Source organism: Intrasporangium sp., assembly GCF_039812505.1.
Classification (GTDB): Bacteria; Actinomycetota; Actinomycetes; order Actinomycetales; family Dermatophilaceae; genus Intrasporangium_A.
Window position 1 is genome coordinate 1 of the sequence record NZ_JBDIAQ010000015.1, and the last position, 44,121, is coordinate 44,121.

Sequence of the window (44,121 nt, forward strand, 5' to 3'; positions counted from 1 at the left end):
CCGCCCGGCCACCCACTGTCCCGCCACGGCCCGACTGCCCGAGGTACCGGGGGCGGACGGCCACCGGCTTCCCCGCCGCCCGGCCCGCGCGGGTGGCCGGTCCCGAGCCGGCCGGCCGCAATGGTGGCCGGTCGGGGCGGCGACCCGGCCACGACATGAGTGCCGGTTCCCCGGGGCCGGGGTGGGCGGCATACCCTCTAGGCGTGTCGACCACCGCCCGAATGAGCCTTCGTCTGCCCGCCGTCCGTGCCTCTTGGGTGCGCCCGATCCTGCTGGCCAACCTCGTCGGCGAGGTCCTCATCGTGATCACCGGCGGGATCGTGCGCCTGACGGGCTCCGGGCTCGGCTGCCCGACCTGGCCCGAGTGCGTGCCGGGCTCGTTCGTGCCGGTCCCGCACCAGGAGCAGGGGCTGCACAAGTTCATCGAGTTCGGCAACCGGACGCTTACCGGCATGGTCGGCATCCTGGCGATCCTCGCGATCTGGGTGGTGGTCACGCACTGGCCGAAGCGGCGCCGGATGCACCTCGTGGCGTATGGCGTCCTCGGCGGCGTCGCCGCGCAGGCCCTCGTCGGCGGGGTGACGGTGCGCACCGGCCTGAACCCCTTCACGGTGGCGTTCCACTTCCTGATGTCAATGCTGCTCGTCGCGCTCTCGACCGCCCTGGTGCGCGGTGCGCAGGACGAGGAGTCGGGGCCGGGCGCGCTGCTCGTCCACCCGCTGGCCCGCACGTTGGCGTGGGGCACCGCGACCCTCGGTGGGGTGGTTCTCGTGCTCGGCACGATCGTCACCGGCTCGGGGCCGCATTCAGGCGACGCGGTGACCCCGGCACGCACCGGCTTCGACCCGCGGATGGTGGCCTGGCTGCACGCCGACACGGTGATGCTCTTCTGCGGCCTGGTCGTCGCCTCTCTGGTCGCGGTGCGGCTCACCACCAAGGACTGGCGCGCCCGGCGAGCCTGGAACGTCGTGCTGCTGGTCACGGTCCTGCAGGGCGCGATCGGCTACGTCCAGTACTTCACCGCCCTGCCCGAGCTGCTCGTGCTGGCCCACATGGTCGGTGCGACCGCGCTCGTGATCGCCCTGACGTACGGGGTCCTGAACCTGCGACGCAACCCGGTCTGAGCCGCGCAACGATCTGGACCGCGGGACGTCCCGAGCCGCGCGACCCCCGCCGTTGCGCCGGGTCGGTGCCGGCCACGGTCAGTGCAGGCCGGGCAGGGCCAGGTACCAGATCGGGTCGAGCGCGACCCCGACGAACAGCACGGTCAGGTACGTGATCGAGTAGTGGAACAGGCGCATCGGGCGGAGCACCTTCTGGGGGGCACCGGCCCGGGCCCTGGCCCACAGGCGATGGGCCTCGACGAGGAACAGCGCCCCGGACCCCAGGGCCGCGACCGCGTAGATCCAGCCCATCGGCTGGACCACGACGAGCGCCAGCGAGGTGAGCACCATCGCCCAGGAGTAGAGCACGATCTGGCGCGCGACGACGACGAACCGCTCGACCACCGGCAGCATCGGCACGTGGACCGAGGCGTAGTCGCGCCGGAAGCGCATGGACAGCGGCCAGTAGTGCGGCGGCGTCCAGAAGAACACGACCATGAACAGGATGAACGCCGACCAGCTGACGGTGTCGGTGACGGCCGACCACCCGATCAGGACTGGCATGCACCCGGCGGCGCCGCCCCACACGATGTTCTGCTTCGTGCGTCGCTTGAGCAGCAGGGTGTAGCCGACGACGTAGCCGAGGATGGCCAGCACCGAGAGCGCCGCACTCAGCCAGTTGACGAAGAAGCCGAGCCAGAGCGTCGACACGACACCGAGGACGGCCCCGAAGGTCAGGGCCCCGGCCGGGCTGATGGTGCCGGTGACCAGTGGTCGCCTGCTCGTACGATGCATGACCGCATCGATGTCGCGGTCGATGTAGCAGTTGAGGGTGTTGGCCGAGCCGGCCGAGAGGGAGCCGCCGACCAGCGTCGCGAGGACCAGCCACAGGTCCGGGACCCCGCCGTCGGCCAGAAACATGACCGGGATCGTCGTGATGAGCAGCAGCTCGATGATGCGCGGCTTGGTCAGGGCGAGGTACTGCCCCGCCATGAAGCGCAGGCCGGTGCCGCCCGGGCCTCGCAGTACCGAGAGGTCCTCACGGGGGTCCACGGTTGTCACTGCAAGGTCCTCGATTGCTGCTCGACTGGTTGCTGCTCGGCTGGTGCTGCCCGACGCGGCCTGCGACTGGACTGGCTTGCCCCAACTACGCGGGTGCCGGGTCCGGGGCGCTCCGACGGCAGTCTAGCCCGTGGGCCGGACGAAGAAGGATTGGCCGGAGCGGCCCGGGGCGGGACCCCTGTCGCGGGCCGCCCGGACCGGTGCCGCATGTGTCGTGCGACACACCGAGGGTAGTCTCGGAGCCAGTACGCACCGCAAGACGCAGTACGCACCACAGCAACTCTTCCCGAAGGAGAACCGCCCCGTGACCAGTAGCGCGACGAACGCAAGTACCCAGCCCCCGCGGGAGCCGACGTCCGACACGACTGGCCTGCTGGCCCAGCGGGACCCGTCGCTGGCGCTCCCCGTGTGCGGCAAGGCCGGCTGGAACGAGCTCGACATCCGGGCCGTCGACACGGCACGCGTGCTCGCCGCCGACGCCGTGCAGCGGGTCGGCAACGGGCACCCGGGGACGGCGATGTCCCTGGCTCCGGTCGCGTACCTGCTCTACCAGAACGTCCTGCGCCACGACCCGGCGGACCCGGCGTGGCTGGGCCGCGACCGCTTCGTGCTGTCCTGCGGGCACTCCAGCCTGACCCAGTACATCCAGCTCTACCTGTCCGGCTACGGCCTGACGATCGAGGACCTGGAGGCGCTGCGCACCTGGGGCTCGCTGACCCCGGGGCACCCCGAGGTGCACCACACCCCCGGGGTGGAGATCACCACCGGGCCGCTCGGCTCGGGCCTGGCCTCCGCGGTCGGCATGGCGATGGCCCAGCGGCGGCAGCGCGGCATGTTCGACCCGGACGCGGAGCCCGGGAAGAGCCCGTTCGACCACCACGTCTACGTGATCGCCTCCGACGGCGACATGCAGGAGGGCGTCACCCACGAGGCGTGCTCGCTGGCCGGCCACCAGCAGCTCGGCAACCTCACGGTCGTCTACGACGCGAACCAGATCTCGATCGAGGACGACACGGACGTCGCCTTCTCCGAGGACGTCGGGGCCCGGTTCGCGGCCTACGGCTGGCACGTCGAGACCGTCGACTGGCGCGGCACCGGCGACGGCGCGGCCTACGTCGAGGACGTCGACGCCCTGCTGGGCGCGATCCACTCGGGCCGGGAGCACCCCGACCAGCCCACCCTCGTGGTGCTGCGCACGATCATCGCGTGGCCGGCTCCGACCAAGCAGGACACCGGCAAGTCGCACGGCTCGGCCCTCGGCGTCGACGAGGTCGCCGGGACCAAGACCGCCCTCGGCTTCGACCCCGCCCGGTCCTTCGCCGTGGAGCCGGCCGTCCTCGAGCGGGCCCGCGAGGTCGGGCAGCGCGGCAAGGAGCTGCACGACGAGTGGACCCAGGGCTACCGCGCCTGGCGCGAGGCCCACCCCGAGCGGGCCGAGCTGCTCGACCGCGTCCTGACCGGAGAGCCGCCGGCCGGGCTGGCGCAGGCACTGCCGGAGTTCCCCGCCGACGCGAAGGGGATGGCCACGCGGGCCGCCTCGGGCAAGGTGCTCACCGCCCTGGCCGACGTCATGCCCGAGCTCTGGGGCGGCTCGGCCGACTTGGCCGGGTCCACCAACACCACGATGACCGGCCAGCCCTCGTTCCTCCCGACCAACCGGCAGACCCGCGAGTGGAAGGGCGGCCCCTACGGGCGCACCCTGCACTTCGGTATCCGCGAGAACGGGATGGGGATGATCCTGAACGGGATGGCGCTCGAGGGGCTGAACCGGCCCTACGGCGGCACCTTCCTGATCTTCTCCGACTACATGCGCCCGGCGGTGCGGCTCGCCGCGCTGCAGGCCGTGCCGGTCGTGTTCGTGTGGACCCACGACTCCGTCGGTCTCGGCGAGGACGGCCCGACCCACCAGCCGATCGAGCAGCTGGCCGCGCTGCGCGCCATCCCCGGCCTCGACATCGTCCGACCGGCCGACGCGAACGAGACGGCCGTCGCCTGGGAGACCATCCTGCGCAACCCGACCCGGCCGGCCGGTCTGGCCCTGAGCCGACAGGCCGTGCCGACCTTCGACCGGTCGCGGATGGGCAAGGCGTCCGGGGTCGCCAAGGGCGCCTACGTGCTGGTCGAGGAGTCCCGGACCGGCAGTCCCGACGTCATCCTCGTGGCGACCGGCTCCGAGGTGCAGCTCGCCGTCGAGGCGGCCGAGCGCCTGGAGCAGGACGGCACGGCCACCCGGGTCGTCTCGATGCCGTGCCGGGAGTGGTTCGAGCAGCAGCCGAGCTCCTACCAGGAGGAGGTCCTGCCGTCCCAGGTGCGGGCCAGGGTGTCCGTGGAGGCGGGAGTCTCCTTCGGCTGGCACGACATCGTGGGAGACGCCGGGCGCACCATCAGCATCGAGCACTTCGGGGCCTCGGCGGACTACAAGACGATCTTCCGCGAGTTCGGCCTCACCGCCGATGCCGTGGTCGAGGCGGCGCGCGACTCGGTCGAGGCGGCGACCGCGCCGGTGCACGCACCGGGCATCACCGAGACCAACCCCGACCGCCGCACCGCGCACGGCGGCACCGATCCGGCCACCAGCGCGCACCAGCGACCCGCAGACAAGAGAAAGTGACGAGCATGAGCAACCCCAACCTGCAGGCCCTCACCGACGCCGGAGTCTCGATCTGGCTCGACGACCTCTCGCGCGACCGCCTTCAGACCGGCAACCTCAAGCAGCTCATCGAGGAGAGCCACGTCGTCGGCGTGACCAGCAACCCCTCGATCTTCCAGGCCGCCCTGTCGAAGGGCGACCGCTACCGCGAGGACCTCACCGCCCTGACCCGCGCGGGCAAGTCGGTGGAGGAGATCGTCTTCGACCTGACGACCTCTGACGTGCGCGATGCGTGTGACCTGTTCCTGCCGATCTTCGAGTCGACCGACGGCATCGACGGGCGGGTGTCGATCGAGGTCGACCCGCGGATCGCCCACGAGACCGAGCCGACGGTACAGGAGGCCAGGCACCTGCACGCCGCCGTGGACCGGCCCAACGTCTACATCAAGATCCCGGCCACCAAGGCCGGCCTGCCGGCGATCGCCGCGACGCTGGCCGAGGGGATCAGCGTGAACGTCACGCTGATCTTCTCGCTCGAGCGCTACCGCGGCGTGATGAACGCCTTCCTCGAGGGGCTCGAGCGGGCCCACCGCGCCGGCAAGGACCTGCACAGCATCACCTCCGTCGCCTCGTTCTTCGTCTCGCGGGTCGACACCGAGGTCGACAAGCGCCTCGACGCGATCGGCACCGACGAGGCCGCGGCGCTGCGCGGCAAGGCCGGCCTGGCCAACGCGCGCCTGGCCTACGAGGCCTTCGAGGAGGTCTTCGCCACGCCGCGGTGGAAGTCGCTCGAGGCGGAGGGCGCCCGGGTCCAGCGGCCGCTGTGGGCCTCCACCGGTGTCAAGGACCCCGCCTTCCCCGACACGCTGTACGTCACCGAGCTCGTGGCACCGAACGTCGTCAACACGATGCCGCAGAAGACGCTCGAGGCCACCGCCGACCACGGCGAGATCCACGGTGACACCGTGACCGGCACCTACGACGAGTCCCGGGCGACGCTCGACGCGCTCGAGCACCTCGGCATCTCGTACACCTCCGTCGTCGACCTGCTCGAGGACGAGGGTGTCGCGAAGTTCGAGAAGGCCTGGGACGAGCTGGGCGAGGGCGTCAAGGCCGAGATGGCCAAGGCGGGCGCATGAGCAGCAGCCTGTCCGTCACCGCCTCCGGGGCGGCCGCCGACGCGGTCTCGAAGCACGTGCCCACGCTGGTGCGCGACCACGTCGCGAGCAAGCTCTTCGGACAGGACCCGACCCTCTGGGGTGCGGACGCCGAGTCCGAGGCCCGAAAGCGGCTGTCCTGGGTCGGCCTGCCCCGGTCCTCACGTCCCCTGGTGGGCGAGATCGCCGCCCTGCGGGACACCCTGACCGGACGGGGTCTCGACCACGTGGTCCTCTGCGGGATGGGCGGCTCGTCGCTCGCGCCGGAGGTCATCTGTGCCACGGCCGGGCGCGACCTGGTCGTGCTCGACTCGTCCCATCCCGACTACGTGCGCTCCGCGCTCGCTGACCGGCTCGAGCGCACCATCGTGGTGGTCTCGTCCAAGTCCGGCTCCACCGTCGAGACAGACTCGCAGCGCCGGGCCTACGAGCAGGCCTTCCAGGACGCCGGGATCGACCCGGCCGAGCGCATCGTCGTGGTGACCGACCCCGGCAGCCCCCTCGACCGCGAGGCGCGCGAGCGCGGCTACGCCGTGGTCAACGCCGATCCCGACGTGGGCGGGCGCTACTCCGCGCTCACCGCGTTCGGCCTGGTCCCGAGCGGGCTCGCCGGGGTGGACGTCGAGGCGCTCCTCGACGACGCCGAGTCCGTGGCCGACCTGCTCGCCGCCGACGACGAGGCCAACCCGGGCCTGCGGCTCGGTGCGGCGCTGGGGGGCACGCAGCCGCTGCGCGACAAGGTGGTCCTGCTCGACCAGGGCTCCGGGATCGTCGGGTTCCCGGACTGGGCCGAGCAGCTCATCGCCGAGTCGACCGGCAAGCTGGGGACCGGCCTGCTGCCGGTGGTCGTCGCAGGCGGCGACGACCGCGAGGTCGGCGACCCACCGGCCGACGTGACGATCGCCCGGCTCGTCGGCCCGGACGACGACACCCGCTCCCCGGGGCAGGCCGGGTCCGAGGTCCGGGTGGCCGGCACGCTCGGTGCTCAGATGCTGCTCTGGGAGGTCGCGACCGCGGTCGCCGGGCGGCTGCTGGGCATCAACCCGTTCGACCAGCCCGACGTCGAGAGCGCCAAGCAGGCGGCTCGCGACCTGCTCGACCAGGGAGCCGGGTCCGGCTCGGCGCCCGACGCGACCGACGGCGCCGTGGAGATCCGGGCGCTCGGCGGCGACTGGCTCGGCACCGCCGCCACCGTCGACGACGCCGTCTCGGCGCTGCTCGGCCGGCTCGACGCGGGCAGCGGGTACGTCGCGGTCATGGCCTACCTCGACCGTCTCGACGACGCCGCCCTGGCGCAGTGCCGGCAGTGGGTCGCCCAGCGGACCGGCCGCCCGACGACCTTCGGCTGGGGGCCCCGGTTCCTGCACTCGACCGGGCAGTTCCACAAGGGCGGCCCCGCGGTCGGCGTCTACCTGCAGATCACCGCCGACCCACGCGACGACCTTGCCGTGCCGGGCCGCAGCTTCACGTTCGGCCAGTTCATCGCGGCGCAGGCGGCCGGCGACGCGAACGTCCTGGCGGCGCACGGCCGACCGGTGCTGCGCCTGCACCTCACCGAGCACGACCGCGGACTCGCCCAGGTGCGCTCCGCGCTCGGCGGTGGGAGCGCATGAGCCCAGTCAACATAGCCCCGGGCGCCAACCCTCTCCGGGATGCCGAGGACAAGCGGCTCCCCCGCATCGCGGGACCCTGCGGGCTGGTCCTGTTCGGGGTGACCGGCGACTTGGCCCGCAAGAAGCTCATGCCGGCCGTCTACGACCTGGCCAACCGCGGTCTGCTCCCGCCGGGGTTCTCGCTCGTCGGCTTCGCCCGCCGGGACTGGGCGACCGAGCAGTTCGGCCAGGTCGTGCACGACGCGGTCCGCCAGTCGTCCCGCACACCGTTCTCGGAGGACGTGTGGCACAACCTGTCCGAGGGCTTCCGGTTCGTCCCGGGCACCTTCGACGACCCGGCCGCCTTCGACCTGCTCGCCGACACCATCGCCGGGCTCGACCGCGAGCGCGGCACGGGCGGCAACCACGCCTTCTACCTGTCCATCCCGCCGGGCTTCTTCGCCCAGGTCTGCGAGCAGCTCGAGCGGTGCGGGCTGACGAAGGCCGAGGGCCACAGCTGGCGACGCGTCATCATCGAGAAGCCGTTCGGGCACGACCTGAGGAGCGCGCAGGAGCTCAACGCGGTCGTCGAGGGGGTGTTCCCGCCGGACTCGGTCTTCCGGATCGACCACTACCTGGGCAAGGAGACCGTGCAGAACCTGCTGGCCGTCCGGTTCGCCAACCAGCTCTTCGAGCCGGTGTGGAACGCCAACTACGTCGACCACGTGCAGATCACCATGGCCGAGGACATCGGGATCGGTGGCCGGGCGGGGTACTACGACGGCATCGGGGCGGCCCGCGACGTCCTGCAGAACCACCTGTTCCAGCTCCTCGCGCTGACCGCGATGGAGGAGCCGGTCTCGTTCGAGGCCCGTGACCTGCGCGCCGAGAAGGAGAAGGTCCTCTCCGCGGTCCGGATCGCCGGCGAGCTGGACAAGGTGGCCGCCCGCGGGCAGTACACCGGAGGCTGGCAGGGTGCCGACGAGGTCGTCGCCTACCTGGCCGAGACCGGTGTCCCGGACGGCTCCCGCACGGAGACGTTCGCCGCGGTCAAGCTCGAGGTCGACACCCGCCGGTGGGCCGGGGTCCCGTTCTACCTGCGCACCGGCAAGCGGCTCGGCAAACGGGTCACCGAGATCGCGGTGGTCTTCAAGCGCGCGCCGCACCTGCCCTTCGAGCACACCGCCACGGAGGAACTGGGCCAGAACGCGATCGTGATCCGGATCCAGCCCGACGAGGGCATCACGCTGCGGTTCGGCTCGAAGGTCCCCGGCGGCCAGATGGACATCCGCGACGTGACGATGGACTTCGGCTACGGCCGGTCCTTCACCGAGGCCTCCCCCGAGGCCTACGAACGGCTCATCCTCGACGTCCTGCTCGGCGACCCACCGCTGTTCCCCCGCCACGAGGAGGTCGAGCTGTCCTGGAAGATCATCGACCCCCTCCTGCGGCACTGGGAGAAGTCCGGGGCACCCGAGCAGTACCAGCCGGGCCACTGGGGTCCGGAGTCGGCCCACGCCATCCTCGAGCACGATGGGCGCAGCTGGAGGCTGCCATGATCCGGGACCTGAGCGACACGACCACCACCGAGGTCAGCAAGACCCTGATCAGCCTGCGCAACAACGTCGGCGCGATGGCCCTCGGACGGGTCCTCACGCTCATCATCGTCATCGACGACACTGACGCGAGCGAGGCGATCGAGACGGCCAACCACGCCAGCCGCCAGCACCCGTGCCGGATCATCGTCGTCATCGCCGGCGACCGCCGCGGGCGCAAGCGGCTCGACGCGCAGATCCGGCTCGGCGGTGACGCCGGGGCGAGCGAGGTCGTCGTGATGCGGCTCTACGGCCCGCTGGCCAACCACGGCCCGAGCGTCGTCGTGCCGCTCCTGCTGCCCGACTCGCCCATCGTCGCGTGGTGGCCCGGCGAAGGACCCACGGACGTGGCCAAGGACCCGATCGGCCAGATGGCCAAGAGACGGATCACCGATGCCGCACAGCACCGCAACCCGCGCAACGTGCTTCGCAAACGGGCCCAGACCTACACCCCCGGCGACACCGACGTCTCGTGGACCCGGCTGACCCGGTGGCGCGGCCTGCTTGCGGCCACCCTCGACCAGCCGCCGTTCGAGCCGGTCACCGGCGGGGTCGTTGCCGGCGCCCCCGACTCGCCGTCGACCGACCTGCTCGCCGCCTGGCTGACCATCCGGCTGCGCGTGCCGATCCGCCGGGTCTCGACCGCTCGCGGCTCGGGCATCAGCGCGGTCCGGCTCGAGCGCAGCAGCGGCCCGATCGACCTCGTCCGCCCCGGGGACAAGGTGGCCACCCTCTCCCAGCCGGGTCAGCCGGACCGCCGCATCGCCCTCCCGCGCCGGGGCGAGGCCGAGTGCCTGGCCGACGAGCTGCGCCGGCTCGACCAGGACGACACCTACGCCGAGGCGCTGCTCGACGGGCTGGGTCAGCTCACCCCGGTGCGGATGACCGCGGACGAGGCCGCCCGGGCCGGTACCGGCCCGGACATCGCCGCGGCCAGGCGTCTGGCTGCGCGGCTGCTGCGCGCCGACGAGGCCGAGGGCGGGTCCGAGATGGTCACCGCACCGCCGACCCCGGACGCGTTCGACGGCTGAGCCGGGGCCGACCCGGCGGCATGGCTGACGCTCGGCGCCCGGGCCCCGGCCCCCGGGTCACTGGATGAGGCCTCGGTCGCGCAGCGCGGTCAGGGCCTCGCGCAGGATGGCGGCGCCGTCGGCGTCGCTGCGGCGCTCCTTCACGTAGGCCAGGTGCGTCTTGTACGGCTCGACCCGCGGCGGGGCCGGCGGGTTCTCGCGGTCCTGTCCGGCGGGGAAGCCGCAGCGCGGGCAGTCCCACTGCTCCGGCAGCACCATCCCGGGCTCCTGCGCGAAGCTGGGCCGGGTCTCGTGCCCGTTGGAGCACCAGTAGGAGATGTGGACCCGTGGCGCGGACTCGCCGCGCTCGGCCTCGCCCATCGGCCCGGCCCCCACGCGGCTGCCCCGGATCGCGTTGCCACTCGCCATGCTCCTCGCCCTCTCTCAGGTCGCGAACCGGGTCAGCAGGCCCAGCCCGATGATCGCCGCGGCCCAGACGACCGCGATGGCGATCGTGAACCGGTCGAGGTTGCGCTCCGCGACCGACGACCCGCCCAGGGACGTCGACATGCCGCCGCCGAACATGTCGGACAGGCCGCCACCCTTGCCCTTGTGCAGCAGGATGAACAGCGTCAGGACCGCGCTGGAGACCACCAGCAGGACCTGGAGCACGATGCGCACCGCATCCACCAGTGTCACTCCATCTCGATCGATCACCGGCTCGGGTAACCGAGCACCCAGACAGGATACCTGCCCGCAGGTCAGGCCGCGGTCACGTGGTCGCGGTAGCGGCAGATCGACGCGAACTCGACCGGGTCGAGGGAGGCGCCACCGACCAGAGCGCCGTCGACGTCGTCCTGCGCCATGATCGCGGCGATGTTGGCGGCCTTGACGCTGCCGCCGTAGAGGATCCGCACCCCGTCGGCGAGCTCGGACCCGTAGAGCTGTGCGAGCAGCTGTCGGATGGCGCCACACACCTCCTGCGCGTGCTCGGGCGTGGCGACGTGGCCGGTGCCGATCGCCCAGATCGGCTCGTAGGCGATGACGATCGAGGCGGCCTGCTCGGCCGGGAGCCCCTCGAGCGCGGCCCGCAGCTGTCCGGTGACGTGGGCGACCTGGCCGTCTGCCTGGCGAACGGTCAGGTCCTCGCCGCAGCACAGGATCGGGACGAGCCCGTGGGCGTATGCCGCTCGCACCTTGGCCGCGACGACCTCGTCGCTCTCGTGGTGGCCCTCGCGCCGCTCACTGTGCCCGACGACCACGTAGGTGCAGCCGAGCTTGCTCAGGAAGGCGCCCGAGACGTCGCCGGTGTAGGCGCCGGACGCGTGCGGCGACAGGTCCTGACCGCCGTAGCGCACCTCGAGCCGGTCGCCCTCGACGAGCGTCTGGACCGAGCGCAGATCGGTGAAGGGCGGCAGCACGACGACCTCGACGGCGGCATGGTCGTGTCGCGCGTCGCGCAGGGTCCAGTCGAGCTTCTGCACCAGGTGGGTGGCCTGGAGGTGGTCGAGGTTCATCTTCCAGTTGCCCGCCATCAGCGGGATGCGCCCGGTGGGCTGCGGGTCTGCCATCATGCGTCACCTTCCTCGAGGACGTGCAGGCCGGGCAGGTCCTTGCCTTCGAGGTACTCGAGGCTGGCTCCGCCACCGGTGGAGATGTGCCCGAAGTCGGCATCGGCGAAGCCGAGCCGGCGCACCGCTGCGGCGCTGTCGCCACCGCCGACGACGGTGAGGGCGCCGGTGGCCGTGATCTCGACGAGCGACTGCGCGATCGCCTTCGTGCCGGCCGCGAAGGGGGCCATCTCGAAGGCGCCCATCGGGCCGTTCCAGAAGACGGTGCGGCAGTCGGCCAGCCGCTCCGCGAAGAGCCGGGCCGACTCGGGCCCGATGTCCAGACCCATCTCGTCGGGCGGGATCCGGTCGGCCGGCACGACCCGGTGCGGGGCCGCGGCGCTGAAGGCGCCGGCGACGACGATGTCGACCGGCAGCACGATCTCGACGCCCTTGGCCCGCGCCTCGTCGAGGTAGCCGCGCACGGTCTCGACCTGGTCGGCCTCGAGCAGGCTGGTGCCGACCTCCAGACCCTGCGCCTTCAGGAAGGTGAAGACCATGCCGCCCCCGACCAGGAGGCGGTCGGCGGTGCCGAGCAGGCTGCCGATGACGCCGAGCTTGTCCGAGACCTTGGCCCCACCGAGCACGACGGCATACGGCCGGTCCGGGTCGCGCGTCAGGCGGCGCAGCACGTCTACCTCGGCGGCGACGAGGCCGCCCGTCGCGTGGGGCAACAGCTTCGCGACGTCGTAGACGGACGCCTGGGCGCGGTGCACCACGCCGAAGCCGTCGGAGACGAACGCGTCGGCTAGAGCGGCGAGCTGCGCGGCGAACTCGGCGCGCTCGCCCTCCCCCTTGGCCGTCTCGCCGGGGTTGAACCTGAGGTTCTCGAGAAGTACGACCCCGCCGTCCGGCACGGCCTCGACGGCGGCGCGGGCGCTCGGCCCGACCGTGTCGGCGGCGAAGGCCACGGGCCGGCCCAGGACGTCACCGAGCCGCTCGGCCACAGGGGCGAGCGAGTAGGCGGGGTCGGGCGCTCCCTTGGGCCGGCCGAGGTGGGCGCACACGATGACGCGGGCGCCCTGCTCGGCCAGCCGGAGGATCGTCGGCGCCGAGGCGCGGATCCGGCCGTCGTCGGTGATCGTGCTGCCGTCCAGGGGGACGTTGAGGTCGGAGCGGACGAGGACCCGCTTGCCGCGCAGGTCCCCGAGGTCGGCGATCGTCTTCACGTCGTTCCTCCGGTCGTCGGTGGGGTCGGCGCCAGCCGGGTCAGAGGCCCTGGCCGACCAGCCGGATGAGGTCGACGAGCCGGTTGGAGTAGCCCCACTCGTTGTCGTACCAGCCGACGACCTTGACCTGGTTGCCGCTGACCTTCGTCAGGCCCGAGTCGAAGATGCACGAGGCGGCGTCGGTGACGATGTCGCTCGAGACGATCGGGTCCTCGGTGTAGACGAGGTAGCCCTTCAGGGGTCCCTCGGCGGCGGCGCGCACGATCTGGTTGACCTCCTCGACCGAGGTCTCGCGTGGTGCCTCGAAGGTCAGGTCGGTCGCCGAGCCGGTCGGGACCGGCACCCGCAGCGCGTAGCCGTCGAGCCGGCCCTTGAGCTCCGGGAGCACGAGCGCGACGGCCCTGGCCGCGCCGGTCGTGGTCGGCACGATGTTGATCGCGGCGGCCCGGGCGCGGCGCAGGTCGCGGTGCGGCCCGTCCTGCAGGTTCTGGTCCTGGGTGTACGCGTGGATCGTCGTCATCAGGCCCTTGACGATGCCCAGGCCGTCGTTCAGCGCCTTGGCCATCGGGGCCAGGCAGTTCGTCGTGCAGGACGCGTTGCTGATGATCGTGTGCCTGGCGCTGTCGTACTGGTCGTCGTTGACGCCCATGACGATGGTGATGTCCTCGTTCTTCGCCGGGGCGGAGATGACGACCTTGCGGGCGCCGGCGTCCAGGTGCGCCCTCGCCTTCGTGGCGTCGGTGAACAGCCCGGTCGACTCGAGGACGACGTCGGCGCCGAGCTCACCCCAGGGCAGCTTGGCCGGGTCGCGCTCGGCGAAGGAGCGGATGACCTTGCCGTCCACCTCGATGCCGCCCTCGACCACCCTGACCTCGCCCGGGAAGCGGCCGAGGATGGAGTCGTACTTGAGCAGGTGGGCCTGGGTGCCGTCGTCGCCGAGGTCGTTGAACGCGACGACCTCGATGTCGGCGCCGGCAGCCTTCAGGGCCCGGTAGAAGTTGCGACCGATGCGGCCGAAGCCGTTTATGCCAACGCGAACTGTCACTGCTGTCAACCTCCGAGACGGACTGTGCGGTTGTGTCGAGGGGATGTCTGTCCTCCTCCCTGCACCCTAGTGCCTGCCGGCAGGATGGCCCGCCTGTCGACCGAGCACCGGGACCGCCCGTCGGACTGGTCAGAGGTCGAGCAGGTCGGGGCCGAGGCCGGCCTCGGTGCCGGGCACCCCGAGCTCCTCGGCCCGCCGGTCCCCCATGGCCAGCAGCCGCCGGATCCGGCCGGCCACGGCGTCCTTGGTCATCGGCGGGTCGGCCAGCTGGCCCAGCTCCTCCAGGCTGGCCTGCTTGTGCTCGATCCGCAGCAGGCCGGCCTCCCTGAGGTGGTCCGGGACGTCGTCGCCGAGGATCTCCATGGCCCGCTCGACCCGGGCACCCGCGGCGACCGCGGCCCGCGCCGAGCGACGCAGGTTCGCGTCGTCGAAGTTGGCCAGCCGGTTGGCCGTGGCCCGCACCTCCCGGCGGATCCGACGCTCCTCCCACGCGAGCACCGCGTCGTGCGCGCCGAGCCGGGTCAGCATGGCGCCGATGGCGTCACCGTCACGGATGACCACCCGGTCGACGCCACGCACCTCGCGGGCCTTGGCGGGCACGCCCAGCCGGCGCCCCGCCCCGACCAGCGCCAGGGCGGCCTCGGGCCCGGGGCAGGTCACCTCCAGCGCGGCGGAGCGCCCCGGCTCGGTGAGCGAGCCGTGCGCGAGGAAGGCACCTCGCCATGCGGCCTCGGAGTCGCAGGCGGCCGCGCTGACGACCTTGGGCGGCAGCCCGCGCACCGGGTGCCCGCGCGGGTCGACCAGGCCGGCCTGGCGAGCGAGCGCGCCACCGTCCTCGACCACCCGCACCACGTAGCGGGAGCCGCGCCGCAGCCCGCCGGCGGCCAGGACCAGCACGTCGCTGTGGTGTCCGTAGACCTCCGAGATGCTCCGACGCAGGCGCCGGGCGGCGTTCGCGGTGTCCAGCTCGGCCTCGATGACGATCTGCCCCCCGACCAGGTGCAGGCCGCCGGCGAACCGGAGCATCGCGGACACCTCGGCCTTGCGACAGCAGGTCTTGGTCACGTCCAACCGCGAGAGCTCGTCCTTCACCTTCGCTGTCATGGCCATGCGGGTCATCCTGCCACTCGGCCCCGTCCTCGGCTCGTCCAAGACCCACGTCCGCGGCCCGAGGGCCGGTCGAGCCGAATCGGTTGCGGTGTCGGAGTGTTCGGCGGGTCCGGGCGATCGGCGGCGGTGGCCGGGCGGGGGTCAGCAGATGACGTCACGCAGGGCGGCGGCCAGGCGCAGCGGGTCGTGGACGGTCGGGTTGCCCCGTGCCGCGACCGGTGTCACGACCAGCTCGGCGCCCAGGTCCTCGGCGGCCGACCGTAGCGACGAGGCGTCCCCGACCACGGACGGGTCGGCGAGCACGACGTCCAGGCGCAGCTCCGGCGCGTTGGCCGCCAGCGAGGCCAGGTGGTCCTCGGCCAGGAAGTCCGGTGTCTCGTCGCTGCCGACCTCGAGGTTGAGGGTCAGCACCTTGTGGGCGTGGGTCTCGTTGAGCGCATCGGCGAGGTCCGGCACCAGCAGGTGCGGCATGACCGAGGTGAACCACGACCCGGGACCGAGCACGACCCAGTCGGCCCGGGCCACCGCGTCGAGCGCCTGCGGACACGGTCTGGGGCAGGTCGGGACGATCCCGATGGACAGCACCCGGCCCGGTGACGACGCGACCCGGTGCTGGCCCCGGATCTCGACGACCCGGTCCGGGTGGGCCGGGTCGTGGCCGACGATCTCGGCGATGATCTCGAGCGGCTCGGCCGCCATCGGCAGCACCCGACCCCGCGCCCCGAGCAGCCGGCCCACCAGGTCGAGCCCGTCGACGGTGTCGCCGAGCAGCTCCCACAGGGAGACGATCATCAGGTTGCCGAGCGCATGCCCCCGCAGGTCGCCGTCGCCGGCGAACCGGTGCTGCAGGACGTCACGCCAGGTGTGCCCCCACTCCGAGTCGTCGCACAGCGCCGCCAGCGCCATCCTCAGGTCACCCGGCGGCAGGACGTGGAAGTCGCGGCGCAGCCGACCGCTCGAACCGCCGTCGTCGGCGACCGTGACGATGGCGGTGATGTGGTCGGTGAGCAGGCGCAGGGCCGAGAGGGTGGCCGAGAGGCCGTGCCCCCCGCCGAGCGCGGCGACGCGCGGCTGGACCGGTGCCGGCGCGCGGACCCGTCCGGCCGGACCGACGGGGGCCCCGCCGGGCCGGGCCGGTCGCGGCCGCCCGGGGCCCGGTTGCTGGGTCATTCCCGGCCCAGGTCCCGGTGCACCACGAAGGTGTCGACGAGGGCGCGGTCGAGCCGGTCTGCGAGCGCCTCGGCCATCGCGACCGAGCGGTGCTTGCCGCCGGTGCACCCCACGGCCACGGTGACGTAGCGGCGACCTTCCCGGACGTAGCCGGCCACCATGGTCCCGAGCAGGGCGTCGGCCCGGTCGAGGAACTCGGGCGCGCCCTGCTGGGCCATGACGTAGCCCGAGACCCGCTCGTCCCGGCCGGTGAGGGGTCGCAGCTCCGGGATCCAGTGCGGGTTGGGCAGGAACCGCATGTCCAGGACGATGTCGGCGTCGAGGGGCAGGCCGTACTTGAAGCCGAACGACATCACGGCGATGCGCAGCTGGGCGGTGCGGTCCCCGGAGAAGAGCGAGTTGACCTTCGCGGAGAGCTGGTGCACGTTGAGGCCGGAGCTGTCGATGACCACGTCCGCGCCCGAGCGAAGGTCGACGAGCATCGTGCGCTCCTGCTGGATGCCGTCGAGCAGCCGGCCGTCGCCCTGCAGCGGGTGGGGCCGCCGGACGCTCTCGAACCGGCGCACCAGCGTCTCGTCGGTGGCGTCGAGGAACACGACGCTCGGGTGCTCGCCGTGCGCCTTCATCCCGTCGATCGCGGCGGCCAGGTGGGTGAACCAGAGGCGGGAGCGCACGTCGACGACGACGGCGACCCGGCGCAGCGCAGCCTCCGGGTTGCGGGCGATCGCCTGGTCCCGGAGGGCCGCCAGACCGGAGAGCATCTGGGGCGGCAGGTTGTCCACGACGATCCAGCCGAGGTCCTCGAGGACGTTGGCCGTGGTCGTGCGCCCGGCGCCGCTCATCCCCGTCACGATGACGATTGGCGAGTCGGGCAGGGAGACCGGCGTCGGACTGCTCGGTGCGGTCATTCGAGAACTTCTCCCGTCGTGAGGTTGACTGCGGGCTGCGGGCCGGTTCCGGCCAGGTGGGCGGCAACGGCCTGGGCCAGCGCCGGGCCGATACCGGGCACGGTCGCCAGCTCGGCCGGGCTCGCCGCGCGAAGGTGCCTGACCGAACCGAAGTGGCGCAGCAGCGCCCTCTGCCGGGCAGGCCCCAGACCCGGGATGCCGTCGAGCGCCGAGCTGGTCATCGCCTTCGAGCGGCGCTGCCGGTGGAAGGTGATCGCGAAGCGGTGGGCCTCGTCGCGCAGCCGCTGGAGCAGGTAGAGGCCTTCGCTCGTGCGCGGCAGGACGACCGGGTAGTCGTGCCGCGGTAGCCAGACCTCCTCGAGGCGCTTGGCCAGCCCGGCGAGGGCCACCTCCTCGATCCCGAGCTCGTCGAGCACGGCCTGCGCCGCGCCCACCTGGGGCCGGCCGCCGTCGACGACGACGAGGCTCGGCGGGTAGGCGAACCGCCGCGGCCGGCCGGTCTCGGGGTCGATCGGGCCGCTTCGCCGCCGCTCGCCGTCGTGCTGCTCGCCGTAGCCCCGTTCGCCGTCGCCCATCGCGGCGGCCTGCAGGTCGAGGTCGCCGGACCCCTCGGCCTCCTCGAGGTAGCGGCGAAAGCGTCGCCCGAGCACCTCCCGCATCGCGGCGGTGTCGTCGATGACGCCGGCATCCGCACCCGCCTCACCGACGGCGCCGCGGACGATGAAGCGGCGGTACTCGCTCTTGCGGGGCAGCCCGTCCTCGAAGACCACCATGCTGGCCACGACGTTGGTCCCCTGGACGTGGCTGACGTCGTAGCACTCGATCCGCAGCGGCGACTCGTCGAGGGCGAGGGCCTCCTGCAGGTCCTGCAGGGCCTGGCTGCGCAGCGTCAGGTCGCCTGCCCGGGCGACCTTGTGCCGCGCGAGCGACTGCTGGGCGTTGCGGGTGACCGTCTGCATCAGGGTCTTCTTGTCGCCGCGCTGGGGCACCCGCAGGTCGACCCGCGCGCCACGCAGCCCGGCCAGCCACTCCCGGCTCGCCTCCACGTCGACCGGCAGGACGGGCAGCAGCACCTCCTTGGGGACGGCGTCGGCCTCGCCGTACACCTGCTGGAGCAGGTGGCCCACCAGCGTGGGCAGGTCCTCGCTCTCCTTCTCGACCACCCAGCCGCGCTGGCCGCGGATGCGCCCGCCGCGGACGTGGAAGACCTGCACGGCCGCCTCGAGGGGGTCGTCGGCCAGGCCGAAGACGTCCGCGTCGGTCGCGTCGCCGAGCACGACGGTCTGCTTCTCGAGGGCCTTGGTCAGGGCCGCGACGTCGTCGCGCAGCCGGGCCGCCTGTTCGAAGTCGAGCTGCTCGGCCGCCTCGCGCATCCGGGACTCGAGCCGCCGCACGAAGCGGCTGGTGTTGCCGGCCATGAACTCGCAGAAGTCCTCGGCGATGGCCCGGTGCTCCTCCGGGGTGACCCGCCCGACGCAGGGTGCCGAGCACTTGTCGATGTAGCCGAGCAGGCACGGGCGCCCGCTGGTGTGGGCCCGGCGGAAGACGCCGCTCGAACAGGTGCGAACCGGGAAGACCCGCAGCAGCAGGTCCAGCGTCTCGCGGATCGCCCACGCGTGGCCGTAGGGCCCGAAGTACCGGGTCCCCTTGCGCTTGGCCCCACGCATCACCTGGGCCCTGGGGAACTCCTCCCCCATCGTGACCGCGAGGTACGGGTAGGACTTGTCGTCCCGGTACTTGACGTTGAACCGCGGGTCGAACTCCTTGATCCAGGAGTACTCGAGGGCCAGCGCCTCGACCTCGGTGCGCACGACCGTCCACTCGACCGAGGCGGCCGTCGTGACCATGGTCGCGGTGCGCGGATGGAGCGCCGCGATGTCCTGGAAGTACGAGGAGAGCCGCGGCCGCAGCGACTTGGCCTTGCCGACGTAGATGACCCGGCCGTGCTGGTCCCGGAAGCGGTAGACGCCCGGCTCGAGCGGGATCTCGCCCGGTCTGGGACGGTAGGTCGACGGGTCCGGCACACCCCTACTCTAGGTTCTGGACCGCGGCGAGCGCCCGGGCGCGTCACGGTACGGAGATGCTCGACCCGGTGACGGTCACGGACAGGGTGGTCAGCCCGCGCGGGGCGGGGCCGGCGATCCGCGCCCCGGTGGTCGCGTCGAACGTGCTGCCGTGGCAGGGGCAGCGGATGACGTTGTCTGCGATCTCGTTGACCTCGCACCCCTGGTGCGGGCAGACCGCGTCGAACGCCTTGAACGTCCCCCGAGCGGGCTGCGTGATCACCACCCCCGTCCCGGCGATGACCTTCCCGCCGTCGACCGGGATGTCGGCGGTCGGTATGCCGCTCACCGGGCTCGGCGTCGCACCCTCGCCAGGGCCGCCCGAGCCGGAGCAGGCCGCCAGCGCGGTGGCGGCCGCCACCGCCCCCGCCCCCAGGACCACCCGCCGGGTCGTCCCCGTCGCGGCCTCGCCGTCCCGGCCGTCGCCGGCCCAGCCGCCGTCGTCCCGGCCGTCGCCGGGCCGGCCGCCGTCGTCCAGCCTGTCGCGGCTCACGCGCTCGCCTTCCGCTTGGTGGTCCGGGCCAGGGCCCGGGCCGCCGCCGACGGGCGCGAGCCCGACCGGGTCGCCCGCTCGGGGGCCCGGGCGGTGCGGGCCAGGACGGGGGCGAGGAAGCGGCCGGTGTGGCTGGCGGCCACCTCGGCCACGGCCTCGGGCGTGCCGGTCGCCACGACCGTGCCGCCTCGTGAGCCGCCCTCGGGCCCGAGGTCGATGATCCAGTCGGCGTTCTTGATGACGTCCAGGTTGTGCTCGATGACGATGACGGTGTTGCCCTTGTCGACCAGGCCCTGCAGCACGGCTAGGAGCCTGCGGATGTCCTCGAAGTGCAGGCCGGTCGTCGGCTCGTCGAGCACGTAGACGGTCCGGCCGGAGGAGCGCTTCTGCAGCTCGCTGGCGAGCTTGACGCGCTGTGCCTCCCCGCCGGAGAGCGTGGGCGCCGGCTGGCCCAGCCGGACGTAGCCGAGGCCCACGTCGTTGAGCGTCGTCAGGTGGCGCGCGATGGCCGGCACCGCCCCGAAGAACTCGGCGGCCTGCTCGATCGGCATGTCGAGGACGTCGGCGATGGTCCGGCCCTTGAAGTGGACCTCGAGCGTCTCGCGGTTGTAGCGGGCGCCGTGGCACTCCTCGCACGGCACGTAGACGTCGGGCAGGAAGTTCATCTCGATCTTGATGGTGCCGTCGCCCGAGCAGGCCTCGCAGCGGCCGCCCTTGACGTTGAAGGAGAACCGGCCCGGCTGGTAGCCGCGGATCTTGGCCTCGGTGGTCTCGGCGAACAGGCGCCGGATGTGGTCGAAGACGCCGGTGTAGGTGGCCGGGTTGGACCGGGGGGTGCGTCCGATCGGGCTCTGGTCGACGTGCACGACCTTGTCGAGCTGCTCGAGGCCGGTCACCGCCCGGTGCCGGCCGGGGACGTGCCGCGCGCCGTTCAGCCGGTTGGCCAGCACGTTGTAGAGGATGTCGTTGACCAGCGTCGACTTGCCCGAGCCGGACACGCCGGTCACCGCGACGAGGTTGCCCAGCGGGAAGCTCACGTCGATGTCCTGCAGGTTGTTCTCGCGGGCTCCGCGCACCTTCAGCTCGCGCCCGTCGTGCCCCCGCCGGACCTGCGGCGTGGGGATCTCGCGTCGCCCGGAGAGGTACTGCCCGGTCAGCGAGTCGGGGTGCGCGATCAGGCCGGCGACGGCACCGCTGTACACGACCTGGCCGCCGTGCTCGCCGGCGCCCGGGCCGATGTCGACCACCCAGTCGGCGGCCTCGATGGTGTCCTCGTCGTGCTCGACGACGATCAGGGTGTTGCCCAGGTCGCGCAGCCGGGTCAGCGTCTCGATCAGCCGGTGGTTGTCGCGCTGGTGCAACCCGATGGACGGCTCGTCGAGCACATAGAGGACCCCGACGAGCCCGGAGCCGATCTGGGTGGCGAGCCGGATCCGTTGGGCCTCGCCGCCGGACAGCGTGCCGGCCGGCCGGCTGAGCGAGAGGTAGTCGAGCCCGACGTCGAGCAGGAACCCGAGGCGAGCCTGGATCTCCTTTATGACGCGCTCGGCGATCTGCCGCTCGCGCGGGCTGAGCTCGACGTGGTCGAGGAAGCGCTTGGTCTCGTCGATCGAGAGGGCGCACACCTCGGCGATGTTGCGCCCGCCGACGAGGACGGCCAGCGACTCCGGCCGGAGCCGGGCGCCCCGGCACGCGGGGCACGGCACCTCGCGCATGTACCCCTCGTAGCGGTCCCGGCTCCAGTCCGACTCGGTCTCGCCGTGACGCCGCTTGATGAACGGGACGACGCCCTCGAAGCCGGTCGTGTAGGACCGCTCCCGACCGTAGCGGTTGCGGTAGCGGACGTGCACCTTGTAGTTCTGCCCGTTCAGCAGGGCCTCCCTGGCCCGGGTCGGCAGCGAGCGCCACGGGGTGTCCATGGAGAACTTCAGGTCGTCGGCCAGGGCGGCCATGACGCGCTGGAAGTACTCGGCGGAGCCCGAGCCCTGGCCCCACGGGGCGATCGCGCCGGCCGCGAGGGAGAGGTCCGGGTCGGGGACCACGAGCTCGGGGTCGACCTCCAGCTCGGTCCCGATGCCCGTGCACGTCGGGCAGGCGCCGAACGGGGAGTTGAACGAGAAGGACCGGGGCTGCACCTCGTCCACGGCCAGCGGGTGGTTGTTGGGGCAGGCCATCCGCTCCGAGAAGCGCCGCTCCCGCGGTGCGTCCGGCTGCTCGTCGGCGCGGTCGACGAAGTCGATGAGCACGACGCCGCCCGACAGCCCGAGGGCCGTCTCGACCGAGTCGGTGAGCCGCCGCTTGGCACCGGCGTCGTCGCCCTTGGCCACGAGGCGGTCGACCACCACCTCGATGGTGTGCTTGCGCTGCTTCTCCAGACGCGGTGGCTCGGTCAGGGTGACGACCTCGCCGTCGACCCGGGCGCGGGCGTAGCCCTTGGTCTGCAGCTCGGCGAACAGGTCGACGAACTCGCCCTTGCGGCCCTGCACCACGGGGGCCAGGACCTGGAACCTGGTGCGCTGCGGCAGGGCGAGCAGCTGGTCGACGATCTGCTGCGGCGACTGCTTGGTGACCCGCTCGCCGCACACCGGGCAGTGCGGCCGGCCCGCCCGGGCGAACAGCAGCCGGAGGTAGTCGTAGACCTCGGTGATGGTGCCGACCGTCGAGCGCGGGTTGCGGTTGGTCGACTTCTGGTCGATCGACACCGCGGGCGAGAGCCCCTCGATGAAGTCGACGTCGGGCTTGTCCATCTGGCCGAGGAACTGGCGCGCATAGGCCGAGAGGGACTCGACGTAGCGTCGCTGGCCCTCGGCGAAGATCGTGTCGAAGGCGAGGGAGGACTTGCCGGAGCCGGACAGGCCGGTGAAGACGATGAGGCTGTCGCGCGGCAGGTCGACGGAGATGTCCTTCAGGTTGTGCTCCCGGGCACCCCTGACGACGAGGGCATGCGGGTTGGCGGATGCCTTGACGGTCACGCGCTCCATGGTAGGTGCCCCTGCGGACACTCCCTCCCCGGACGTTCCCGTACGAGACGGTCCGGGCGCGGGAGCACGCCTTCGCGGCCACAGGCGTGCGCGGCATACTCCACGTCATGGCCGTGACGAACGCAACCCCGATCGCGGACTACGCCGTGCTGGGCGACCGGCACACCGTCGCGCTGGTCAGCCGGGGCGGCTCGGTCGACTGGCTCTGCCTGCCGCACTTCGACTCGCACGCCTGCTTCGCGGCGCTGCTCGGCACGCCCGACAACGGCCGCTGGCTGCTCGGGCCGGCCGACGCGCACGCCCGCAGCACCCGGCGCTACCTGGCCGACAGCTTCGTGCTCGAGACGGTGCACGAGACCGGTTCGGGCCGGGTCCGGGTCACCGACCTGATGCCGCTGGCCGACGGACGCGCGGACCTGCTCCGGGTCGTCGAGGGGCTCGAGGGAAGCGTCCGGATGCGGCACGAGTGGGTGGTCCGGTTCGGCTACGGCGCCACCCGCCCGTGGATCAGCCGGCACGTCGAGGACCTGGAGGGCGGCGAGAGCCGGCTCGTCACGGCGGTCGCGGGGCCGGACATGCTGGTGCTGCGCGGCACCCGGCTGCCGACCGCCTCGGGCGGACGGCACGTCGACGAGTTCGACGTGGCGGCGGGTGACCGGCTGACCTTCTCGACCACGTGGGTCCGCAGCCACGAGAAGGTTCCCCCGCCCGAGCCGGTGCGGCCCCGGCTGGTGGCCACCCTCGCGGAGAGTCGCCGGTGGGCCGCCCGCAGCAGGTACGACGGGCCCTACCCCGAGGCTGTCGCGCGGTCGCTGCTCGTGCTGCGCCTGCTCACCGACGGCGTGACCGGAGGCATCGTCGCCGCGCCCACGACGTCGCTGCCCGAGGACTTCGGCGGCGCCCGCAACTGGGACTACCGCTTCTGCTGGCTGCGCGACGCCGCGCTGACGCTGGAGGCGCTCGTCGGCTGCGGCTACCTGCACGAGGCCGAGCACTGGCGCAGGTGGCTGCTGCGCGCCATCGCCGGCGACCCGCAGGACATGCAGATCATGTACCGGGTCGACGGCGGCCGCGAGCTGCTCGAGCGCGAGCTGCCCCACCTGCCCGGCTACGCCGGCTCCCGTCCGGTCCGCACCGGCAACGGCGCGGCGGGACAGCGCCAGACGGACGTCCTCGGCGAGGTGATGATCGCCGTCCAGGACGCCCGCCGCCGGGGCATGCCGGAGGACGAGCAGGCCTGGGCACTGCAGCGGGCCCTCGTGGACAACCTCGCCGAGCACTGGGACGAGCCGGACAACGGCCTCTGGGAGATCCGGGGGCCGCTGCGCCGGTTCACCCACTCGCGGGTCATGGTCTGGGCCGCCCTCGACCGGGCCGTCCGGGCGGTCGAGGACCACGACCTCGACGGCCCGGTCGAGCGGTGGCGGGAGCTGCGCGACCGGGTCCGCGACGAGGTGCTCACCCGGGGCTGGAACGAGGAACGGCAGAGCTTCGTGCAGCACTACGACACGACCGAGGTCGACGCCTCGCTCCTGGTCATCTCGAGCGTCGGCTTCATCGCCGGCGACGACCCGAGGATGCTCGGCACCATCCACGCGGTCGAGCAGGACCTGATGCCGCACGGGCTGGTGCTGCGCTACCGCAGCGAGTCGGGCGTGGACGGCCTGCCGGGTACGGAGCACCCGTTCCTGGCCTGCTCGTTCTGGCTCGTGCAGGCCTACGCGAAGGCCGGCCTGGTCGACCGGGCCACGGCCCTGATGGACCGGCTGGTCGGGCTGTGCAACGACGTCGGCCTGCTCTCCGAGGAGTACGACCCGACCGGTGGGCGCATGGTCGGCAACTTCCCGCAGGCCTTCTCGCACCTGACCCTCGTCGGCGCCGCGCTCGCGCTGTCGGAAGCACTCGGAAGGCAGTCCCATGGACCGAAGTGACGTCACGAGCCGGCTCGTCGACGAGCAGACCGACCGGCTGCTGACCACCGTGGGCGCGCTCACCGACGCCGACGTGCGCGGCCCCTCGCTCTGCGACGGATGGTCCCGGGGGCACGTGCTCGCCCACCTGGCCCGCAACGCCGAGGGCATCGCCCGGGCAGCCCGGGCCGCGACCGCCGGCTCGGGCGAGCCGATGTACGCCGGCGATGCGCAACGCGAGGCCGACATCGAGGCCGGCGCGGGGCGCCCGGCCCACGAGCTCGCCGAGGACGTACGGCGCACCGCCGCCGAGCTCGCACCGGTCCTCGCCCGGGTGCACCCTCTCGAGCTGCGGGACGTGACCTTCGAGCGGACGCCCGGCGGCGAGCACGTCTTCGCCGCGCGGCTGCCCTTCATGCGGCTGCGCGAGGTGGCGGTCCACCACGTCGACCTCGACGCCGGCTTCGGCTTCGCGGACATCGACGGCGCGGTCGGCGAGCTGCTTCTCCGGGACGCGGCACGACGGCTCGAGCTGACCGACGGTAGCCCGGGACTGCGGCTGGAGACCGCGGAGGGCGACCGGGTCATCGTCGGTGACGGCCGCCTGACCGTCCGGGCCCGGCGGGCCGGGATGCTCCGGTGGCTGCTGCGCCGCGACCCGCGCGAGGTGACCGGCGACGGCCCGCTACCCATGCTGCCGAGGGGGTTCTGAGCGATGGGATACACCGGGAAGGTCCGGCCGGGCGGACCGGCCGACGTGCGCGAGCTGCCCCGCCTGACGATCCGCAAGCTCTCCGTCTCGGAGATGCACAACAACGTGTACCTGCTCTCCTGCCGGGCCACCGGGGAACAGCTGCTCGTCGACGCCGCCGACGAGCCGGACCGGATCATGCAGCTGGTCGCCGCCGGGGGCGGGTCGCTCGGCACCGTGGTGACGACCCACCAGCACTGGGACCACGTCCGGGCCCTGCCGGACGTCGTCGCCCGGACCGGCGCGCGGACCGTGGCCGGGCGCGAGGACGCCGCGGCGCTGCCGGTGCCGGTCGACGTCGAGGTCGACCACGGCGACAGGGTGTCCTTCGGCGCGGTCGACCTCGACGTGATCCACCTGCGCGGTCACACGCCGGGCTCCATCGCCCTGGCCTACCGGGACCCCGACGGGTCGACGCACCTGTTCACCGGGGACTCGCTCTTCCCGGGCGGCGTCGGGGCCACGCACTACCCGGGGCAGAGCTTCGAGGCACTCATCGCCGACGTCTCCGCCCGGGTCTTCGACGTCTACGACGACGACACCTGGTTCTACCCCGGTCACGGCGACGACTCGACGATCGGCGCCGAACGCCCGCACCTGCCGGAGTGGCGCGACCGCGGGTGGTGAGCCGGTCGCGCCACCGGTCAGCCGCGCGGGGACGGCCCGGCGGCACCGGCCGTGGCCTCGGCGGCCGTGCGGGTGGCGGCGGGGCGGCCGGAGCGGCCGGCCCAGGTGGACCGGATGTGGCCGATGTGCCGGGTCATCAGGCGGCGCATCTCGGCGCCGTCCCGGGCGAGTGCGGCGTCGACCATCTGCTCGTGCTCCTCGGACAGCTGCGCCAGCACGCCGGCCGCGACGAGGGCCTCGAGGCCGTAGAGCCGGGAGCGGTGGCGCAGGTCGCGGATGACGCTCACGACGTGGTCGTTGCCGTGCAGCGCCAGGAACCGGGTGTGGAACTCGTTGTCCGCCTCGGTGTAGGAGACCAGGTCGTTGCCCGCCGCAGCCTTGGTGATCCGGCGCGCCAGGGGCCGGAGCCGGCGCACCTCCGTCGCGACGGGCCCCACGCACCGCTCCGCGACCAGGCCCATGACGGGGATCTCGATGAAGCCACGCAGCTCGGCGATCGCGTCGAGCTCGTGGTCGTCCAGCTCGGTCACCCGGAAACCCTTGTTGCGCACCACCTCGACGAGGCCCTCGCCGACCAGGTCGAGCATCGCCTCGCGCACCGGCGTGGCCGAGACGCCGAACTCGGCGGCCAGCTTCGGTGCGGAGTAGACGTGCCCGGGGCGCATCCGGCCGGTGATGAGCAGGGCCCGGAGCGTCTCGGCGACCTGCTGGCGCAAGTTGGCCCGCTGGTCGAAGCTCGGCAGCCGCAGCGCCGGCCCCGCCGTCCCGGCCTGCCCCGGCCCGTCGTGCGCCGTCTCCCTCTGCGGTGTCGCCCCGCCCCGCGGTGTCATCGTCGCTCCCTGTCCCTTCGCCCGGCCCGCTACCGCAGCACGAACCCGGGGACGAGCTCGTCGCGCGGGTCCACCACGAACGAGCCGTGGCCGAACCGGTGCGCGGTCCCGGTCACCTCGACGACCACGGCGTCGTGCCCGTGCGCCCGCACCCGCCGGGCCACCCGGGCCCGGAACCGGCTGCCCACGATCGAGTCGTGCACCAGGACCGCGCCGTCCGGCAGCCGGCCCGCCAGGCTGAGCTGCGCCACCCGGGCGGCGGTGCCGGAGCCGCACGGCGACCGGTCGACCTCGCCGTCGGCGAACACCGTGACGTTGCGCTGGTGCAGCGCGCCCTCGGCCGTCAGGCCCTCGAACGGCGCGCCCGCCGCGGTGTCGCCGGGTTCGACGTCCTCGTGGAAGATCGTGCCGTAGACCCCCGAGAGGCGCGCATCACCCGGGTGCTGCGCGGCCCCGAGCGCGTTGAGCCCGTCCCGGATCTGGCGCCCGAGCGCGATGAGCTCGGGCAGGTCGGCCGGACGCACCCGCAGCCCGACCGCGGCGGCGGGGACGGCGGCATACATGGCGCCGCCGAAGGCGATGTCGCACGTCACCGGGCCGCGCCCGGTCGTCACGTCAATGCCGCGGGCATGTACCCAGCTGGGGACGTTCACGAAGGACACGTCGCGGATCTCGTTGTCCCGGAACGCGACCCGGGCGACCACCCGGCCGGAGGGGACGTCGATGACGACGTCCCGGGTCCCGGACAGCTGCGTCGGCACGAGACCGGACTCGACGGCCCAGACCCCCAGCGCGATCGTGCCGTGACCGCACGCGGTCGAGAAGCCGTCCTTGTGCCAGAAGAGCACCCCCAGGTCGGCGCCGTCGTCGTCGGGCTCGGTGACGAAGCCGCCGTACATGTCGGCGTGGCCGCGGGGCTCGGAGCAGAGCAGCCGCCGGACCCGCTGCACCGGCGCGCTGCCGATCGCCGCGACCCGCTTGTCGGCCACGGTCGCCCCGGGCAGCGGCACCGTCCCGGCGGCCACGACCCGGAACGGCTCGCCGCCGGTGTGGTAGTCGTCGGTGTGGAACCGGACGGGCAGGTCACGCACCGGCCCGGCCCTCGGCTCGTGCGCTGCTGCCCATCGGGTCCTCTCCTGCGGACGGCCGCTGCCGGCGCCGCCCGCTCGGGCCACCTGTCCCGGGCGGCTCACCTATGTCGTGTGACATTGCACAATCTAGGGACGGGCCGCGCCCGCTGACAAGGGCGCGCGGGGCCGTTGCCGAACCGTGACCCTCCCCGCCCGCCGGCCGTCGTCGCCGCCCGGGTCAGAGCTCGAAGCCCGCCGGGAAGGGGTCGCTGGGGTCGAGCAGGTACTGGGCGGTGCCGGTGATCCAGGCCCGGCCGGTGATGCTGGGCAGGATGCCGGGCCGGTCACCAACCGTCGTCTCGCCGAGGATCCGCGCGCCGAACCGGCTGCCGATGAAGGACTCGTTGACGATCTCCTGGCCCACGGCCAGGTTGCCCCGGGCGTACTGCTGCGCCAGCCGCGCGCTCGTGCCGGTGCCGCAGGGAGACCGGTCGAACCAGCCCGGGTGGATCGCCATGGCATGCCGCCCGTGCAACGGCGTCGAGTCGGGCGCCTCGAGATAGACGTGGTGGCACACGTCGATGTCGGGCCGCTCCGGGTGGACGACGGGGTGCTGCTCGTTGATCGCGTCCATGATCGCCAGCCCGGCCTCGAGCAGCCGGGCCTTGGCGCTGCGCTCGAACGGCAGCCCGAGGTCGGCCAGCCTGACGAAGGCGTAGAAGTTGCCGCCGTAGGCGATGTCGTACCGGACCGCCCCGAAGCCCGGGACGTCCACGACCTGGTCGAGGGCGTGACAGTAGGACGGCACGTTGGCCAGGGTCACGGAGGTGGCCGCACCCTCGGACACCGCGACCCGGGCGACCACGAGCCCGGCCGGGGTGTCCAGCCGGATGACCGTCTCCGGCTCGGTCACCTCCACCATGCCGGTCTCGACGAGCACCGTCGCCACGCCGATGGTCCCGTGCCCGCACATCGGCAGGCACCCGGACACCTCGATGAACAGGACCCCGTGGTCGGCGTCCGGCCGCGTCGGGGGCTGCAGGACAGCCCCGGACATCGAGGAGTGGCCGCGCGGCTCGCACATCAGCAGGGTGCGCAGGTCGTCGCGCTCGGCCATGAACCGGAGCCGGCGCTCGGCCATGGTGCTCCCGGGCAGGACGCCGATCCCGCCGGTGACGACGCGGGTCGGCATCCCCTCGGTGTGGGAGTCGACGGCGTGGAACAGCTTGCGGCTGCGCATCGTGGGCCGGCCCGCCGGTCAGTCGAGACCGGCGTCGATGACCGCCTGCGTCGCCTCGCGGACGACCTTCTCCTGCTCGGCCGTGAGCGGCAGCCGCGGTGGGCGACAGGCCCCGCCGATGCGGCCGATCATGTCCTGCCCGAGCTTGATCGCCTGGATGAACTCGGTCCTGGAGTCCCACCGCAGCACCGGGTGCAGCCGGCGGTAGAGCGGCAGCGCCGTCTCCACGTCGCGGGCCACCGACGCGCGGAACAGCTCGATGCACGCCTTCGGGAAGACCTGGGGGTAGCCGGCGACCCAGCCCTTCGCGCCCGCGATGCCGACCTCCAGGACGGTGTCGTCGGTGCCGATCATCAGGTCGATGCCCGGGGCCAGCTCGCTGAGCTCGTAGCACCGGCGGACGTCACCGGAGAACTCCTTGACCCCGACGATCAGGCCCTCCTCGTAGAGCTTGGCGAGCAGCGGCGGCGTCAGGTCGACCTTGGTGTCGATCGGGTTGTTGTACGCGGTGACCGGCAGCCCGGCGCTCGCGACCAGCTCGAAGTGCGCCAGCACGGAGCGCTCGTCGGCGCGGTACGCGTTCGGGGGCAGGCCCATGACGGCCTTGGCCCCGAGGTCCTTGGCGGCCTGCGCGTGCCGCTTGGACTCGCGGCCGCTGTACGCTCCGACGCCCGGCATGACGACGAAGTCCTCGCCGCCGGCCTCGACCGCCGCTCGGACGACGCTGTCGCGCTCCTCCCAGGACAGCGACTGGTACTCGCCCAGCGAGCCGTTCGGCGCGACGCCGTCGAGGCCCTGCTCCTTGAGCCAGGCCACGTTGTCCTTGTACGCGCCGAGGTCGATCTCGCCGTCGGCGTCGAACTGCAGGCTCGTGGCGACGAGGATGCCGTGCCAGGGCTTCTTGGCGGTGTCGGTCATGGGTCACTCCTGGGGATGAGGGTGGGATCGGGGTGGGGGTGGGGTATGCCGCTGGGCCCGGTCGCGCGCAGCCCTCCGGTCGGTGCGTGGACCCTCTGGCGCAGATCGAGCCAGTGCAATGTTACATTGCATTGGTCCGGACGTCACGCCGGGATCCGCGACCGCTGCCGGCCCGGGACTCAGGCCCGGTAGTCCAGGCGGGTCATCATGCCGGCGTCCATGTGGTAGCCGTTGTGGCAGTGCAGCATCCAGTACCCGGGGTTGTCGGCCTGCACCTCGACGGCCACCGAGCGCATCGGCAGCACCACCACGGTGTCCTTGCGCGGGCCCGGCCGGCCGTCGGCACGGGCGACCTGGAAGGTGTGGCCGTGCAGGTGCATCGGGTGCCACATCATGGTGTGGTTGGTGAAGCCCAGCCGGGCCCGCTGCCCCTGGCTGATGCCGAGGGGCTGCATCCGGTCGAAGGCCCGCCCGTTGATGGTCCACCGGTAGCTGGTCATGTCCCCGCCGAGCACGGCGGGCAGCGTGCGGTCGACGTCCCGCCTCGGCAGGGCCACCGCCTCGTCGGCGGTGAACACCTCGACCGTGCCGACCCGCCCGTCGAGCTCCGCGGGGCGCAGCGACTCCGCGGGGACCTGCCCCGCGCCGGTGCGCAGCAGGGCGCGAGCGGCAGTCCCGGCCTTGCCCTCGGGCGCTGCGACCAGGGGGAACACGCCGTCGCCGGCGGTCACGGTCACGTCGTAGCGTTCGCCCATCCCCAGCAACAGGGCGTCGACCTGCCGCGGCTGCACGGGGTACCCGTCGGTGTGCGTCACGGTCATCGAGTGGCCGGCCAGCGCGACCCGGAAGGCGGTGTCGGCACCGGCGTTGACGACCCGGATCCGGATCCGCTGACCGGGCCGGGCCCGGAACGTGGTGGGCGCCGCCGGGATCCGGCCGTTGACCAGGTAGTACGGGTAGCTCACGTCGCCGGCGTCGCCGCCGAGCAGGTCACTGCCGGCTCCCGCGGCGCCCATGCCGGGCATGCCGGCCATCCCGTCCGGGCCGGTCCCGCCCGGGCCGGGCGAGCCGTGGCCCGTCGACCCCATGCCGCGGTGCTCCGTGCCACCCATCCCCATGCCACCCATCCCCATGCCACCCATCCCGGACATGCCGCCGCCCTGCCGGAGGGTGTCGAACACCTGCGCGGGGCTTGGCCCCACCCCGTCGGTCCAGTCGTCGAGGACCACGACCCACTCCTCGTCGTGGTCGCCCGGCTCGCTCGGGTCGTCGACGATGACCGGCAGGTAGAGCCCGTGGTCGGTCATCCCGATGCCGACGTGGGGGTGGGCCCAGTAGGTGCCCGGGTCGGGCACGGAGAACCGGTAGGTGAACGCGGCACCGGCCGCGATGTTCGCGGTGGCCGGCGGCGCACCGTCCATGTCGTTGCGCAGGGCGATGCCGTGCCAGTGCACCGAGGTGGCCTGGCCGAGCCCGTTGCGGACGGTCACGGCCAGCTGGTCCCCGACCGAGGCGCGGATCGTCGGGCCGGGGACGGCGTCGCCGTACGCCAGGGTGGCAACCACCGGACCGCCCAGGTCGATCCGCGTGCGCTGGGCCGCCAGGGTGTAGCGGCGCGTGCGGCCGGTGTGCGGTCGGGCCGCCTCCCGCTGCTCGATCGCCGTCGTCAGGTCGCTGGGAAGCATGGTCGACGTCCCTCCGGAGGCTGCCTCGGGGCTCGTGGTGCAGCCGCTCAGCACCATCCCGGCCACGGCGACACCGGCGGCCGACAGGACCGTGCGCCGGGCCAGGTCCGGCTGCTGCGGCCCGCCGGGCCCCGGGCACCCGCCACGAACCATCACGTCCCGAGCGTCCCACACTTCCCGGAGGTCGACCCCGCCCCGGCCGACCCGGCGAGGGTCCCCAGGGGGACGGGCGCCGCGACCAGGCGCTCGACCGGCGGGCCGGGGCACCCCGACGAGAGCAGCGCTGCCGGGTAGCCGCAGACCCGGCCCTGGCACCACCCCATGCCGGCGCGGGTCAGCTGCTTGACCTGGCGCGCGTCGTGGGCACCCCGGTCGTCGATGGCCGCCCGGACCGCGCCGTAGGGCACCTCCTCGCACCGGCACACCACCGTGTCGGCCGTGAGCCGGTCGGCCCAGCCGGCCGGGACCGGGTAGGCGCGCCGGACGGCCGCCGCGAAGGCCCGCTGGCGGGCGACGAGCCGCCGGGCGAGCCCGACGGCCCGGTCGGGCACCTCGCCGTCCGTGAGGTCCGCGACGACCGCGGCACCGGCGAGCCGGCCCTCGGCGACCGCGAGGGCCGCCCCGCCGACCCCGCACACCTCGCCGGCGGCGTAGACGCCGGGCCGGCTGGTGCGCTGTCCGGGGTCGACCGCGACCACGGCCGTCCCGGCCCCGTCGTCGGCCAGCTCGACCCCGAGAGTCACCGCGAGGTCGAGCTGGGGGGTGAAGCCCCAGCCCACCCCGACGGCGTCGACGGCCACCCGCTGCTCGCTGCCCGGCACGGGGTGGCCGGACCGGTCCACGTGCGCCACGGTGACCGCCTCGACGCGGTCCGCACCGTGCGCCGCGACGACCATCCGGCGGGTCCGGACCGGCACGCGATGGCGCAGCAGCGTCGCCGCGTAGCCGGCGCCCTCGCCGAGCTTGCCGGGGTTGCGGGCCACCGCCCGCGCCTCGCGCAGCCAGCGGCCCGGGCGGTTCGCCTCGTAGACCCCGACGACGGTGCTGCCGTGCCGGGCCAGCCCGGCGGCGACGGGCAGCAGGAACGGTCCGCTGCCGCCGACCGCCACGCGCCGGCCCGCCGTCACCCCACCCGACTTGAGCAGGGCCTGCAGCCCCCCGGCGGTCAGCACCCCGGGCAGGTCCCACCCCGGGAAGGGCAGCGCGCGGTCGTAGGCTCCCGTCGCGACCAGCACGGCGCGCGCCGCCGTCGTGGACCCGGTCACCTGCCCGGGGCCACGGCTGCGGTCGACGGTGTGGGCGGCATACCCCCCGCCCCCGGGCACCACGGCCCACACGTGCCGTTGCGCCCGGAGCTGCAGGCGCCCCTGCGCCCGGCCCTGCTCGACCCGGCGCAACAGCCCGGCGAGGGTCGCGCGGTCGTGGTGCAGGTCGGCCAGCTCGGCGGGCTCGAGCGCGTCCGGGCCGCCCGCCGGCCCCGGCTGCCGCCAGTACTGTCCACCGGGCCCGTGCCCGGCGTCGAGGATCGTGACGGACAGCGGGGAGTGCTCGAGCACCGTGACGGCGCAGGCGAGCCCGGCCGGGCCGGCGCCGACGACGAGCAGGTCAGTCGGGCTCATGGCCGGTCCCGTCCTGGGTCGTCACGGTCATGCCGGGCTCGGCGAGCACGAGGCAGGCCCGCTGGTTCGGCTCTCCCCCGACGGTGACGAGACAGTCGTAGCAGACCCCGATCCCGCAGAACATCCCGCGTCGCGCGCCGCGCACCCGGGTGGTGCGCCAGGCCGGGCGCCCGGCCGCGACCAGCGCGGCGCCGACGGTCTGTCCGGGCCGGAACACGACGCCGACCCCGTCGAACTCGAACGTGCTCATGGCTCGGCCCTCCTCATGGCTGTTCCTCGCCCCCGGCGGTGACGAAACGGTCCGGCAGCAGCGCGGCCCACTCCCCGGCCGTCTCGGGCGCCAGCGCGCCGGTGACGTAGTCGGCGACGAGTCGGGCGGTGCCGGCCGCCAGCCCGATCCCGGCACCCTCGTGGCCGCAGGCGTGGATGACGCCGGGCACCCGCGGGTCGGGCCCGACGACCGGCAGGTGGTCCGGGCAGTAGGGTCGGAAGCCGCGGTACACGCGCAGCAGGTGCACGCGCGCGAGGAACGGGAAGAGCGCGACGGCCTGCCTGGCCAGCGTCTCGACGACGGGTGCGGACAGGGCCGCGTCGTAGCCGACGCGTTCCCGGCTCGCCCCGATCAGGATCGTCCCCCCGCGGGTGCCCTCGACCACGCAGGACGTCTCGAGCCCGGCTTCGGAGGACTCGACGTTCGCCACGTAGTCGGCGGAGTAGACCTTGTGCCGCACCAGGGGCGGCAGCGGCTCGGTGACCAGGACGAACCCGCGCCGCGGCAGGACGGGCACCGGCGCCCCGAGCCGCGCGCTCACGGTGCCGCCCCACGTGCCGGTCGCGTTGACCACGACGTCCGCCTCGACGACGTCACCGCTCGCCGTGCGTATGCCGCTCACCGACCCGTCGTGGTCCGTGACCGCGGCTGCCACGTCCGTGTCACCACGGAAGCCGGCTCCCCGGTCCAGCGCGGCGGCGAGCAGCTCCGCGGCGGCCAGCACCGGCTGGACCTGCATGTCCTCGGGGTAGTGGACGGCACCGGCGAGCCCGGTGGCCAGGTGCGGCTCGAGGGTCCGGGGGTCGGTGACGTCGAGGGCGGTCACCCCGGCCGCCCGCTGCGCGTCGGCGAAGCCCTGCAGCGCGGCGAGACCGGAGGGGGACGCGGCGACGACCAGGCCGCCCTTCTCCTCGAGCTCGATGCGCGCCCGGCCGAGGAGGTCGCCGACCTCGAGCCAGGCCCGCCGGGAGAGCCGGGCCAGGGCGAGCTCCGCGCCGGGCCCCTTGTCGGACACGAGGATGTTGCCCTCGCCGCGGCTCGTGGTGCCGGAGCCGACGGAGTTGCGGTCGACGACGACGACCTCGATCCCGCGGCGCGTCAGGGCCTCCGCGCAGGCCGACCCGACGATCCCGGCACCGATGACGACCGCCGTGGTCACGGTGTCCACCGGCGGCTTCGGCATCGTCGCATAGTGTGTAATGTTACACATTACTGGATGTCGCGAGATGCCTCCTGCCGAGGCGCTCGGGACCCTGCTCGCCGCCACCTGCAACCGGACCGCAAGGAGAGCCATGACAGCCACCGGACAGGCGATCATCGCCGGCGTACCCACATCGGGCACCGCGGGGGTCTTCCGCGCCGTGGACCCGTCGACCGGCGAGCCGATCGGACCGCAGGTGAGCGCGCTGACCACTGCCGAGCTCGGCGCGGCCACCGCCGCGGCGGCCGCGGCCTTCCCGGCCTACCGGGCCACGTCGCCGCAGGACCGGGCCGGCTTCCTCGATGCCATCGCCGAGCAGATCGAGGCCGTCGGGGACGAGCTGGTCGAGACGGCCATGGCCGAGTCGGGCCTGCCGGCCGTCCGGGTGCAGGGCGAGCGGGCCCGCACCTGCGGCCAGCTGCGCGCCTTCGCCCGCGTCGTCCGGCAGGGCGACCACCTCGGGGTCCGGGTCGACCCCGCGCTCCCCCGGCGTGAGCCGCTGCCCAGACCGGACCTGCGGATGCGCCAGGTCCCGATCGGTCCGGTCGCCGTGTTCGGCGCGAGCAACTTCCCGCTCGCCTTCTCCACCGCCGGCGGTGACACCGCCTCGGCCCTGGCCGCCGGCTGCCCGGTCGTCGTCAAGGGTCACAACGCGCACCCGGCCACGGCCGAGCTCGTCGGTCGGGCGATCGCCCGGGCCGCCGAGCAGACCGGCATGCCCGCCGGGGTCTTCTCCCTGGTGTTCGGCACCGGCAACGAGATCGGCACCGCCCTGGTGACGGACCCGGCCATCCAGGGCGTCGGCTTCACCGGCTCCCGGGGTGGCGGGCTCGCCCTCGTCGAGGCGGCCGCGCGCCGTCCCCAGCCGATCCCGGTCTACGCCGAGATGTCCTCGGTCAACCCGGTCGTCGTCCTGCCGGGCGCGCTCGGCGGCGACCTTGCCGCGCTCGCCACCGGCTACGTGACCTCGCTGACGAACGGGGCCGGGCAGTTCTGCACGAATCCCGGCCTGCTGTTCCTGCCCACCGGCGCGCTCGGCGACCGCTTCCTCGACGCGGTCGGCGCAGCGGTGCGCGCCAGCGCCGGCCAGACCATGCTGACGCCGCAGATCCGGGCGCACTTCGACGAGCGCGCCGCCTACCTGGCCGGCGCCCCTGCCGTCACGGTCGTGGCGACCGGCAGCCCGGGCGACTCGGCAAACGCGCCGGCGCCGACGGTCTTCGCCACCGGGCTCGCCGACTTCGTGGCGCAGGAGGAGCTGGCCGAGGAGGTCTTCGGAGCGGCCGGGCTGGTGATCCGGTACGCCGACATCGGTTCGCTGGCCCGGGCGCTGAGCGGGCTGGAGGGCCAGCTGACCGCCACCATCCACGGCACGGACGCCGACCTGGACAGTGCCCGCACCCTCCTGCCGGTCCTCGAGACCCGGGCCGGGCGCATCCTGTGGGGCGGCTGGCCCACCGGTGTGGAGGTCAGCGAGGCGATGGTCCACGGTGGCCCGTACCCCGCGACCTCCGACCCGCGCACGACCTCGGTCGGCACCCTGGCCATCGAGCGGTGGCAGCGCCCGGTGTGCTACCAGGACCTGCCCGCGCAGCTGCTACCCGAGCCCGTGCGCGACGACAACCCCTGGCGGCTGGTGCGCCGGGTCGACGGCACCCTGCAGCTGCCCTGATCCTGTCGTCCAGGACTCCGACGACTCGGCGGGACCGGGCCGGTCCCGTCCGCATCGGCCCCCGGTCCCCTACCGGCGGCGCAGCCGCGGTCCGGACCCGGCTCGCGGGGCCGCGGTCCGGGCCCGGCCGGCGTGGCCTACGGGTCGCCGTCCCGGGTGGCGCGCGGCGCCGGCACCATGAGGACCGGCACCGGCGCGGACCGCAGGATCTTCGATGCCCGGGACCCGAGGAAGAGCCGGGCGGCTCGAGCGGCCGAGCTCGGTCCGAGGACGAGCAGGTCGCCGTCGCTCCAGGGCACGTCCCGGATCGCCTCGCGCCAGGAGAGTCCCACCCCGACAGCGAGGGGGCATACCGACCCGTCGCCCAAGGTGGCGGTCGTCGCGGCCAACCGGGTCTCGAGGGCGGCCTTCGTCCGAGCCGCCCACTCGTCGACGACGACGTCGTCTGCGGACGGCTCGATCGTCCCGAAGAGCCGCTGGGGCGGCCGGACCAGCAACGACACGGCCCGTAGGTCCGCCCCGACCGACTGCGCGAGCTGCGCGCCCGCCGCCACCACGTGCGCCCCCCGCTCGGATCCCGCGTAACCGATGCTGACCCGCCGGATCCGCGCGGCGGGACCCGAGCGGAACCCGCGCGGGGCGAGGGCCAGCGGCAGCGGCGCAGCGTGCACGAGACGGTCGACGATGCTGCCGAGCGAGATCCGGCCGAGCGATCCCTTGCTCGACGAGCCGAGGACCAGGGCCGAGGCGCCGGCGTCGGCGGCCGACTCGAGCAGCCCGGTCGGGATGGACGAGGCGTGCCGCACCTGAAAGCTCGCCTCGACGTCCGGCTGGACAGCGGCCCGGGCGCCGTCGAGGACGGACTCGCCCCACTGGGTGAGCGGACCGACGCGGTCGCCGTCGACGAGGTCCGAGACCCCGGCGATGTTCGGGCTCGCCAGTACGACGGTCACGACCAGCGGCTCACGCAGGGAGCGCGCCAGCACGCCGGCCAGCTCGAGGGCCGAGACTCCGCTCTCCTGCGTGGTGTAGCCGACGACGATCGCCATGGCTCAGCCGGATGCCACGAGCGAGGCGGCCTCGATGTGGCTGACCGGGACGCCGAGCTCGCCCGCCCGGTCGACGACCTCGAAGCGCTGCCAGACCGAGTCCGACACCGGGAGCGTCACCACGAGGATCTGGTCGGGACGGAACTCCTGCACCGCTGTCTGCAGCGCGCGCAGCGGGCGGTAGTCGCCCAGACTGCCGGTGGCATCGAGGTGGTGCGCCGACAGGGCCGCGAGGGTCCGGTCCAACCGCGCCTGCGCGGCCGCGACCGTCGCGTCCCGGATCGACAGCGCGCCGTGGGTCCACGCCGTCCCGGTCTCCACGGGGCTGGCCGGTACGCAGACGTAGTACGTCGCCTTGCCCGTGGTGTCGATCCGCTTCAGCTCGTCGAGCAGCTCGTGGGCCTCCAGGGTCTGGTTGGCCAGGACGAGCACGCGACGCGCCTGGCCGGTCGGCGCGGGCTCGACCCTCGCCGGCAGCCGGGCGATCCGGACCCGGTTGAGGAAGAAGAGGACGATGACCACGGCCCACGACAGGAGGCTGAGCACCAGCTGGATGCGTACGTCCGCGGTCATGCCCATCTGGGCCAGGACCAGGACGATGCCCAGAGCCGTGATCCCCGAGAGCACCGGGAAGAACCACATCTTCACCTTGAGCGTGGAGCTGTCCGCCCGGTAGCGCAGCACGATCTGGGAGATGGCGATGAGCAGGTAGACGAACAGGATGACCGCGCCGGACGAGTTGAGCAGGAAGGAGAACACGGTGTCCGGCGAGACGGCCGCCATGATCACGGCCAGGAACCCGACGACCGAGGAGGTGAGGATGGCGACCATCGGCACGCCCCGCGAGTTGACCGACACCATCGACGCGGGCGCCTCGCGACGGGCCGCCAGGACGAAGAGCATCCGCGAGGCGGTGTAGAGGCCGGAGTTCAGACAGGACAGCACCGCGGTGAGCACGATCGCATTCATCACGTCGTCGGCGTACGGGATGCCCATCCGCTCGAACGCCGCGACATAGGGCGAGGCCTGGAGCTCCGGCGAGTTCCACGGCAGGATCACGGACAGCAGGAAGATCGAGCCGACGAAGAAGATCGCGATCCGGGTGATCACCGAGTTGGCGGCCTTGGCGACCGCACGCTCGGGGTCGTCGGACTCGGCGGCAGCGATGGTCGCGATCTCCGCACCGACCATCGAGAAGATCACCGTGACGACGCCGGCCGTGATGGCGAACGCGCCCTTGGGGAAGAAGCCGCCGTGCGCGGTGAGGTTGCTGAAGTCCAGGCTCACGTTGGGCCAGATCCCGAGCACGAAGAGAGCGCCGCAGACGAGGAAGACGATGATGGCGCCGACCTTGATGCCCGCGAACCAGAACTCGAACTCACCGAAGGACGACACGGAGATGAGGTTCGTCCCCATCATGAGGAGCATCAGCACCAGGCTCAGCCCCCAGGTCGGCACGTCCGGGAGCCAGAAGTTGAGGACCTTCGCCCCGGCAACGGCCTCGAACCCGACCACGATGACCCAGAAGTACCAGTACAGCCAGCCGACGGAGAAGCCGGCCCAGTCGCCGAGCGCCTTGCGGGCGTAGTCCGCGAACGACCCCGTCGTCGGGTCGGCCACGGCCATCTCGGCGAGCATCCGCATGACCAGGATGATCAGGATGCCGCTCAGCCCGTAGGTGAGGAACGCGCCCGGCCCGGTGTCGTGGATGACCGTGCCGGAGCCGACGAACAGGCCCGCGCCGATGACGCCGCCCATGGCGATCATGGTCAGCTGGCGCTGGTTGAGCGCCTTCTTCAGCCCGGGCTCGCCGCCGGCCATCTCAGGCCCACCGCCCGGCGACGTGCGAACTGTGCAGCAGAGCGGAGCGAGCCATGGGTGCGCCTCTCGATCTGGCGGACGCGGCAAACTGCCGGAAAACGACCCGACAAACGTAGTGCCGGAGGGAATCACCTGTCCACAGCGGCCGGGATGACCGGCTGGCCCGCTCCGGCACGACGAGGAGCAGGTCAGCCGGGGCTCGGTCAGTCGCGCAGGGCCCTGGTGTCGTGCTTGGTCTTCCACAGGCTCGCCACTGTCGTCACGCCGAGGATGACGATGATGGCGCCCAGCGAGACCGAGATCGGGATGTCCGGGACCGAGTGGACCGGCTGCCCGCCGTTGATGAACGGCAGGTTGTTCTCGTGCAGGGCATGCAGCATGAGCTTGACGCCGATGAAGCCGAGCAGCACCGCCAGGCCGATGCTGAGGTAGACCAGCCGCTTGAGCAGCCCGCCGATGAGGAAGTAGAGCTGGCGCAGCCCCATCAGCGCGAAGATGTTGGCGGTCAGGACGAGGAACGGCTCCTTGGTGAGGCCGAAGATCGCCGGTATGGAGTCGAGCGCGAAGAGCAGGTCGGTCGTGCCCAGGGCGAGGATGACGATGAGCATCGGGGTGATCAGCCGCTTGCCGTTCTCGACGATCGTCAGGCTGGTCCCGTGGAACTCGGTCGTCGCCGGGAACCTGCTCTCGACCCACTTGAGCACCCGGTTCTCCTCGAACTCGTCCTCCTCGTCGCCCCCCTTGGCGAGCTTTACGGCCGTGTAGATCAGGAACGCACCGAAGATGTAGAAGACCCACGCGAAGGCGTTGATCGCCGCGGCCCCGACGGCGATGAAGATGCCCCGCAGGACGATCGCGATGACGATGCCGGTCATCAGGGCGGACTGCTGCAGCCGGGCCGGCACCCGGAAGTTCTGCATGATCAGCAGGAAGACGAACAGGTTGTCGACCGACAGGGAGTACTCCGTCAGCCAGCCCGCGTAGAACTCGCCCGCGTACCTGCCGCCCCACTCGTACCAGACGTACAGCCCGAAGAGGATCGCGAGCGAGACGAAGAAGATCAGGTGGCGGGTCACCTCGGCCATCGACGGCACGTGTGGCCGTCGGGCGATGACCAGGACGTCCACGAGCAGGAACACGGTCAGCACGACGATGGTGACGACCCAGCCCCAGACGGGCACATTCATGAAAGGAACCTTCCGGACACGGCGGCGCAGACCGGAGGTCTCTCCCGCCCCGAAGGCGGACCGACGGCCCGGGACCGCGCGGCCGTCGGCCGCCGCCCGTGGTGACGAGCACGTCGCATTGGGGATACTCCCCTCCGTGAACGCCTGATGCTCTCATCCTCTCGTGGGTCGGCTCAAGTCGGGGCGGGCGGCGGTCCAGCCGCTGGACCTCCCCGGGGCCCGCTCAGTGGGTGGCGGCCGTCATCTGTCGCAGCTCCTTCTTCAGCTCGCTGATCTCGTCGCGCAGCCGGGCGGCAAGCTCGAAGTGCAGCTCGGCGGCGGCCTGGTGCATCTGCGTGGTGAGCTCCTGGATGAGGGCGGCGAGGTCGACGGTCGCCAGGCCGGCCGGGCGCTCGGCCAGGGCGAGCCCGGCGACCCCGACGTCGGCGGCCATCGCGCCCCGCCCGGCGCTGCTCTTGCCCCGGGACTGGATGCGACCCGAGCCGATCAGCTCCTGCGTGTCGGCGTCCTCGCGCTGGAGCAGGTCGGTGATGTCGGCGATCCGCTTGCGCAGCGGCTGCGGGTCGATGCCCATCTCGGTGTTGTAGGCGACCTGCTTGGCGCGGCGGCGGTTGGTCTCGTCGAGGGCCTGGCGCATCGACGGGGTGACCGCGTCGGCGTACATGTGCACCTGCCCGGAGACGTTGCGGGCGGCCCGGCCGATGGTCTGGATGAGGCTGCGGGTCGAGCGCAGGAACCCCTCCTTGTCGGCGTCGAGGATCGACACCAGGGAGACCTCGGGCAGGTCGAGGCCCTCGCGTAGCAGGTTGATGCCCACCAGCACGTCGAAGGTGCCGGTGCGCAGCTCGCGCAGCAGCTCGACGCGGCGCAGTGTGTCGATGTCGCTGTGCAGGTAGCGCACCCGCAGGTCCTTGTCGAGCAGGTAGTCGGTGAGGTCCTCGGCCATCTTCTTGGTCAGCGTCGTGACCAGGACCCGTTCGTTGCGCTCGACCCGGAGCCGGATCTCGTGGATCAGGTCGTCGATCTGCCCCTTCGTCGGCTTGAGCACGATCTCGGGGTCGACCAGCCCGGTGGGACGGATGATCTGCTCGACCGGCGGACCGGACCGGGCGAGCTCGTAGTCGCCGGGGGTGGCCGACAGGTAGATCGTCTGGCCGATCCGCTCGAGGAACTCCTCCCACTTCAGCGGCCGGTTGTCCATGGCGCTCGGCAGCCGGAAGCCGTGCTCGACGAGCATCCGCTTGCGGGACATGTCGCCCTCGTACATCGCGCCGATCTGCGGCACGGTCTGGTGCGACTCGTCGATGACCAGCAGGAAGTCCTCGGGGAAGTAGTCGAGCAGGCAGTTCGGGGCCGACCCGGCCGCGCGGCCGTCGATGTGCCGGGAGTAGTTCTCGATGCCGGAGCAGAAGCCGACCTGGCGCATCATCTCGATGTCGTAGGTCGTGCGCATCCGCAGCCGCTGCGACTCGAGCAGCTTGCCCTGTCGCCCGAGCTCGGCCAGCCGCTGCTCGAGCTCGGACTCGATCCCGGCGATGGCCCGCTCCATCCGCTCCGGACCGGCGACGTAGTGCGAGGCCGGGAAGACGTACATCTCCTGCTCCTCCTGGATCACCTCGCCGGTGAGCGGGTGGAGCGTGTAGATGCGCTCGACCTCGTCGCCGAAGAACTCGATGCGCACGGCGAGCTCCTCGTAGACCGGGATGATCTCGACCGTGTCGCCGCGCACCCGGAAGGTGCCGCGGGTGAAGGCGAGGTCGTTGCGCGTGTACTGCATCTCGACGAACCGGCGCAGCAGCTGGTCGCGGACGATCTCGTCGCCGACCCGGATCCGGGCCATCCGGTCGACGTACTCCTGCGGCGTGCCCAGACCGTAGATGCACGACACGGAGGCCACCACGATCACGTCGCGCCGGGTCAGCAGCGAGTTGGTCGCCGAGTGCCGCAGCCGCTCGACCTCGTCGTTGACCGAGCTGTCCTTCTCGATGTAGGTGTCGGTCTGCGGGATGTAGGCCTCGGGCTGGTAGTAGTCGTAGTAGGAGACGAAGTACTCGACGGCGTTGTGCGGCAGCAGCTCGCGGAACTCGTTGGCCAGCTGCGCGGCGAGGGTCTTGTTGGGGGCGAGCACGAGGGTGGGCCGCTGGACCTGCTCGACGAGCCACGCCGTCGTCGCGGACTTGCCGGTGCCGGTGGCGCCGAGCAGGACGATGTCATGCTCGCCCGCCTTGACCCGCCGCGCCAGCTCCGCGATGGCCTGCGGCTGGTCGCCGCTCGGCCGGTAGTCGGAGATGACCTCGAACGGGGCCACCGTGCGCTGCAGGTCGGTGGTGGGACGCATGACTCAACCGTAAGCCCGGCCACCGACAGGGCCGTCCCGGCGCGGTCCCGTCGGGACCCGCTCCCCCGGCTGCGGCGCCCAGCCGGCCGCGGCGGCCCACCTGGTGGCCCGCTGCCACGCGCCCTCGAACCACGGCTCCTTCGCCTCGGTGTAGACGTCGGTGCGCGGGTCCGCGGCGAGCAGCGCGCGCTTGTGGGCGGCATACTCGTCCCGTTCGGCGGGCAGCGCCCGCAGCCAGTCGCGGAAGAGCAGCGCGAACCGCCAGCCTTCGCCCCCCGTCCCGCGGACGTGGACGTGGACGACCTGGCCGGGGTCGCAGCCGCCGTAGTACCGCTTGGCCCACCCGGCCGGGTCGGCACCGGCCGGGTGCGGGTTGTCCGCGAGGTTTGCGGGGTCGAGCAGGTAGCCCGCCGCGCGCAGGGCCGCCGCGAACCCCGGGTGGTCGGCGTCGGCGAGACGAGGCACTCCCACCTGGATGTCGATGACGTCCTTGGCGACGAGCCCGGGCACCGCGGTCGACCCGATGTGCGTCACGTCGCAGGCCAGCCCGGTCGTCGCGAGTGCGGCGGCCAGCCGGGCCACGACACGTGCTCCGCAGGCGGCCCAGTCCGCCCGGGCGGCGACCACGGCGTTGCGATCCGGACGCCGGGTCCGTATGCCGCCCACGACGTTCGCGTCGTACGGCTCGATCCGCTCGCGCCAGAGCGCGTCCACGGCAGCCGTGAGCTCGTCCGGGGTGCCGTTGTTGTCGAGCCAGACATCGGCGGCGGCCCGGCGAGCGTCGTCGTCGGCCTGCGTGGCGATCCGGTGGCGCACGTCGGCCTCGTCGAGCCCGCGCTGCGCGACGAGGCGCTGGACCCGGGTCTCGACGTCGACGTGCACGACGACCGCCAGGTGCTCGTGCACCCAGAGCCGGCGCTCGACCAGCAGCGGCATGTCGAACACCGTCACCCGGTCGGCAGGGACGGCGGCGCGCCGCTGCGCCACCCGGGTCATGATGGCCGGGCCGGTGATCGCGTTCAGGTCCGCCAGGGCCGCGGGGTCCGGGAACACGACGGCGGCCAGGGCGCCCCGGTCGAGCGACCCGTCGGGTCGGATCACGTTGCTGCCGAACCGGTCCCGGATCGCGGTGAGCGTCGGCTCCCCCGGCTCGACGACCTCGCGGGCCACCTGGTCGGCGTCGACCACGACGGCGCCGAGCCCGGCCAGGCGCTGCGACACGCTGGACTTGCCCGACCCGATCCCGCCCGTGACCCCGACCCGCAGCACGGCCC

Annotated in this window: 35 protein-coding genes; 10 read left to right on the top strand and 25 right to left on the bottom strand. The window is 73.0% G+C overall.

Annotated elements, in window-relative coordinates; translation table 11 throughout:
* Nucleotides 1-203: 203 nt before the first annotated feature.
* On the top strand, nucleotides 204-1,124 hold the full coding sequence (locus tag WMI84_RS03850; protein ID WP_347350689.1) for a COX15/CtaA family protein: 921 nt from the start codon (nucleotides 204-206) through the stop codon (nucleotides 1,122-1,124).
* A gap of 78 nt (nucleotides 1,125-1,202) precedes the next feature.
* Here the strand turns inward: WMI84_RS03850 and WMI84_RS03855 are convergent, their stop codons facing one another.
* Entirely contained in the window at nucleotides 1,203-2,096 is an 894-nt protein-coding gene (locus WMI84_RS03855) for a heme o synthase (protein ID WP_347350719.1), read from the bottom strand.
* 439 nt (nucleotides 2,097-2,535) lie between these two features.
* Here WMI84_RS03855 and tkt point away from each other — a divergent pair, with 439 nt between their 5' ends.
* The 5 genes from tkt to WMI84_RS03880 are packed head-to-tail and all read left to right on the top strand — an operon-like array spanning nucleotide 2,536 to nucleotide 10,130.
* Nucleotides 2,536-4,776 carry a transketolase gene (tkt, locus tag WMI84_RS03860; protein ID WP_347350720.1) on the top strand — a complete coding sequence of 747 codons (2,241 nt, stop codon included), beginning with the start codon at nucleotides 2,536-2,538 and terminating at the stop codon, nucleotides 4,774-4,776.
* 5 nt (nucleotides 4,777-4,781) lie between these two features.
* Nucleotides 4,782-5,894, top strand: coding sequence for a transaldolase (gene tal / locus WMI84_RS03865; RefSeq protein WP_347350690.1), 1,113 nt, complete (start codon nucleotides 4,782-4,784; stop codon nucleotides 5,892-5,894).
* Nucleotides 5,891-7,525: a glucose-6-phosphate isomerase gene (locus tag WMI84_RS03870; protein ID WP_347350691.1), complete on the top strand. Its 1,635-nt coding sequence runs from the start codon at nucleotides 5,891-5,893 to the stop codon at nucleotides 7,523-7,525. The genes tal and WMI84_RS03870 overlap by 4 nt, the downstream gene beginning before the upstream one ends.
* Nucleotides 7,522-9,063, top strand: coding sequence for a glucose-6-phosphate dehydrogenase (gene zwf, locus WMI84_RS03875; protein ID WP_347350692.1), 1,542 nt, complete (start codon nucleotides 7,522-7,524; stop codon nucleotides 9,061-9,063). Before WMI84_RS03870 ends, zwf begins: the two co-directional genes overlap by 4 nt.
* A complete protein-coding gene (locus WMI84_RS03880) occupies nucleotides 9,060-10,130 on the top strand; it encodes a glucose-6-phosphate dehydrogenase assembly protein OpcA (RefSeq protein WP_347350693.1) in 1,071 nt (356 codons plus the stop codon). Before zwf ends, WMI84_RS03880 begins: the two co-directional genes overlap by 4 nt.
* 57 nt (nucleotides 10,131-10,187) lie before the next feature.
* Here WMI84_RS03880 and WMI84_RS03885 read toward each other — a convergent pair whose 3' ends face one another.
* The 11 genes from WMI84_RS03885 to uvrA form a co-directional block, all read right to left on the bottom strand.
* On the bottom strand, nucleotides 10,188-10,538 hold the full coding sequence (locus WMI84_RS03885) for an RNA polymerase-binding protein RbpA (protein WP_347350694.1): 351 nt from the start codon (nucleotides 10,536-10,538) through the stop codon (nucleotides 10,188-10,190).
* Between the two features lie 15 nt (nucleotides 10,539-10,553).
* Nucleotides 10,554-10,799, bottom strand: a complete 246-nt coding sequence (gene secG, locus WMI84_RS03890) for a preprotein translocase subunit SecG (RefSeq protein WP_347350721.1) — start codon at nucleotides 10,797-10,799, stop codon at nucleotides 10,554-10,556.
* Between the two features lie 71 nt (nucleotides 10,800-10,870).
* A complete protein-coding gene (gene tpiA, locus WMI84_RS03895) occupies nucleotides 10,871-11,680 on the bottom strand; it encodes a triose-phosphate isomerase (protein ID WP_347350722.1) in 810 nt (269 codons plus the stop codon).
* Complete coding sequence (locus tag WMI84_RS03900) at nucleotides 11,680-12,888, bottom strand: phosphoglycerate kinase (RefSeq protein WP_347350695.1); 1,209 nt, start codon at nucleotides 12,886-12,888, stop codon at nucleotides 11,680-11,682. Before WMI84_RS03900 ends, tpiA begins: the two co-directional genes overlap by 1 nt.
* Nucleotides 12,889-12,928: 40 nt before the next feature.
* Nucleotides 12,929-13,933, bottom strand: a complete 1,005-nt coding sequence (gene gap / locus WMI84_RS03905; protein WP_347350696.1) for a type I glyceraldehyde-3-phosphate dehydrogenase — start codon at nucleotides 13,931-13,933, stop codon at nucleotides 12,929-12,931.
* A 129-nt stretch (nucleotides 13,934-14,062) separates the two neighbouring features.
* Complete coding sequence (gene whiA / locus WMI84_RS03910) at nucleotides 14,063-15,043, bottom strand: DNA-binding protein WhiA (RefSeq protein ID WP_347350697.1); 981 nt, start codon at nucleotides 15,041-15,043, stop codon at nucleotides 14,063-14,065.
* Nucleotides 15,044-15,184: 141 nt separating this feature from the next.
* Nucleotides 15,185-16,213 carry a uridine diphosphate-N-acetylglucosamine-binding protein YvcK gene (gene yvcK, locus WMI84_RS03915; RefSeq protein WP_347350698.1) on the bottom strand — a complete coding sequence of 343 codons (1,029 nt, stop codon included), beginning with the start codon at nucleotides 16,211-16,213 and terminating at the stop codon, nucleotides 15,185-15,187.
* Nucleotides 16,210-17,121: an RNase adapter RapZ gene (gene rapZ / locus WMI84_RS03920; protein WP_347350699.1), complete on the bottom strand. Its 912-nt coding sequence runs from the start codon at nucleotides 17,119-17,121 to the stop codon at nucleotides 16,210-16,212. The genes yvcK and rapZ overlap by 4 nt, the downstream gene beginning before the upstream one ends.
* Nucleotides 17,118-19,145, bottom strand: a complete 2,028-nt coding sequence (gene uvrC, locus WMI84_RS03925; RefSeq protein ID WP_347350700.1) for an excinuclease ABC subunit UvrC — start codon at nucleotides 19,143-19,145, stop codon at nucleotides 17,118-17,120. Before uvrC ends, rapZ begins: the two co-directional genes overlap by 4 nt.
* A 43-nt stretch (nucleotides 19,146-19,188) precedes the next feature.
* On the bottom strand, nucleotides 19,189-19,677 hold the full coding sequence (locus tag WMI84_RS03930) for a Rieske (2Fe-2S) protein (RefSeq protein WP_347350701.1): 489 nt from the start codon (nucleotides 19,675-19,677) through the stop codon (nucleotides 19,189-19,191).
* The gene (gene uvrA, locus WMI84_RS03935; RefSeq protein WP_347350702.1) at nucleotides 19,674-22,649 is read right to left on the bottom strand and encodes an excinuclease ABC subunit UvrA; all 2,976 of its coding nucleotides are present in this window, start codon (nucleotides 22,647-22,649) and stop codon (nucleotides 19,674-19,676) included. Before uvrA ends, WMI84_RS03930 begins: the two co-directional genes overlap by 4 nt.
* 116 nt (nucleotides 22,650-22,765) lie before the next feature.
* On the opposite strand from uvrA, the gene WMI84_RS03940 reads away from it, so the two are divergent.
* Genes WMI84_RS03940 through WMI84_RS03950 form a run of 3 tightly spaced genes read left to right on the top strand, consistent with a single transcriptional unit; the run spans nucleotide 22,766 to nucleotide 25,946 of the window.
* Nucleotides 22,766-24,589: a glycoside hydrolase family 15 protein gene (locus tag WMI84_RS03940; RefSeq protein ID WP_347350703.1), complete on the top strand. Its 1,824-nt coding sequence runs from the start codon at nucleotides 22,766-22,768 to the stop codon at nucleotides 24,587-24,589.
* Entirely contained in the window at nucleotides 24,576-25,280 is a 705-nt protein-coding gene (locus WMI84_RS03945; RefSeq protein WP_347350704.1) for a maleylpyruvate isomerase family mycothiol-dependent enzyme, read from the top strand. The genes WMI84_RS03940 and WMI84_RS03945 overlap by 14 nt, the downstream gene beginning before the upstream one ends.
* A gap of 3 nt (nucleotides 25,281-25,283) precedes the next feature.
* Nucleotides 25,284-25,946 (top strand): MBL fold metallo-hydrolase, encoded by a 663-nt coding sequence (locus tag WMI84_RS03950; RefSeq protein WP_347350705.1) that lies wholly within the window; start codon nucleotides 25,284-25,286, stop codon nucleotides 25,944-25,946.
* Nucleotides 25,947-25,963: 17 nt separating this feature from the next.
* On the opposite strand, the gene WMI84_RS03955 is transcribed toward WMI84_RS03950, so the two are convergent.
* From WMI84_RS03955 to WMI84_RS03990, 8 genes are all read right to left on the bottom strand, one after another.
* Nucleotides 25,964-26,776, bottom strand: a complete 813-nt coding sequence (locus WMI84_RS03955) for a GntR family transcriptional regulator (protein ID WP_347350706.1) — start codon at nucleotides 26,774-26,776, stop codon at nucleotides 25,964-25,966.
* 29 nt (nucleotides 26,777-26,805) lie between these two features.
* Nucleotides 26,806-27,867: a proline racemase family protein gene (locus WMI84_RS03960; RefSeq protein WP_347350707.1), complete on the bottom strand. Its 1,062-nt coding sequence runs from the start codon at nucleotides 27,865-27,867 to the stop codon at nucleotides 26,806-26,808.
* 217 nt (nucleotides 27,868-28,084) lie between these two features.
* The gene (locus WMI84_RS03965) at nucleotides 28,085-29,086 is read right to left on the bottom strand and encodes a proline racemase family protein (protein WP_347350708.1); all 1,002 of its coding nucleotides are present in this window, start codon (nucleotides 29,084-29,086) and stop codon (nucleotides 28,085-28,087) included.
* 18 nt (nucleotides 29,087-29,104) lie between these two features.
* The gene (locus WMI84_RS03970; protein WP_347350709.1) at nucleotides 29,105-30,004 is read right to left on the bottom strand and encodes a dihydrodipicolinate synthase family protein; all 900 of its coding nucleotides are present in this window, start codon (nucleotides 30,002-30,004) and stop codon (nucleotides 29,105-29,107) included.
* Nucleotides 30,005-30,183: 179 nt separating this feature from the next.
* Entirely contained in the window at nucleotides 30,184-31,842 is a 1,659-nt protein-coding gene (locus tag WMI84_RS03975; RefSeq protein WP_347350723.1) for a multicopper oxidase family protein, read from the bottom strand.
* Nucleotides 31,842-33,308: an NAD(P)/FAD-dependent oxidoreductase gene (locus tag WMI84_RS03980; protein ID WP_347350710.1), complete on the bottom strand. Its 1,467-nt coding sequence runs from the start codon at nucleotides 33,306-33,308 to the stop codon at nucleotides 31,842-31,844. Before WMI84_RS03980 ends, WMI84_RS03975 begins: the two co-directional genes overlap by 1 nt.
* A complete protein-coding gene (locus tag WMI84_RS03985) occupies nucleotides 33,295-33,558 on the bottom strand; it encodes a (2Fe-2S)-binding protein (RefSeq protein ID WP_347350711.1) in 264 nt (87 codons plus the stop codon). Before WMI84_RS03985 ends, WMI84_RS03980 begins: the two co-directional genes overlap by 14 nt.
* A gap of 13 nt (nucleotides 33,559-33,571) precedes the next feature.
* Complete coding sequence (locus tag WMI84_RS03990; RefSeq protein WP_347350712.1) at nucleotides 33,572-34,762, bottom strand: FAD-binding oxidoreductase; 1,191 nt, start codon at nucleotides 34,760-34,762, stop codon at nucleotides 33,572-33,574.
* A 109-nt stretch (nucleotides 34,763-34,871) separates the two neighbouring features.
* Between WMI84_RS03990 and WMI84_RS03995 the strand changes: the two genes are divergently transcribed.
* Nucleotides 34,872-36,452: an aldehyde dehydrogenase (NADP(+)) gene (locus tag WMI84_RS03995; protein WP_347350713.1), complete on the top strand. Its 1,581-nt coding sequence runs from the start codon at nucleotides 34,872-34,874 to the stop codon at nucleotides 36,450-36,452.
* A 137-nt stretch (nucleotides 36,453-36,589) separates the two neighbouring features.
* Here WMI84_RS03995 and WMI84_RS04000 read toward each other — a convergent pair whose 3' ends face one another.
* The 5 genes from WMI84_RS04000 to coaE form a co-directional block, all read right to left on the bottom strand.
* Nucleotides 36,590-37,501 (bottom strand): universal stress protein, encoded by a 912-nt coding sequence (locus WMI84_RS04000; protein ID WP_347350714.1) that lies wholly within the window; start codon nucleotides 37,499-37,501, stop codon nucleotides 36,590-36,592.
* A 3-nt stretch (nucleotides 37,502-37,504) separates the two neighbouring features.
* On the bottom strand, nucleotides 37,505-39,322 hold the full coding sequence (locus WMI84_RS04005; protein ID WP_347350715.1) for an amino acid permease: 1,818 nt from the start codon (nucleotides 39,320-39,322) through the stop codon (nucleotides 37,505-37,507).
* Nucleotides 39,323-39,525: 203 nt separating this feature from the next.
* Nucleotides 39,526-40,509: a TerC family protein gene (locus WMI84_RS04010; protein ID WP_347350716.1), complete on the bottom strand. Its 984-nt coding sequence runs from the start codon at nucleotides 40,507-40,509 to the stop codon at nucleotides 39,526-39,528.
* A 223-nt stretch (nucleotides 40,510-40,732) separates the two neighbouring features.
* On the bottom strand, nucleotides 40,733-42,847 hold the full coding sequence (uvrB, locus tag WMI84_RS04015) for an excinuclease ABC subunit UvrB (RefSeq protein WP_347350717.1): 2,115 nt from the start codon (nucleotides 42,845-42,847) through the stop codon (nucleotides 40,733-40,735).
* Between the two features lie 3 nt (nucleotides 42,848-42,850).
* Nucleotides 42,851-44,121: dephospho-CoA kinase (gene coaE / locus WMI84_RS04020; protein ID WP_347350718.1), on the bottom strand; the 1,271-nt coding region annotated here is incomplete at its 5' end.

Bases quoted from the DNA above. Each gene is read 5' to 3' on its own strand.
- WMI84_RS03855 (WP_347350719.1), bottom strand. From the start codon at position 2,096: ATGGCGGGGCAGTACCTCGCCCTGACCAAGCCGCGCATCATCGAGCTG.
- tal (WP_347350690.1), top strand. From the start codon at position 4,782: ATGAGCAACCCCAACCTGCAGGCCCTCACCGACGCCGGAGTCTCGATC.
- WMI84_RS03870 (WP_347350691.1), top strand. From the start codon at position 5,891: ATGAGCAGCAGCCTGTCCGTCACCGCCTCCGGGGCGGCCGCCGACGCG.
- zwf (WP_347350692.1), top strand. From the start codon at position 7,522: ATGAGCCCAGTCAACATAGCCCCGGGCGCCAACCCTCTCCGGGATGCC.
- WMI84_RS03880 (WP_347350693.1), top strand. From the start codon at position 9,060: ATGATCCGGGACCTGAGCGACACGACCACCACCGAGGTCAGCAAGACC.
- WMI84_RS03885 (WP_347350694.1), bottom strand. From the start codon at position 10,538: ATGGCGAGTGGCAACGCGATCCGGGGCAGCCGCGTGGGGGCCGGGCCG.
- tpiA (WP_347350722.1), bottom strand. From the start codon at position 11,680: ATGGCAGACCCGCAGCCCACCGGGCGCATCCCGCTGATGGCGGGCAAC.
- whiA (WP_347350697.1), bottom strand. From the start codon at position 15,043: ATGGCCATGACAGCGAAGGTGAAGGACGAGCTCTCGCGGTTGGACGTG.
- yvcK (WP_347350698.1), bottom strand. From the start codon at position 16,213: ATGACCCAGCAACCGGGCCCCGGGCGGCCGCGACCGGCCCGGCCCGGC.
- rapZ (WP_347350699.1), bottom strand. From the start codon at position 17,121: ATGACCGCACCGAGCAGTCCGACGCCGGTCTCCCTGCCCGACTCGCCA.
- WMI84_RS03940 (WP_347350703.1), top strand. From the start codon at position 22,766: ATGGCCGTGACGAACGCAACCCCGATCGCGGACTACGCCGTGCTGGGC.
- WMI84_RS03945 (WP_347350704.1), top strand. From the start codon at position 24,576: ATGGACCGAAGTGACGTCACGAGCCGGCTCGTCGACGAGCAGACCGAC.
- WMI84_RS03950 (WP_347350705.1), top strand. From the start codon at position 25,284: ATGGGATACACCGGGAAGGTCCGGCCGGGCGGACCGGCCGACGTGCGC.
- WMI84_RS03955 (WP_347350706.1), bottom strand. From the start codon at position 26,776: ATGACACCGCGGGGCGGGGCGACACCGCAGAGGGAGACGGCGCACGAC.
- WMI84_RS03965 (WP_347350708.1), bottom strand. From the start codon at position 29,086: ATGCGCAGCCGCAAGCTGTTCCACGCCGTCGACTCCCACACCGAGGGG.
- WMI84_RS03970 (WP_347350709.1), bottom strand. From the start codon at position 30,004: ATGACCGACACCGCCAAGAAGCCCTGGCACGGCATCCTCGTCGCCACG.
- WMI84_RS03975 (WP_347350723.1), bottom strand. From the start codon at position 31,842: ATGGTTCGTGGCGGGTGCCCGGGGCCCGGCGGGCCGCAGCAGCCGGAC.
- WMI84_RS03980 (WP_347350710.1), bottom strand. From the start codon at position 33,308: ATGAGCCCGACTGACCTGCTCGTCGTCGGCGCCGGCCCGGCCGGGCTC.
- WMI84_RS03985 (WP_347350711.1), bottom strand. From the start codon at position 33,558: ATGAGCACGTTCGAGTTCGACGGGGTCGGCGTCGTGTTCCGGCCCGGA.
- WMI84_RS03990 (WP_347350712.1), bottom strand. From the start codon at position 34,762: ATGCCGAAGCCGCCGGTGGACACCGTGACCACGGCGGTCGTCATCGGT.
- WMI84_RS03995 (WP_347350713.1), top strand. From the start codon at position 34,872: ATGACAGCCACCGGACAGGCGATCATCGCCGGCGTACCCACATCGGGC.
- WMI84_RS04000 (WP_347350714.1), bottom strand. From the start codon at position 37,501: ATGGCGATCGTCGTCGGCTACACCACGCAGGAGAGCGGAGTCTCGGCC.
- WMI84_RS04005 (WP_347350715.1), bottom strand. From the start codon at position 39,322: ATGGCCGGCGGCGAGCCCGGGCTGAAGAAGGCGCTCAACCAGCGCCAG.
- WMI84_RS04010 (WP_347350716.1), bottom strand. From the start codon at position 40,509: ATGAATGTGCCCGTCTGGGGCTGGGTCGTCACCATCGTCGTGCTGACC.
- uvrB (WP_347350717.1), bottom strand. From the start codon at position 42,847: ATGCGTCCCACCACCGACCTGCAGCGCACGGTGGCCCCGTTCGAGGTC.